The organism is Actinomyces haliotis (assembly GCF_015355765.1).
Taxonomy (GTDB): Bacteria; Actinomycetota; Actinomycetes; order Actinomycetales; family Actinomycetaceae; genus Actinomyces; species Actinomyces haliotis.
In genome coordinates this window covers 1-57,523 of sequence record NZ_JACWNA010000018.1, presented here as the reverse complement: position 1 = coordinate 57,523, position 57,523 = coordinate 1, and the positions used below count along the sequence as shown (strand labels likewise).

Below are 57,523 nucleotides of genomic sequence, written 5' to 3'. Positions count from 1 at the left end.
CAGGCCTCACGGCCCTTCTCGGCGACGTACTCGGAGCGGCGCCGCTGGAGGAAGGCGGACTCGAGCCGGTCGAGGGCGGCGTCGACGGCGTCGGGCTGGTAGCCGCCGCGGACGACGTCGAAGGCGACGGCGCGCACGCCCTCGGAGTCCATCTCGTCGATCTCACCGTCGTCGTAGATGCCCCGGGCGGTCGTGAAGTAGACGTCGACCTGCTCGGGGCGGTAGCCGCGCCGCAGGTGGCCGACCTTGGGGAACATCTCCTCGGAGCCGCGCTTCGTACTGCTCACGCCTTGGCCCTGCCTCTCTCCTGGTTGAGCACCTCGGTGGCCAGCTGGCCGCAGGCGCCGTCGATGTCGCTTCCGCGGGTGTCGCGCACGGTGGTCGTGATGCCGGCCCGGCGCAGGGTCTCGACGAACTCGTCCTGCGCCTCCTGCGTGGAGCAGGTCCAGATGGAGCCCGGCGTCGGGTTGAGCGGGATGGGGTTGACGTGGGCCCAGCCGTGGCCGCGGGCGTTGAGCTCGTCGGCGAGGCGCTGGGCGCGCCAGGCGTGGTCGTTCATGTCCTTGATGAGGGCGTACTCGATGGACACGCGCCGGCCGGTGGTCTCGTAGTAGTCGTGGGCGGCGTCGAGGAGCTCGCCGACCTTCCACTTGGAGTTGATCGGGATGAGCTCGTCGCGCAGCTCGTCGTCGGGGGCGTGGAGGGAGACAGCCAGGGTGACCGGCAGTCCCTCCCCCGCGAGCCTCCGGATGAGGGGCACGAGGCCGACGGTGGAGACGGTGATGCCGCGGGCGGAGAGGCCAAAGCCCTCCGGGGCGGGGTCGATCATGCGGTGAAGCGCTCCGACGACGTTCTTGTAGTTGATCATCGGCTCACCCATGCCCATGAAGACGACGTTGGACAGGCGCGCGGGCCCACCGGTGAGGTCCCCGCGCTCGGAGGCCTGGGCGGCGTAGCGGACCTGCTCGACGATCTCCGCGGTCGACAGGTTGCGGGTCAGCCCCATCTGGCCGGTGGCGCAGAAGGGGCACGCCATGCCGCAGCCGGCCTGGGAGGAGACGCACAGGGTGGTGCGGTCCTTGTAGCGCATGAGGACGGACTCGACGCGGACGCCGTCGTGGAGCTCCCACAGGTGCTTGATGGTGCGTCCGCCGTCTGCCCGCAGGGCGCGGACCTCGTGGATGAGCTCGGGGAGGAGCTCGGTGGCGAGCTGCTCGCGCTGGCCGGCGGGGAGGTCGGTCATGTCCTCGGCGTCGCGGGTGAAGCGCGTGAAGTAGTGGCGGGAGAGCTGGTCGGCGCGGAAGGGCTGGAGCCCGGCGTCCTTGAGGGCCTTCTTGCGGCCGGCGAGTTCGTAGTCGGCGAGGTGCTTGGGGGCCTTGCCACGGGCCGGCGGGACGGCGAAGGAGAGGCGGGGGCGCGCGTCGGGGCTGGTGGCGCCCTCGGGCGGCTGGTCGGTGGGGAGCACCTGGACCTCGCCGGGGACGGGGCCGACGGGCCCGCGCCGGAGGGCGACGGGCTCGGGGCGGCGCGGTGCGCGGCGAGTGCGGTCGTTGGGGGTGCTCACGGAGCCTGCGGTCCTCTCGGGTGGGCGGTTCTGGCGCTGCTGCGCACTCTAGTGCGAGCGGCGGCGGCGACCCAGGCGGCGCGCTCCGCCGTGTGCGGACAGGGCCGGGGCCGTTCCTCCGTCCGCGGCCTCCGCTCACGCGGTCAGCACTGCTGGCCGGCAGGCGCCGGGTCGGGCCGACGTCGTTCGGTCCGGCGGCTCACCAGACGATGAGCGTGAAAAGGTAGACGAGGGGCGCGGCCACGAGGATGGAGTCGAGTCGGTCCATGAGCCCACCGTGGCCCGGCAGGAGCGTGCCCATGTCCTTGAGGCCGAGGTCGCGCTTGAGGAGGGACTCCCCCAGGTCGCCCAGCGTGGAGACGACGACCGTGCAGGCGCCGAGCAGGGCCCCGGCCCACACGGGTCCGCCGAGCCCCCACAGGCACAGGACCCCGGCGAGGACGGCGGCCACCACGGAGCCGGCGAAGCCCTCCCAGGACTTCTTCGGTGAGACGGAGGGCGCCATGGGGTGCTTGCCGAAGGTGATGCCGGCGAGCCAGCCGCCCGTGTCGTTGGCGACAGGCAGGGCGATGAGCATGAGCGTCTTGCCGACGCCCTGGTCCTGGGCGGTGATGAGGACGGCGAAGCCCGCGAGGAAGGGCAGGTACGTGGCGGCGAGGACGGCCGCGGAGGCGGCCACGGAGCGCGAGCGGCGGACCGCGTCGTGCGTGCTCGTGCGCGGGACGCCGTCGTGGTCGGCGCGCTCGAGGGCGGTCCCGGCCTCGGTCTCGGCCTGCTCGAGGAAGGCCCACAGGACGCAGGCGCCGGCGGTGGCGAGGTAGGCGCCGAGCGCCGCCTCGGCCCCGACGCGCCAGGCGCACACGGCGATGCCGAGGGTGCCGAGCCACAGGGGCGGCAGCGGGAGGCGGATGTCCTTGCGGGCGAAGGCGCCGGCGAGCTCCCACAGGGCGCCGCAGACGGCGAGGACGACGACGCCGACGAAGACGATCTTGTTGAAGACGAGGGAGGCGAGGACGGTCCCGATGAGGACGACGGCGACCCCGACGGCGGCGGGCAGGTTGCGGCCCGCTCGCCCGGTGGAGGGCAGGGGGACGTGGTTGCGCGTCGGCGGCGGGGTCAGGAGCGTGCTCAGGAGGCTCACGGGAGGCTGGTGCCTGCTTCCTCGGGGGCGGCGCCCGCTGGGGCGCCCGGTCTGGTGGGGCCTGGTCGGCGCCGGCTCGGACGCCGTCCGGGCCGGCGGTGTCACGGTCGCGGCGGGCCGCCCCGTGCTGGGGCAGCCCGCCTCGTCGTGGGCTCAGACCTCGAGGAGCTCCTTCTCCTTGGCCTCGAGGGCGGCGTCGACCTGCTCGACGAAGCGCTTGGTGAGGGCCTCGAGGTCGCCCTCGGCGCGCTTGACGTCGTCCTCGCCGGCCTCGCCGTCCTTCTTGATGGCCTCGAGCTCCTTCTTGGCCTTGCCGCGGACGCCGCGGACCTGGACGCGCGACTCCTCGGCGCGGGACTTGGCGAGCTTGACGTAGTCCTTGCGGCGCTCCTCGGTGAGGGCGGGCAGGGTGACGCGGATGATGTTGCCGTCGTCGGTGGGGTTGACGCCGAGGTCGGACTCGCGGATGGCGCTCGTGATCTGCTTCATCGCGCCGCGGTCGAAGGGGCTCACGATGACGGTGCGGGCCTCGGGGATGGTGAGCGAGGCGAGCTGCTGGAGCGGGGTGGGGGCGCCGTAATAGTCGACCATGATGCCGTTGAACATGGCGGGGTTGGCGCGGCCGGTGCGGATGGAGGCGAGCTCACGCTTGGCCGCCTCGAGGGCGGACTCCATCTTCTCCTCGGCCTCGAGCATGACGTCGTCGATCATCGGGGTGGAACCTTTCCGTTGGTGTGGCTGGTGGGGCGGTGAGCCGGGGCCGGTCTCAGTCGCGGGTGACGAGGGTGCCGATCTTCTCGCCCAGGAGGGCGCGGGTGATGTTGCCGGGCTCACCCATGCCGAAGACGCGCATGGACAGGCCGTTGTCGCGGCTCATGGCGAAGGCGGAGGCGTCGAGGACCTGGAGGCCGTCGACGAGGGCGCGCTCGTACGTGAGGGTCTCGAGGAGCTCGGCGCTGGGGTCCTTGCGCGGGTCGGCGGTGTAGACGCCGTCCACGCCGTTCTTGCCGACGAGGAGCTCATCGCAGCGGGTCTCGAGGGCGCGCTGGGCGGAGACGGTGTCCGTGGAGAAGTAGGGCAGGCCGGCGCCGGCGCCGAACACGACGACGCGGCCCTTCTGCATGTGGCGGATGGCGCGCAGCGGGATGTAGGGCTCGGCGACCTGGGTCATCGCGATCGCGGACTGGACGCGGGCGGGGACGCCGGCCTTCTCGATGAAGTCCTGGAGGGCGAGGGCGTTCATGACGGTGCCCAGCATGCCCATGTAGTCGGCGCGGGCGCGGTCCATGCCGCGGGTGGACAGGTCGGCGCCGCGGAAGAAGTTGCCACCGCCGACGACGACGGCGACCTGGACGCCCTGCTGGACCGCGTCGGCGATCTGGCGGGCGGCGTCAGCGACGACGTCCGCGTCCACGCCGACCTTGCCCCCGCCGAAGACCTCACCGGAGAGCTTGAGCAGGACGCGGCGCGGCCTGGTGGTGGTGGCAGTCTCGGACTCGGCGGTCATCGGTGCTCTCTCCTGGGTCTCACGCCCCGGTGCGGGGCCCTCGGGCGCGCGGACGCGCACCTCCGGGCGAGCCTACCCGGTTCTCGAGAGGGCTGCGGGCGCGGGGCCCGCGCAGCGCCGCGCGAGCGGCAGGTCACGGCCGTGCGGCGCCCGCTCGCACCGGCCCCGGCACGCGCGGGACCCCCGCGAGCCGTGGCTCGCGGGGGTCCTGCCTGTCTGCGGATCCGCCTCGTGGACCGGGGCGGCCGTCAGCGCGTTGGCGCGATCAGGCGCCGACGCGGAAGCGGAGGAAGCCGGTGACCGTGCCGCCGGTGGCCTCGATGACCTTGCCGACCGTGGTCTTGGGGTCCTTGGCGAAGGCCTGGTCGACGAGGCAGTTCTCCTTGAAGTAGCCGTTCAGGCGGCCCTCGACGATCTTCGGGATGGCCTTCTCGGGCTTGCCCTCGGCGCGCGTGGTCTCCTCGGCGATCTCGCGCTCCTTGGCGACGACGTCCTCGGGCACGTCCTCGCGGGTGAGGTAGAGCGGGGAGTAGGCGGCCACGTGCATCGCGATGTCGTGCGCGGCCTCGGCGCCCTTGGCGTCGGTGCCCACGAGGACGGCGACCTGGGCGGGCAGGTCGGGGTTGGTGCGGTGCAGGTAGAGCTCGACGGCGGGGGCAGAGAGGCGACCGACGCGACGGACGACGATCTTCTCGCCGATGACGGCCTGCATGCCGTCGGTGAGCTCCTTGACGGTCTGGCCGTCGACGGACACCTCGTTGAGGGCCTCGACGTCCTCGGCGCCGGACTCGACGGCGGCCGCGAGGACCTTGTCCGAGAACTCGATGAACTTCTCGTTCTTGGCGACGAAGTCGGTCTCGGCGTTGATCTCGACGATGACGCCGGTCTGGCCCTCGGCGGAGTCGACGACCTTGGCGGCGATGAGGCCGGCGGAGGCCGAGCGGCCCTCGCGCTTGGCGATGCCCTTGAGGCCCTTGACGCGGATGATCTCGATGGCCTTCTCGGCGTCGCCGTTGGCCTCGTCGAGGGCCTTCTTGACGTCGAGCATGCCGGCGCCGGTCTTCTCGCGCAGCGCCTTGATGTCAGCGGTGGTGTAGTTCGCCATGGATTGTCTCCTTGGAAGCTGGTGTCGGGTGCTGGAGGGAGCTCAGGCCTGCTCGGTCTGCTCGGCGTCGGTGGCCGGGGCGGCCTCCTCGGCGGGAGCGGACTCTGCGGTCTCGGAGGACTCGGCGCCGGCGAGGAGCTGGGCCTCCCACTCGGGCAGGGGCTCGGCGTCGGCGGTGCCGGCGTCGGCCTCCTCACCGGTGCGGGCCTTGCCGCCGGAACGGGCGAGAAGGCCCTCCGCGGCGGCGTCGGCGACGACGCGGGTCAGGAGGGAGACGGCGCGGATGGCGTCGTCGTTGCCCGGGATGCCGTAGGTGACCTCGTCGGGGTCGCAGTTGGTGTCGAGGATGGCGACGACCGGGATGTTGAGCTTCTGGGCCTCGGCGATCGCGAGGTGCTCCTTCTTGGTGTCGACGACCCAGATGGCGGCCGGGAGCTTGGACATGTCGCGGATGCCGCCGAGGGTCTTCTGCAGCTTGTCCTTCTCGCGGCGCATCATGAGCAGCTCCTTCTTCGTGTGACCGGAGGAGGCCACGTCGTCGAAGTCGATCTGCTCGAGCTCCTTCATGCGGTCCAGGCGGGCGCGCACGGTGGAGAAGTTGGTGAGCATGCCGCCGAGCCAGCGCTGGTTGACGTAGGGCATGCCGACGCGCTGGGCCTGCTCGGCCACGGCGGCCTGGGCCTGCTTCTTGGTGCCGACGAAGAGGATGTTGCCGCCGCGGGCGACGGTCTCCTTGACGAAGTCGTAGGCGGTGTTGATGCCGTCGACCGACTGCTGGAGGTCGATGACGTAGATGCCGTTGCGCTCGGTGAGGATGAAGCGCTTCATCTTCGGGTTCCAACGGCGGGTCTGGTGGCCGAAGTGGACGCCGGACTCGAGGAGCTGACGCATGGTGACGATCGCCATGACGGTCCTTTCGCGCGCGACCGGGAGGTTGCCCGGCGCGCAGTTCATCAGGGGACGGTGCCCGTCGCTGGCGCGACGGCGTCCCGGGTTGTGGTGGTTGATCCCCTTTGACCGGAGGACCCGCTCGGGGCGGGCCGCGGCTCGTCGGCCGGTCCGGGAGGACCGCCCGCGATGGGGCCTGGTGCCCGCGACTCACGGCCGCCCGCCGTCCTCGGGTGAGGGGAGGCGGGACCTCGGCCGCGGGTCCGAAAGGGCTCCCGGTCCTTGGGCGGAGCGATCCGCTCGGGCGCCGGGTACGGGCACGCGAAGTCAGCCGCTGCGGTCCGATCCGGACGAGTCCGGGGGACGAACCTCAGACGACTGCGTGGGCGAGGCTACCACAGCGGAGAAGGGCGACCTCCGCGGATCCGCGTCATTCCAGGGCTCCCGTGGTGTCGTACCCGTCACGTGCCAGGTGGTGCGAGCGGGGCCGCGTGCACCAGCGCGGGAGCCACAGGGCGGTGGCGGGCTCCACAGGACCGTGCCCTGGGCGCCGTTTCCACAGCCCCGAGGAGCACCGCGGCGCACCCGGCGGCGAGCCCGGGATGCTCGCGTCATGAGCAGCGCAGCCCCAGGCAGTCCCCGCAACGTCCACGGCGCTCCGAGCACCGTCCGTCCCACCCGCGGCGCCGACGCCCCGGACCGAGGGCGCCCAAAGCGACGTCGCCTCGCCGCGGTCCTCGTGGGGCTCGTCTCCGTGTCGGGGCTCCTCCTCAGCCCTGCCGCGCCGGCGGTCTCGGAGGAGCCGACGGCGCCCCGGGCGGTGGCCACGGTCGCCGCTCCGTCGCCGCGCGGGGACTACGGATGGCCGACGGGCGCGCTCGGCGTCGTCCTCGAGGACTTCGCCCCGCCCGCCGCCCGGTGGGGCTCGGGGCACCGCGGCGTCGACCTGTCCCTCGCCGCTGGTTCACCCGTCCTCGCAGCCGCCGACGGCACCGTCGCCTTCGCGGGCACGGTCGCCGGGAAGCCGGTCGTCTCCATCGACCACGCCGACGGGATCCGCACCACCTACGAGCCCGTGGAGGCGAGCGTCGAGGCCGGCGAGGTCGTCGCCCGGGGCCAGGTCATCGGCACGCTCCTGCCGGGGCACCGCTCCGACGGCGCCAGCGCGCTCCACTGGGGCGCGCGGACCGGCCCGAAGGAGTACGTCAACCCGCTGCGGCTCATCTCCCCGCCGGTCATCCGGCTCAAGCCGGTCGGAGGCGAGGACTGAGCGGGCCGGGCGTGCCAGGTCGCTGGGCGCGAGGCCCTGCGCGGCCGGTGTGCGTCGTCGAGCGGCGGCGTTGGTCGTCAGGCCCGGGGGAACGCCTGCTCGTAGACGCTGCGCAGGCGCTCGGCGGAGACGTGCGTGTAGCGCTGGGTCGTGGCGAGGGAGGAGTGCCCGAGGAGCTCCTGGACACTGCGCAGGTCCGCACCCCCGGACAGGACGTGGGTCGCGGCCGAGTGCCGCAGACCGTGCGGTCCGAGATCGGGCACGTCGGCGGCTGCCGCGGCGCGGTGGACGACGTCGCGCACGGCGCGCGGGTCGATGCGGCGTCCGCGCGCGCCGAGCAGGAGCGCGTCCCCGGCGTCGGCGGCGGCGAGTGCGGGGCGCTCGGCGAGCCACGCGTCGACGGCCCGGGCCGCGGGGGTCCCGTAGGGGACGGTGCGCTCCTTGTTGCCCTTGCCGAGGACGCGGAGCGTGCGGGTCGAGCGGTCGAGGTCGCTGACGTCGAGGCCGCACAGCTCGGACACGCGCACGCCGGTGGCGTAGAGCAGCTCGAGGAGGGCGCGGTCACGCGTGGCGAGGGCGTGCTCGCGGGCGGCCGCCGACTCGTCCTGGTCGTCCAGGTTCGCCGGGGCGCCGGCGGGTGAGCCCGCGCCCGAGGTCCCCGAGCCCCCGGCCCGCTCGGTGGCGACGGCGAGGAGACGCTCAGCCTGCTCGCGGGTGAGGACGGAGGGCAAGCGGTTGTCGGCCCGCGGTGAGCGCAGGCGCGCACCGACGTCGCTGCGAAGGAGACCGGTTCGGTGCGCCCAGGTCGAGAAGGTACGGCAGGCGGCGGCGCGTCGGGCGATCGTGGCGCGGGAGTGCCCGGAGGCGGCGAGCTCGGCGAGCCACGCGCGCAGGTCGGCGAGGTCGAGGCTGGCGAGGGCGCCGTCAACCGGCTCGGTCTCCCCCGGGCCGACGCCGAGGAAGGTGAGGAGGTCCTCGAGGTCGCCGCAGTAGGCGCGCACGGTGTGCTCGGAGAGGCCCCGTTGGAGCGAGAGGTGGCGGAACCAGGCGTCGATGAGCTCGCCGCGCGTGTCCGGCAGCGCGCGCGCGGCCCCCCTGTCGTTGTGCTCCGGCATGCCCCCAGGCTACGCGCGCCGCCAGCGGCCGCCGTCAGAGCGCACCCGGCCGGCGAGCTCGAGGAGGCCGAGCGCCGCGGTCGCCTCGCGCACGGAGAGCCCGGCGGCCCGGGCGAGGGACTCGGGCGTGGCGGAGCCCCGTGCGGGCATGGCGTCGAGGACCGCGGCGGCGTCACCGTCGAGCCCGTCGAGGAGGCCAAAACCGGCCAGGGCCGGGTCGGCGGCCTTGGCGGCGTCCGGGTCGGTGGCGCCGAGAGGGAGCACGAGCTCGAGCGCCTCCGCGGCGTCGGTGACGCAGACGGCGCCCTCGCGCAGGAGCCGGTGACACCCCACTGACCCCATCGAGGTGACCGGGCCGGGCACGGCGCCGAGGGGGCGCCCGAGGTCGCGGGCGTGACGCGCGGTGGACAGGGCCCCGGAGCGCCAGGCCGCCTCGACGACGACGGTGGCACCCGCGAGCGCGGCGATGAGCCGGTTGCGGGTGAGGAAGCGGTGCCGGGCGGGCTGGCTCCCCGGCGGGACCTCGGCGACGAGCGCGCCGGCCTCGATGACGGCTCGCAGGAGGTCCGCGTTGCCCGCCGGATAGAGGCGGTCCACTCCCCCGGCGGAGACGGCGACCGTCGTCCCCGCCGCCCGGCCGGCGCCGGTCGGGGCTGACAGGGCTCCGCGGTGCGCGGCGGCGTCGATGCCGTACGCGCCTCCGGAGACGACGACGGCTCCCCGCTCGACGAGCTCGCGGGCCGTCATCGAGGCGACTCGCTCGCCGTAGGGGCTCGAGTCGCGGGCGCCGACGAGGGCGAGGAGCTGCCCGGCTCCCAAGCCTCCGGCGGCCGGGGCCGCTCCCGACCGGTCGCGTCCGGTGAGTGCCCACGGGTCTCCTCGCAGCCAGAGGCAGTGTGGTGGCTGCTCGAGCTCGTCGAGGCCCACGGGCCATGTCTCGTCGCCGGGGACGAGGAGGGTGCCGCCGAGGTGCTCGAGGACGTCGATCTCGCGGCGGACGTCGAGCCCGTCGAGGCGGGGCGCCCAGCGGCCAGCGGCTCGCGCCCACCAGGCGGAGGCGGCCGCGGCGTCGCCCCGCGGTGGCAGGGGCGGGCGGGGTGCCGATCTGGGCGCGCCGTCGGCGTCGAGGGCCTCCTCGAGCAGCCAGCGGGTGGCGTGCACCGGGCCGAGAGCGGTCATCAGGGCGGTGGGGGCGAGGTCGGCGGGCTCGGTGAGCCGGGACCACGAGGCACGCAGGAGGTCGGCGTCCCCGGCCTCGAGGAGACGACGCAGTCGGTCGGCCCCGGCTCGAGGTCCGCTGGTGGCGGCGGTCCGTCTCGGGGGCGCGGCTGGCCGGCCCCTGGCAGCGGGGCGCGCCTCCCCGGGGGCACGGGACGGACCGTTGGTCACAGCGGGCTGCGGGCTCACGGTGCTCGTCACCGAGGTTGTGGGTGCCGCGTCCTCAGTGTCCGTGGTGCTGACGCTGCTCGTCGTCACGGGCGTGCTCCTCTCGTGCGCAGGGCCAGGGCGGCCCCGAGGTCGGTGGGGGCAGGCGCGTCGCGTCCTGCGAGGAAGGCGAGCGTCCAGGCGAGGCGGAGCACGCGGTCGACGCCCCGCAGGGAGAGGTCGCCGCGGTCCAGGGCTCCCATGAGCCGACCGACGAGCGCCGGGTCGGTGCCCGAGGCGGTCGAGCGGACCCACGAGCCGGGGACCTCGCTCATGAGCCGCCACGGCGTGCCGTCCAGGTGCCGGGCGGCGCGCTCGCGAGCCTCAGCGACGCGAGCGGCGACGACGTCGCTCGGCTCTCCGCGTGCCCCGTCGGCGAGGTCAGCCGCGGAGACGGGGCCGACCTCGACCTGGATGTCGACGCGGTCCAGGAGCGGCCCCGAGAGCCGGGAGAAGTAGCGCCGGCGCTGCAGCGACGTGCACGTGCACTCCAGGCCGCGGCCTCCGGCCTTCCCGCAGGGGCAGGGGTTGGCGGCGAGGACGAGCTGGAACGCCGCCGGGTACGTGGCCCGGCCTCCGGCGCGGTCGATGGTGACCTCACCGGACTCCAGGGGCTGGCGCAGGCAGTCGAGGACGCCGGCGGGGAACTCCGGGGCCTCGTCGAGCAGGAGCACGCCGCGGTGGGCGAGGGAGACGTCCCCCGGGCGGGGCGTGCCCGATCCCCCGCCGATGACGGCCGCGCGGGTCGCGGTGTGGTGAGGGCTGCGCAGCGGCGGCACGGTGAGGAGCCCTGTGTCAGCACGGAAGAGCCCGGCCACGGAGTGCAGGGAGGTGACGGTGACGGCGTCCTCGGGCTCCAGTGGCGGCAGGATCGAGGGCAGTCGCTCCGCGAGCATCGTCTTGCCGGCTCCGGGCGGTCCGACGAGGAGCAGGTGGTGACCGCCCGCGGCGGCGACCTCGAGGGCGTGACGGGCCTCGTCCTGGCCGACGACGTCGGCGAGGTCCGGGGTCCGGCGGCGCTCGGGCGCGGCGTCGGGGCGGGACGCGGTCTCGGCCACGCGGTCGCGGGCCCGGCGGGCCAGCTCGGTGGCGGGGCTGGGGACCTCGCCGCCGAGGGCCTCGATGACCTCGGCGAGGTGGGCGGCGCCGGTCACGTGCGCCCCGGGGACGAGGGACGCCTCCGGCACGGCGGCAGCAGCGACGACGACCTGCGTGACGCCGGCCTCGACCGCCGCGCGCACGGCGGGCAGGATCCCGCGCACGGGGTGGAGGGTGCCGTCGAGCCCCAGCTCGCCGATGAGCACGGTGCCGGCGAGGGCCTCGACGCCCCGGCGCGGGAGGTCGCCCCGGGCACCGAGGACCGCGAGCGCGAGGGCCGCGTCGAAGCCGGTGCCGGTCTTGGGCAGGTCGGCCGGCGAGAGGTTGACGGTCACGCGGCGCTCGCCCCAGGCCACGCCGCACGTGGACAGCGCGGCTCGGACCCGTTCGCGTGACTCGCGCACGGCGGCGTCGGGCAGGCCGACGAGGGTGAAGCCCGGCAGCCCCGAGGAGGAGTGGGCCTCGACCTCGACGAGGTGGCCGGTGAGCCCGGTGAGGGTGACGGCGAGGGCGCGGGCGAGCCCCATCAGATCCCGACCCCGCGGTGGTGCCGCACGAGAGGCGTTCTCCCGGGCGGCGCCAGGACGGACACGACGTCGACGCGCACGGGCGTGCGCAGGACCTCGTGGTCGACCGCCCAGGCGACGGCGAGGGCGCGGAGCCGAGCGAGCTTGGCGGGGCCGACGGCCTCGGCGGGCTCGCCCATGGCGGTGCTGGTACGGGTCTTGACCTCGACGGCGACGAGCGTCATGCCGCCGCCGTGGGCGGGCGGCTCGAGGGCCACGACGTCGAGCTCGCCGCGCAGCCCGCCGCCGGGACGCCAGTTGCGGTCGAGGACGGTCCACCCGGCGTCGGCGAGGTAGCGGGCGGCCAGCTCCTCACCCGCGCGTCCGGTCTCGCGCCGGCGGCGGGCGGCCTCGCGACGACGTGCCGCGGTGTCAGCCCGCGGATCGCTCTGCGGGCCCTTGGGCTCGCGCCGCCTCATGCATGACCCCGCTGGTTGGGGCTCCTCGATGTCGGCCGCGTCGGGGCCGTGGTGCGTCTCGGTCCTGGTCTGGGTGCGTGGGCTCACGCGGATCACCTCCGCGACGAGCCTGCGCGTCGGAGGCGTCCGGACGCCTCCCGGCCCTGCGCCGCTGGGGAGGCGCCCGTCAGGGTGCGAGGCTGTGGTGCCCCGCGACGCGACGGCCGGTGCCGCCGCGCGACGCGGCCGGCCCCCGGATCAGGACGGGATGTCCATCTCCGGCTTGGTGAGCTCCTCGACGTTGACGTCCTTGAAGGTGACGACGTGGACGGACTTGACGAAGCGGCTGGCCCGGTAGATGTCCCAGACCCAGGCGTCCTCGAGGGTGAGCTCGAAGAAGACCTCTCCGCCGTTGGTGCGGACCTGCACGTCGACGCCGTTGGCCAGGTAGAAGCGCCGCTCGGTCTCCACGACGTAGGAGAAGAGCGAGACCACGTCGCGGTACTCGCGGTAGAGGTCGAGCTCGAGGTCGTTCTCGTAGGACTCCAGGTCTTCAGCGCTCACCGGGCCATCATGCCCGCGGCCCGCCCGGGCGCGAAACCCGTCCGACGGCCTGTCGGCGCCTCTCAGCCCGCGGTGAACCGGTCCACGCCCGGCAGCCGCCACGAGCGCCGGTGCTGCTCGGAGGCGCCGAGCCGTGCGAGCCCGTCGACGTGGGCGGCCGAGGCGTAGCCCTTGTTGGCGGCCCACGCGTAGCCCGGGTCGGGCAGAGCCGTCATGAGGGCGTCGCGCTCGACCTTCGCGAGCACGGAGGCCGCGGCGACGACGGCGCAGCGGGCGTCCCCCTTGACCTCCGTGCGCACGGGCGGGGTGATCAGAGCGGTCGGGAGACCGTCGTCCCCGGGTCCCGGCCGTGCAGGGGCTGCCGGGGCGGCCAGTCCGGAGAGCAGGTCGGGCTCGGGCTCCGTGAGCCAGTCGGCGGAGCCGTCCAGGATGACGACGTCGGGCGCGTGCCCGCGGGAGGCGACCTGGGCGAGGGCTCGTCGTCCGGCGAGGCGGAGCGCCCCGACGATCCCGAGGGCGTCGATCTCCCCGGGGCTCGCGTGGGCGACGGCGGAGTCGAGGACCCACTGGCGGCAGGGCTCGACGAGCGCCTCGCGGCGCCGCGGCGTGAGCTGCTTGGAGTCGGCCAGGCCCTCGGGGAAGGCGTCGGGGGTCCGGCGGGAGACGACGGCGAGTCCGACGCTCACGGGCCCGGCGAGGGAGCCGCGGCCTACCTCGTCCATGCCGCCGACGAGCTCGTGAGTCTGGAGGAGCCCGGACTCCGCGAGGCGGTCGGGCCGGATCCGGGCGGGGCTCACGCTCCGTCCTCCGCCGCCGGCGTGGGGAGCGTGGGCGCCTTGCCGGTGGGGGCGGGAACGTCGTCGAAGACCTTGGTGCCGTCATGGACGTCGGACCACTGGGTGACGGGCCAGATGACGTCGCGCGCGACGCCGACGACGTCCTCGACGGGGACGAAGCCGTGGTGCGCATCGTTCTGGTGGTAGCGGGAGTCAAAGGAGTGGGCGCGGTTGTCGCCCATGACCCACAGGTAGCCCTCGGGGACGGTGACGTCGAAGGCCACCGCGGAGGGCAACTCGCCCTTCTCGACGTAGGTCTCGTCGACGGCGACGCCGTTGACGGTGATCCTGCCCTTGCCGTCGGAGACGACGTGGTCCCCGGCGGTGCCGATGACACGCTTGATGAGGTGGTGACCGGAGTCCTCGGGGAGCAGGTGGATGAGGATGAGGGCGTCCTGGACGAAGGCCCGGACACCGGTGGGATCCTTGACGTCGAGCCAGTTGTCGGGGTCCTTGAAGACGACGACGTCACCCTTCTGGACGTCGTCGGCGTCCCAGACGCTCACCGCGACGCGGTCCCCCGTCATGAGGGTCGTCTCCATCGAGGAGGACGGGATCGTGAAGGTCTGGACGACGAAGGTCTTGAGGAGCGCCGAGATGAGGACGACGACGAGGACCACGCCGATCGTCCCGCCCCAGCGACGCGGCTCGCGCCCCTCGGTTCGTGCCTCGCCGACGCGTGCGGGCACGGGCAGCGGCTCGGGCCGGTGGACCGGCGGGTAGGAGGGGGGCAGCCGGACGGGTGCGACGGGGACGGCCACGTCGGGCGTCTCGGCGACGCGGAGGGGCTCCTCACCGGAGTCAGCGTCGCCGCGCGCGGCCGTGTCGATGTCGGTCGGGGCGGCGAGGGCGGCCGGCTCCGGGCCGGGCTCCGTACCCGGACGGGACGCGTGCGGGTACCCGGCCGGGACGGCCGGGGCCTCACCCGTGACGGCCGGATCGCTCGCCGCGCCCGGGCGTGGGCGGGTGCCGCTGGTCGCTGGGTCCGAGGGCGCCGACGGCTCGGCTGTCTGAGGGGAGAGCACCACGGCAGGTGCGACCGTCGGCTCAGCGAGGTCGAGCGGCACGCCGGCGCGCGAGCTCGCAGGCGCCGGACCGGGAGTTCGCCTGGGCGCTCCAGCGCCCGGGTCTCCTGCCGAAGCGCCGGGAAGGGCACCGTCCAGCCCGTCGTCGTCGACGAGGAGCTCCGGCAGCGGCGCGTCCGCGGCACCGGACACCGTCGACTCGGCCGCGAGCGAGTCACCGGAGGGCGCCTCCGGGTCCTCGTGGTAGGGGCTGATGAGGGCGAGGTCGGGGTCCTCGATCGGTGCGCGTCGCAGCGCGACGATCTCGTCGACGGGCTCCGCCTCGGGCCCTTCGACCGCCTGCCCGGCTCCGTGCTCGGGAGCGCTGGTGGGAGCGGCGCCGGCGCCGTCGTCGCCCGTGCGCGGGCTCTCGGCAGTGCTCATCGCTCCCCCTCTCCGTCGCTGGAGACAGTACCCGTCGTGGGCGCGCCCGGCCCGACGTGTCCGCGCGGTGCGCCTCACCGGGTCGGGCTCTTGACAGCGGAGGGCGGACATCGTGCCCTCCCCCGCTCCCTCAGGGTGCGCGACGGCGCTCGGGACCACCGGGGTCCCGAGCGCCGTGGAGTGACGTCGAGGCGTCGAGGCGGCCGTCCCAGCGGGGACGACCTGAGACCGTGAGGTGCTCAGACCTCGCGACGCTCCTTGATCTTGGCGGCCTTGCCGCGCAGGTCACGCAGGTAGTACAGCTTGGCGCGACGCACGTCACCGCGGGTGACGACCTCGATCTTCTCGATCGTGGGCGTGTGGACCGGGAAGGTGCGCTCGACACCGACGCCGAAGGAGATCTTGCGGACCGTGAAGGTCTCGGACAGGCCGGCGCCCTGGCGGGCGATGACGACGCCCTGGAAGACCTGGACGCGCTCGCGGTTGCCCTCGACCACGCGGACGTGGACCTTGAGGGTGTCGCCGGGGCGGAAGGCCGGGACGTCGTCGCGCAGGGACGCGGCGTTGATCTCGTCGATCAGGTTGCTCATTGTTCTCTCCACGCAGCTGCCACTGGTCAGGAGCGCTTGGGTCAGCGGCGCCGCGCCCGTCCGCGCCGGGGCGTGGGGGCGGAGGCTGCGCCGGGTCATGCCGCCCGCGGATCCGTCGGATGGACCGCCTCCCCAGTGGCAGTGGCGGTCCGAGGCCCGTGGGCCGCACCAGTTTGCCACAGCACGACGGCGGCGCTCACGGCGGCGGCGCAGGAGTGTGCGACCTCACGCCTCACGCCTCACCCCGGTCTCCGCGAGCGGTCCCGGCCCGCGCCCGGAGCGTCGATCGGCCGCTCAGGCTGCCGGCGAGAGGCGGCGCAGTCCCTCGGGGAGGGCGACGGCGGCGTCGACCGTGCGCGGTCGGAGCCCGGTGGCGGGGGCGCCCGCGAGGGTCGCGGCGGTCGTGGCCGCCGTGGCCGTCGGCGCCGTGCCGGAGGCGCCCGACGCCGTCGCCGAGGCGCTCGGGACGTCGGCGAAGGCGGACTCCCCGGACTCGAGGCCGGAGATCCTGCTGACGGGCCAGACGATCTCCTTGGCGACGCCGACGACGTCGCTCAGGGGCACGGCGCCGCCGTGGCTGTCGCTCTGGTGGTAGCGGGAGTCGGCCGAGTTGGAGCGGTTGTCGCCCATGACCCACACGCAGCCGTCGGGGACGGTGACGTCGAAGGGGATGTCCGAGGCGGAGCGGCCGGCCTTGACGTAGGTCTCCTTGAGCGCGACGCCGTTGACCGTGAGTGAGCCGCGGCCGTCGGAGACGACGTGGTCCCCGGGCACGCCGATGACGCGCTTGATGAGGTGGTGCCCGGCGTCCTCCGGGAGGATCCGGATGGCGATGAGCACGTCCTGGAGGGCACCGCGCCAGCCGGTGGGGTCGGTGACGGAGAGCCAGCTGTCGGGATCGCGGAACACGATGACGTCGCCTCGGGTGATGTCGGTCGAGTCGTACATGGTGACGGCGGCGCGGTCACCCTTGAGGAGGGTGTCCTCCATGGAGCCCGAGGGGATGACGTAGGTCTGGACGACGAAGGTCCTCACCAGGGCCATGAGGACGAGGACGGTGACGACGACCCCGAGCAGGCGCAGGCCGTGGCGACCGCCGGACTCCTCCGCGCCGCCGCGGGCGCCGGCGGTGCGTTCCTGACTGGCGCTCATCGCTGCTCCCTCGGGTCGATGACCATGACGACGTCGCGGCAGCGCCTGCCGCCGACGTCGTAGGTCCGGGTCCCGGTCTTGCGGAAGCCCGCGCGGCGGTAGGCCTTCTGGGCGCGCTTGTTGCCCTCGTGGGTGCCGAGCCACAGGGCGGTCACCCCGAGGCTGTCGGCGTCGCAGGCGGCCTCGGCGAGGAGGGCGGCGGTGAGGCCCGATCCGCGCAGCCGGGCGTCGACGTAGACCTTGGACAGCTCGGCGGCGAGGCCGCCGGCGCCGTCGGGCCCGGCCGGGACGTCGACGGCGTCGGGGCGCTCGTCGAGGCCGACGGGCAGGGCGCCCTCGGCGTCGGGGAGCTGCGCGATGACCGCGCTGTAGCCGACGAGCTCACCGGCGGCGACGGCGTCGCCCTCCTGCGCGGTGGGCAGGCCGGCCGGCAGCTCGGCGACGGTGACGACGACGCGGGGGTCGGCGATCCACGCGGCGAAGCGCTCGGGGGTGAGGTTGGCGGCGACGTGGGCGGCGATCTGCTCGGGTGCGAGGAAGGGAGGGCAGGCGTCGGGGAAGGTGCGTGCGGCCAGAGCCGCCAGCGCGGCAGCGTCGTCCGGGAGCGCCGGGCGCAGGACGAGCTCGACGGGCCGGTCGGCGCCGGCGGGCAGGGCCCAGCCGTTGCGCGCGAGGGCGGCGCGGTCCGCGGCGTCGAGGCCGGCGGGGGCGAGGGCCTCGATCATGTCCGAGCGGCGCGCGGCGGTGCGGGCGATGGCCTCGTCGCGACGGGCGCGGGCGACGGCGCCGTGGTCCCCGCCCGTGAGCCCGGGGGCGAGCTCGGTGACGTCGAGGCCGCGCCAGGCGATGGGCCGGGTGTAGGCGGGGTGCTCGAGGAGGCCCGCAGCCGAGTGCGACTCCTCGACGACGGACGCGGGGTTGCCGAGGACGCCGGGGCGCAGGCGGGCGATGGCCTCGATCATGACGAGGGAGGCGACCTCGCCGCCGTTGAGGACGTAGTCGCCGATGGACAGCTCGAGCACCTCGACGCCGGCGTCGCGGTAGTGGCGGGCGACGCGGTCGTCGATGCCCTCGTAGCGGCCGCAGGCGAAGGCGATCTGGGAGGCGCCGGCGAGGCGCTCGGCGACGCGCTGGGTGAAGACCTGCCCGGAGGGGGTGGGGACGATGAGGACGGGGCGGCTTCCCCGCGCGGCGAGGTCGGCGCGGGCCTCCGCGGCGTCGGCGGGCAGACCGAGGACCTCGTCGAGGGCCTCGCCCCAGACATCGGGCTTCATGACCATGCCCGCTCCCCCGCCGAGCGGGGTGTCGTCGACGGTGCGGTGGCGGTCGTGGGTCCAGTCGCGCAGGTCGTGGACGCGCAGGTCGATGAGGCCGGCGTTGCTGGCCTTCCCGATGAGGGAGAGGTCGAGGACGCGCAGGTAGTCCGGGAAGATGGTGACGACGTCGAGGCGGAGCGCCTCGGTTCGGGCGTCGGAGCGGTTCTCGGGGGCGGTCACTCAGTGCACCTCCTCGGCCTCGCCGAGACCGGGGAAGAGCCCGCCGGGCGGGTCGATGAGGACGGTGCCGGCCTCGGGGTCGATTTGGGGGACGATCTCCTCGACGAAGGGCGCGGCGACCTCCTCGCCGTCGGGGGTGCGGATCACGAGGCGGTCCTGGGCGACGCCCTCCTCGAGGTCGACGACCTCACCGAGGACGGTGCGGGAAGCGGCGTCGTCACTGTCACCAGCGCCCGCACCGTCGGAGCCAGCGAGGACGGCGGTGAGCCCGACGAGCTCGTGGAGGTACCAGGACTCGTCGTCCTCGTCGTCGGCGTCCTCGGAGTCGGTGTCGACGAGGAGGGCGGTACCGCGCAGGGCCTCGGCGGCGGTCCGGTCGGGAGCCTCCTCGAAGGCCGCGAACCAGCGTTGACCGTCGAATCGGAGGCGGGAGACGGTGAGGGGACCGCGCTCGGCGGGCTCAGTCGGCAGGACGACGCCGGGAGCGAGGCGCCCGTCAGGGTCGTCGGTGCGGATCTCGAGGCGGACCTCGCCCTTGAGGGCGTGAGCGGGGCCGATGACGGCGACGGTGAGGAGCACGGTGTCAACCTACCGTCGGGACCTGGGAGCGCCCGGGGCGCGACAGTGAGCCGTTCCTCGCACCGCGCGCCGCGGGGGTGCGAGCCTTGGTGCCGGCTGACTTCACGACGTAGGACGCTGGACGGCGCCGTCCGGTCTCGGGAACGCGCGTCGCCCGGCTCCCCGTGGCGGGAAGCCGGGCGACGGCTCAGTCGGATGACTGCTGCGATCTGGCGATCAGCTGGTGCTCACCGGCGGTCGGTGTCGACGACGTCGACGCGGACCGGGGAGTCGGCGAGGGCTCCGACGACCGTGCGCAGGGCGCGGGCGGTGCGGCCGGAGCGACCGATGACGCGACCGAGGTCCTCGGGGTTGACCCGAACCTCGAGCAGGTCGCCGCGGCGCAGCGACCGGGAGGTGACGGTGACGTCGTCGGGGTTGTCGACGATGCCCCGCACGAGGTGCTCGAGAGCGTCGGCCAGCATGATCAGGCCTCCTCGGCCGGAGCCTCGGCAGCCTCGTCAGAAGCAACCTCCTCAGCGGCCTTGGCCTCGGCGGCGGCCTCAGCGGCCTCCTTCTCAGCCTTGGCCTTCTCCTCGGCGGCGTCCGCCTTGCGCTTCTCAGCGTCGTCGGCGAGGGCCTTGATGCGGTCGGCCTTGGCGGCGGCCTCGGCCTCGGGGTCGCGGAACTTCTGAGTGCCCTCGGCGCCCTTGATGCCCTTGAAGGACTGGTAGTCGCCGGTGATCTTGAGCAGGTTGAAGACCGTGTCGGAGGGCTGGGCGCCGACTCCGAGCCAGTACTTCACGCGCTCCGAGTCGATGCGGATGAGCGAGGGCTCCTGCATCGGGTCGTAGACGCCGATCTCCTCGATGACACGGCCGTCGCGCTTCTTGCGGCCGTCGAGGACGACGACGCGGTAGAAGGGAGCGAACTTCTTGCCGATGCGCTTGAGGCGAATCTTGACTGCCACTTGGTTGAACTCCTGGTTCTGGATGGTTTGGCGCGCGCCGGCCCCCGGTGGGGTCAAGCAACGGTGTCCGGCGGGTGCCGAGACTGGGACGGGGTCGGGGAGAGGGACCCTCGCTCGTCCGAGTACAGCAGCCGATTCTGCCAGACGGCCCACGGGGCTGACCACCGGATGACGGGTCAGTGACGGCGCGGAGGTCGCGAGATGCCTCACAGGAAGGGCTTGACGGCCTGGAGGTCCAGTGGTTCATTAGTTGAGTAACTAACCGCGCCGGCAGACGGCACACGACGCACGAGGAGGTGGCGGTCATGGCGCGCAGCTTCGACGACGCGACCCCGATCTACCTCCAGATCGCCGACGAGGTCCGCACCCAGATCGTCACCGGCGCCCTCACGGACGGCGACCGCCTCACCTCGACCACCGAGTACGCGACCCGCTACCGGATCAACCCCGCCACCGCCAACAAGGCCATCACGCAGCTCGTCGACGAGGGCCTCGTCGTCAAGCGGCGCGGCATCGGGATGTTCGTCGCCGACGGCGCCCGCAAGCGCCTCGTCGCCGCGCGCCGCGCCACCTACGCCGACGACGTCCTCGGCCCCGCGCTCGACGCCGGCCGCGCGCTCGGGCTCGACGACGACGCCCTCCTGGCCGCGGTCGCCGCGCACCTGAGCCACCGACGGCGCACTGGCCCGTCCGGTTCCCCGGACTCCGGCTCCCCCGCCATCCCTGCGACGCCTCACCCCCTGAAGGAGCAGCCATGAGCACGACCCTCTTCGACCCGTCCCGGCTCCACGACGGCGTCAGCACGGGCCCGACGCTGACGACGCGCGGCCTCGGCTACCGCCACCGCCGACGCCTACCCGGGAGCGCGCACGCCTGGGAGCTCCACGACGTCGACCTCACCCTGAGGTCTGGGACCGTCACCGGCCTGCTCGGCCGAAACGGCGCCGGCAAGTCCACCCTCCTCGACCTGCTCGCGGGTCTGCGCCGTCCGAGGACCGGCGAGATCCTGCTCGACGGCGAGCCGGTCTGGGACGCGCCCGGGCCACGAGCGGCCGTGACGCTGCTCGGAACGCGGCGCGCGCTGCTCGAGAACAACCGCCTCACCGATTCAGTCGAGCTGTGGCGCACGACCAGGCCCTTGTGGTCCTCCACGGACCTGGCCCGTTACCTCGACAGCTTCGAGGTCGACGTTGACTGCGTCCCGCGCCGGCTCTCCCAGGGGCAGCGCTCCGCCGTCGACGCGGCCTTCGCGCTCGCCTCGCACTCCCCCGTGCTGCTCCTGGACGAGGTGCACCTGGGGATGGACGCCGTCGTCCGACGCCGCTTCTGGGACGCGCTGCTCGAGCAGTACGTCGCCGAGCGGGCGACGATCGTCATCGCGGCGCACGAGGTCGCGGAGATCGAGGACCTTCTCGAGGACGTCGTCGTGCTCGCGACCGGCACCGTCACCGCCGCCGGCTCCGCGGACGACCTCCGGGCCGCCTGCACGCCACCGGGGGCGCCACTGGCAGACCTCACCGACGTCCTCGAGCACTACTCAGCGAAGGGAGCCTGAGATGCGTGTCCTCCCGCGTCGCCAGCCCGCCCGCGCTCGCGCGGGCTCACGTCCCGGTACCGGCCGGCTGGCCGCAGCGGGCTCACTCGTGCGCCTCATCGCGCCGACGAGCGCCTGGATGGTGCTCGGTGTGCAGGTCCTGGGCGTCCTGCTCGTCGCGGGATACCTGCTCGTCCGGGTCATGTCGGGCCGGACGGTCGCTCTCAGCCCCATCTCCCCGATGCTCTCGTACGTCGGCATCCTTGCCGCGGTGACGGTGCTCCTCGGCCTCGTGCGGTCCGTGGGGTGCTGGGGGATCCTGCGCGGCGCCATCGACGCCGGAGCCTCGCGGCGGGTGGTCCGGCTCGCAGCCCTCGGAGTCCTCGGGCTGCTCGTGGTCCTGCAGCTGCCCGCCGGGATCATCCTCGCGATGGCCTTCGCCCGGACGCCGGGCGTCGTCGTCTCCGCACCCGGTGGTGCCGTCGGCCTGCTTCTCGACTACGCCGTCACCTGCCTCGCGGTGGACGTCCTGGGCATGCTCGGCCGGGCCGTCTGGCGCGGACGTCTCACGTGGGGCACCGCGGCGCTCCTCGTCGCGCTCATCGTGGGCACGCCCAGCGTCCTCGGTGACCAGGGCGTTCTCGGGATCCTCCAGTGGTTCCTCCCGAGCGCCGAGCTGCTCACGATCCCGACCGGCACCGGGCTCGCGCACCTCGGGTGGGCGCTGCTCGTCGGGCCGGGCGCGCTCACCTGGCTCCTCGCACGCTGGGAGCCGCGGGGATGAGCGCGCCCATCGAACGCTCCGGGCGCCGCGTGACCGCCCGCCCCGGCGCGGCTTCGGCCGGGACGGCCGCCCGTCTGGCTCGAGCGATGCTTCTGCCGGCCGCGTTCGGCGTCCTCGTCCCTGTCGCGATGCTCGCGCTCATCATCGTCGTCAGCGGGCTCGTCACCCAGGACCTGCGGCACGCTCTCGTCCTCGCCCCCGTGGGCGTCGTTGTCTGCCTCGCCGCGAGCCTGTTCCTCGGGCTCTGGGTCTGGCGTCAGCTGCGGGCCGCGGTCCTCGCCGGCGCGGACCGCACCACCACGCTTCTCACTGGTGCGCTCGTCACCGGCTTCCTCCTCGCTCTCGATACCATCGTCGGGGCCACCGGGATCGCGTTGTTCCACGTGGTCCCCGGGCACGAGGTGTACACGGTCGAGAGTCTGCTCGGTCTCCTCGCCTGGGTCGTGAGCGCGGGGACCGGGCTGCTGTGGACGGGGATCCTCCTGGCCGTCGCCGCGGAGCTCTGGGGGTGGCCGCGCGCATGGTTCGTCGCGCTCGTCGCCTGGGCCCTCCTCGACGCGCTCGTCCCCGACGCCGGGCCCTGGCTGGTGCTCCGCCCGTGGCTCGAGGACGCCACGAGGCCGGCGCAGGGCCTGGCGCTCACCGTGTCCGTCGTCCTCCTCGCCGTGCTGGCGGTCCGCCGATGGGAGCCGGAGCGCTGACGGCGATCATGGGCAGCCGGCCGCCCACCTGCGCAGCCGGTCCACCAACATTCAGCGGTCCTGGCCCTATTCAGCCCGAGAAGTGCGCTGGTTGAGGCCAGACCCGCTGAGTTCTCGGCGCAGCCGAAGCGCACCGGATGACACCTGTCATGCCGAGGCGGTGACACTGCCCAGTACCCGGCCGAGGCACCCCGGGCGACGCTCGTGTCATGAACGCGCAGCCCGCCTCCCCCGCCGTCGAGATCCAGGACCTCACCAAGACCTTCGGGGCCGTCCGCGCCGTCGACGGCCTCAGCCTGACCGTCCGCCGCGGCGAGGTCGTCGCCTTCCTCGGGCCGAACGGCGCCGGGAAGTCCACCACCCTCGACACCGTCCTCGGCTTCACCCGCCCCACCTCCGGCACCGTCCGCGTGCTCGGCGAGGCGCCCGCCGAGGCCGTCGCCGCCTCACGGGTCTCCGCCGTCCTCCAGGACGGTGGCCTCCTGCCCGGATACACCGTCGGGGATACGCTCAACGTCGTCGCCTCCCTCCAGGCCGTCGAGCCCGACGTCGACGACGTCGTCGAGCGGACGCGTCTGCGTCCTCTGCTCCGGCGCCGCGTCTCGCGCCTGTCGGGCGGCGAGCGGCAGCGCCTGCGCCTCGCCCTCGCGCTCCTGCCGGACCCCGAGCTGCTCGTGCTCGACGAGCCGACCACCGGCATGGACGTCACGGCCCGTGCCGGCTTCTGGGCAACCATGCGCGAGCTCGCCCACGACCGCGAGCGCGCCCTCGTCTTCGCGACCCACTACCTGCAGGAGGCCGCCGACTTCGCCGACCGGATCGTCATCATCGACCACGGCCGGCTCGTCGCCGACGGCACGATCGACGAGCTGCGCGCGATGGAGACCACGAGCACGGTGACGGCCACCTGGGACGGCCTCGCGGGCGAGGACGCCGTGCGCGCGGCGCTCGCGCCGCTGTCATCCTGCGTCAACGGACTGGCCGTCCACGGCGCGCACGTCGAGCTGCGCACGACGGCGCCCGACGACGTCGCCCGTCTCCTCCTCACGACCACGCCCGCGCGCCACCTGGGCATCAGCGCCCCGAGCCTCGACGACATCTTCTCGGGCCTCGTCGCCTCCGGCGAGAAGTGAGCACTCAGCCCTCAGCCGGAGCCCGTCCCACGACCTCTCGCACTCCCCCGCCCACGTACAGCCCCTCAGGAGCACCCGCCATGACCACGACCCCAGCCACCAACGTCCCCGTCCTCACCACCGCAGCAGCCGGCGCGAGCCGAGCCTCGCGCCGTCGGCCCGGACTCCCCTGGACCTACTGGCGCGTCGAGACCCTGGCGACCCTGCGCCGCGCGGACACGCTCTTCTTCACGATCCTCATGCCGCTGGGCATGTACCTCCTCTTCGGCAAGATGAGCGACTTCCAGACGACCTCCGTCGGCCACGGGAACGTCACCGCGGCGATCATGGTCAACATGTCCGTCTTCTCCGCCGCGATCGCCGCCACCTCGATCGCCGCGAGCGCGGCGGTCGAGCAGGCCGGCGGCTGGGGCCGCCAGGTCGCGCTCACCGCGGGCGGTCTGCGCTCGTACGTCCTGGCCAAGCTGCTCACCGCGGTCACGATCTCGATCATCCCCGCCGTCCTCATCTTCGCGGCGGGTGCCCTGACGGGGGCCACGATCGACTCGCCCGAACGGTGGGCAGTGTCCTTCGTCCTCAGCCTCGTGCCGGCCGTGCCCTTCGCCTGCTTCGGCCTCGCCGCCGGGCTCTGGGTGCCCTCGAACACCGCGGTCGGGGTCGCCAGCGCCTCGGTCAGCATCATGGCCTTCCTCGGCAACGTCTTCATGCCGCTGAGCGGCGTCCTGTTCACCCTCGCGCACTGGACTCCCCTGTACGGCCCGGCGGTCCTGGCCCAGCGGCCCCTGACCGACGGCGTCGTCGGCTCGATGACGGACGCCGTCTCCGAGCCGCTGTGGTACGGCCTGGCTAACCTGGTGGGGTGGACGACGCTCTTCCTGCTGCTGTGCGCCGCGGCGCGCCGACGCTCGACGGTGCGGTCGTGAGCGGCGCCAGGTCGTGTCCCTCCGGGCGTGACGCCCAGTCCCGCGACACGGCAGACTCCGGAGCGGGCCGCCGGTGGCACGGCATCGACTGGCAGTCATCCTTCTGGGCGCTCTTCCTCGGGATCCCCCTGGTCAACGTCGCCCAGGCGGACGGCCCGCTCGCCGTCAGGGTCGGCGTGTGCGCCGCGATCCTCGCCTTCGCCGTCCTGTACGTGAGGACCGTGTCAGTCCAGCCCGTCTGGGCGGACCTCCCGGTGGGCGCGAGCCTGTGGCGGCAGCTCCGCCCGGTGGCGGGGGCGTTGGCCGGTCTGACCGTCCTGGCCGCCGTCTGCCTCCCTGTCGTCACGTGGTGGGGGCCCTACTACCTGCCCTATCTCGCGGGCGTCGTCCTCTTCGCGACGACCCTGACCACCGGGATCGCGCTCGTCGCGGCCGCGTGCGTCGTCACCGTCCTCCTGCCGGTCCTCGCGGGCGCCCCGGTGGAGGCCGTCTGGATGGCAGCGGGCTGCTCGATGTCGTGCCTCTCGATCGCCATTGGCAGGATCGGCGCTGAGGTGAGCGAGAGGCGGCGCACGGCGGACCGCGAGCTCGTCGCGGCCCGCGAGCGTGAGGAGATCAGCCGCGACGTCCACGACATCCTCGGGCACTCCCTCACCGTCCTCACGCTCAAGACCGAGGTCGCCCAGCGGCTCGTCGGCGTCGACCCGCGGCGCGCCGAGGCCGAGCTGGGCGAGATCGTCGAGCTCTCGCGTGCGGCCCTCGCCGACGTCCGCTCGACCGTGACCCGACTTCGCACGCCGGACCTCGCCGGGCAGGTCGAGGCGACCGGCACCGCGTGCGACGCCGCGCAGATCGACCTGTCCGTGCGGGGACGTGCCCGGGACGTGCCGCTGCCCCAGCGCGAGCTCCTGTCCTGGGCGCTGCGGGAGGCGACGACGAACCTGCTGCGCCACGCCGGGGCGCGCAGCGTCGTCGTCGAGCTGGGACCGGGCCTGCTGCGCGTCACCGACGACGGAGCCGGTCTCGGCCTGGCCGCTCCCGGCAACGGCCTGACCGGTCTGCGCGAGCGCGTCGAGGCCGCGGGCGGCACGCTCACAGTCGTCAGCCCCGCTCCCGACGGCGTCGTCGTCCGTCCCGCGGGTCCTGGAACCCAGCTGGAGGTCGTGCTGTGAGCGTGCCGATCCGTCTTCTCATCGCCGACGACCAGGCGCTCGTGCGCGGCGCCCTGGCGACCTTGCTCGACCTTGAGCCGGACCTCGACGTCGTCGCCCAGGTCGGGACGGGCCGCGAGGCCGTCGAGCGCGTGCGCGGCCAGGCGCAGCCCGGCGTCGACGTCGCCCTCCTCGACATCGAGATGCCCGACGGCGACGGGCTGTGGGCCGCTGGAGAGCTGGCCTCGCTGCCCGGAGGCTGCCGCAGCATCATCGTCACGACCTTCGGACGGCCCGGCTACCTCTCGCGCGCCCTCGAGGCGGGGGCGAGCGGGTTCCTCGTCAAGGACACGCCGCCCGCCGAGCTCGCCGGGGCGATCAGGAAGGTGCACGCGGGGCTGCGGGTCGTCGACCCGACGCTCGCCCAGGAGTCAGTGATCCTCGGCCCCAACCCGCTCACCGAGCGCGAGCGCGAGGTGCTGCGGCTCGCCCGACGGGGCCTGGACGCCCCGCGGATCGCCGCGGAGCTGCACCTGGGCGAGGGGACGGTGCGCAACTATCTCTCGAGCGCGATCGCCAAGACGCAGTCGCGCAACCGCGTCGAGGCCGCGGTCGCCGCCGAGGCGAACGGCTGGCTCTGAGGGCCGGCAGCTCGCGTCCACCAGCGCGCATGGATTCAGCGGGTCTGGCCTCGTTCGGTGCGCAAAGTGCGCTGAATGAGGCCAGACCCGCTGAGCACGGTCGATGAACCGCGCCCCGAGCGACGACCTCCTCCGCACGGACGACGACGCTCACCCGTCGGCTGGATAGCGTGAGGCCATGACGTCCGCCTCTACGCCTCAACCCGTATCAGGCACGCCGCAGTCCGCCGTGACCGGTGGCGCTGCCGTTCACGCCGCGCTCCTCGTCCTGGCCGAGACGCTTCTCGTCTTCGGTGCCGTACTCGTCCTCGGCCTCACCGTGCCGGCGGTCCGTGACCACCTGCTCACATCGCTCGCCGTCGCGCTTCCCCTCCAGGGTCTCCTCGCGCTGGCGGCGGAGCGCCATGCCATCACACGCCACGGTCTGTCGTGGCAGGCGGTCGGCTTCCGGCGTCCCACGCGCTCCCTGTGGCACCTGCTGTGGGAGCTCCCCGTCGCGATCCTCGCGCTGGTTGCCGTGCAGGGCACCGCCCTCGCCGTTCTCGGTGAGTCTCCCGGCTCCGGTACGGGGCTGGCAGAGGACGCAGGTGCGATCGGCCCCGTGAGTGCGGTCCTCATCGTCCTCGCGACGGCGGTCCTGACCCCGCTGTGGGAGGAGGCGCTCTTCCGTGGGCTCGTCCTCGGCGCGGCACGCGGTCGGTGGGGCACCGCGTGGGCCGTGGTCGTCAGTGCGCTCGTCTTCGCCGCCGCGCACGGTTTCCCTTTGCTCCTGCCCTACCTCGTGACGATGGGGCTGCTCCTGGCCTGGCTACGAGTGCGCCACGAGAGCCTCTGGGCCTCCCTCGCCCTGCACTCGTCGGTCAACCTCATGGCCTCGTCCGCGGTCCTCGCCGCGGTCGTCTGAGCCCTCCTGTCCGCCCGCCCGCTCGCAGAGAATCAACGGGTCTGGCCTCGTTCGGCGCGCAGATCGCGCTGACTGAGGCCAAACCCGCTGAATCTTCCGAGGATGCGGCGGTCCCGAGGGGCCGCTCGCGTCAGAGACCCAGGCGGCGGCGCAGGTCCTCGGGCAGGGCGTTCATCGCGTCCGCGACGTCGTCGCCCGACTCCTGGGCCTGCGCGGTGGCCGGCGCGGCCTGTCCGCCGCCCTGCCCCGGCATGATGCCGTAGCCGCCGGTCGACGCCGGGGCGGGAGCCTGGGAGCCTCCGCCGAGTCCGAAGGAGGAGCCGGCCACCGGAGCGGCCGGCGCCGCGGGCAGGGCCGCACCCTCCTGCTCACGACGAGCAGCGGCCTCCTTGGCCTGGCGGGCGGCCTTGGCCGGGTTGCCGGACTTGCCCTTCTTGCCGCCCTTGCCCTTCTTGGCCTTGGGGGCCTGCCGTGCCTTGGCGCGCTTGCCCATACCGGGGAGGGACCCCATGCCGGGCACGCCCGCGGCTGCGCCGTCGGCGCCGAAGCCGGAGGCGCTCATGGCCTCCATCATCTTCTTGGCCTGCTCGAAGCGGTCGACGAGCTCGTTGACCGCCTGGACGGTGTTGCCGGAGCCCTTCGCGATGCGCTGGCGGCGTGAGCCGTTGAGGATCGAGATGTCCTTGCGCTCGGCCGGGGTCATCGAGCAGACGATCGCCTCGACGCGGTCGACCTCGCGCTCGTCGAAGGTCTCCAGGGCCTCACGCATCTGCCCCATGCCCGGCATCATGCCGAGGAGCTTCTTCATCGAGCCCATCTTGCGGATCTGCCGCAGCTGGGTGAGGAAGTCGTCAAGCGTGAACTCGCCCTTGGCGAGCTTGGCCGCGGCGTCCTCGGCCTCGGCCTGGTCGAAGGTGCGCTCTGCCTGCTCGATGAGGGTGAGGAGGTCACCCATGTCGAGGATGCGCGACGCCATGCGGTCGGCGTGGAAACGCTCGAAGTCGTCCAGGCCCTCACCGGTGGAGGAGAAGAGGACCGGAGCGCCGGTCACGCCGCGCACGGACAGCGCGGCACCGCCTCGGGCGTCGCCGTCGAGCTTGGACAGGACGACGCCGGTGAAGCCGACGCCGTCGCGGAAGGCGACGGAGGTGTTGACGGCGTCCTGACCGACCATGGCGTCCAGGACGAAGAGGATCTCGTTCGGCTGGACGGCGTCGCGGATGCGGATCGCCTGGTCCATCATCTCGGCGTCGACGCCGAGGCGGCCAGCGGTGTCGACGACGACGACGTCGTAGCCGTGGGTGCGGGCCTGCTCGACGCCGGTCCAGGCGACGTGGACCGGGTCGCCGACGCCGTTGCCGGGCTCAGGCGCCCAGACGTCCACGCCGGCGCGCTCGGCGACGACGCTCAGCTGGGTGACGGCGTTGGGGCGCTGGAGGTCGGAGGCGACGAGGAGGACGCGCTTGCCGTCCTCCTTGAGCCAGTGGCCGAGCTTGCCGGCGAGGGTGGTCTTGCCGGCGCCCTGGAGGCCGGCGAGCATGATGATGGTGGGGCCGCGGTCAGCCCAGGCGAGCTCGCGGGTTTCGCCGCCGAGGATCTCGATGAGCTCCTCGTTGACGATCTTGACGATCTGCTGGGCCGGGTTGAGGGCCTGGGAGCGGGCCGCGTCCTTGGCCTTCTCGCGCACGGCGGCGGTGAAGGAGCGGACCACCGGGAGGGCGACGTCGGCCTCGAGGAGGGCGCGGCGGATCTCGGAGACGGTCTCGTCGATGTCGGCGTCCGTGAGGCGGCCCTTGCCGCGCAGGGACTTGAACGAGGCGGTGAGCCGGTCGGAGAGGTTGCCGAACACGCGGTGTCCTTCCTGGGGCGCCGTGGCGCCGGTGGGCTGTGGTTGCGAGGGGTGGTGCGGGCGTCCGGCGGACGCCCCGGCCCGGGGACGGCGAGTGCCGTTCGAGCGCAGCTCGTCCCAGGATAGCGGTGAGGGCCCGCACCTCCCCGTCTCGGGGACGTGCGGGCCCTCACGTGGGCGCCTCGCGATGAGGCCAGTCACCCACCGCAAACCGTGGGCTCCTCGGCAGAGTGCGGGGACGTCGTCCCCTCGCTCTGCCAACGGCCCCTCGGTTTGCGTGGGGCGGCGCCGGTCGCCGCGCTCCGGGGTCTGTGCCCCAGGACGCGGCGCCCTGGCGTCGTGTCACCACAGGACGGCGATCGCCTGCCAGATGACCGTGATCGCCCGGCTGAACCAGGAGGTCCAGCCGCTGGTCCACCAGCCGCCGTCGCCGTGGCCATGACCGGGGCCGTGGCCGTGTCCCTTGCCGTGCCCCTTTCCGTGGCCCTCGTCGTGGCCGTGGCCGTGCCCCTTGCCGGGGTGGCTCGCGCTCGGCGAGGCGGTCGCGGTCGGGCTCGAGGAGGCGGAGGCCGACGGCGTGACTGAGTCCGCGGGGCTCGGCGTCGTCGACGGGGCGGCGGACGGCGTCGGGCTGGGCGCAGTGCTGGGCTCCCGGCTCGGCTCAGCCGAGGCGGTCGCCGTCGGGGTCGCCGTCGCGCCGTCGGTCGGCTCGGCCGTGGGCTCCATCGAGGTCAGAGTGAAGCCGTTGTCGACCGTCGTGCGGGTCGTGTCAAGTCCGAGCGCGTTGGCGACCGTGTAGTGCATGTCCGTCTGGTCGGTCTGGCCGACGACGTTCTCGGCGCCGGGGCCCTCCGCCGCGATGCGGAGCTGGGCACCGGTGTGGTTCTGGCCGCCGAGGGCCTCGTCGCCGTTGGAGGAGGCGGTGGCGTAGTTGAGGACCATGTCGGAGCCGTCGGCGGTGCGCAGCTTGGTCGTCAGGCCGGCGGTCAGGACGTCGTCCTCGGTGATCTGCGAGGTGTGAGCGTGGTCGGCGGTGGCGATGATGAGCGTCGGCTCACCCGACTCGGCGACCCAGGAGCGGGCGGCCTGGATGGCCTGGTCGAGGTCGTCGAGCTCGCCGATCTGGCCGCAGGCATCGGCGTCGTGGTCGGCCTTGTCGATCGAGGCGCCCTCGACCTGGAGGAAGAATCCGGTGTCGTCGCCCGCGCCGGAGCGGTCGAGGAGGTCGATGGCCTTCGTCGTCATGGCGGCGAGGTCGGGCGTCGCGCTGGTGCGCTCGGGGTTGAGCTCGCAGGACTGGGCGTCCTGGAGGGCGCCGTCGGTGGTCGGCGTCGTGCGCAGGAACTTGCGCGGCATGTTGCCGGAGGCGAAGAGGCCGAGGACCGGGGCGTCCTGGTCGGCCGAGGTGACGGCGTCGAGCTCGGAGGCGTTCGTGACGACCTGGTAGCCCTGGGCCTTGGCGTTGTCGAGGACCGAGCTGCCGGAGGTCCACACGTGGTCGCCGTCGCTGCCGGCGTAGGTGCCAGAGGCCTGGACCGTCTGGTCGAAGGCCTTGGAGCCGCCACCGAGGGTGACGTCGGCGCGGGTGTCGACGAGCTGCTCGGCGATGGAGCCGAGGCCGCCGTTGACGCGCTGGTCGGAGACGCAGTCGGACTTGTAGCCCGACGGCGAGTAGCACGAGCGGGTGCTCACGTGAGCGCCCTCGACGGCCGGGGTCGCGTCCTCGATCTCGGCGGTCGTCACGTTGCCGGTCCGCAGGCCGGACTCCTTGGCGAGCTCGAGGAGGTTCGGCAGGGCGTTGCCGGCGAGGTCGACGCCGATGGCGCCGTTGTAGGTCTTGGTCCCGGTGGCCCAGGCGGTGCCGGAGGCCGCGGAGTCGGTGACGTAGTTCGGCTTGATCGTGCCGTGGTCGTTCTGCAGCGAGAAGTGCGTGTACGAGCCGGTGTACTTGAGGGCGTCGAGGCCCGGGAGGACGCCGCCGGCGCCGTAGAGGTAGTTGCGGGCCGAGGTGATCTCGGAGTCGCCCATGCCGTCACCGATGAAGAGGATGACGTTCTTCGCCTTCTCGCTGGAGCGCTGCTCGCCGCTCTTGCCGTACTGGGCGCAGGCGCCCGGTGCGGAGGCGACGGTGCCGTCGGCCTGGACGAGGTAGCAGGTGTCGTTGACGCCGTCGGTGTCGACCGGGTCGGCGAGGCCGTCGTCCGTGCCGTTCGGGTTGGCGTTGACACCGAGCCCGAGGGCGTTGCGGATGGTGAAGTGGAGGTCCGTCTGGTCGGTCTGACCGATGACGTTCTCGGAGCCCGGGCCGTAGGCGGCGACGCGGAGCTGGGCGCCCGTGTGCTGCTGGGAGCCGGTGACGTGGCCGGTGGAGTCGACGGTGCTCGTGCCGTAGGCGAGGGACATGGTCGCGCCGTCCTTGGTGAGCAGGCGCGTGGAGGGGGCGACGAGGTCGGTGTCGTCGTAGACGATCTGGCTCGTGTGGGAGTGGTCGGCGGTGACGACGACCATCGTGTTGCCGTCGGCCTTGGCGAAGTCGACGGCCGCCTGGACGACCTGGTCGAGGCGCTCGGTCTCGCCGATCTGGCCGCAGGCGTCGGCGTCGTGGTCGGCCTTGTCGATGGAGGCGGACTCGACCTGGAGGAAGAAGCCCTTGTCGGAGGCGGGCTGGTCGAGCAGGGAGATCGCCTTGTTCGTCATGGCGACGGCCTCGGGCTCATCACCGACGTCGTTCTTCTGGCAGGTGATGGGGGCGCCGGTCGAGCCACCGAGGACGGCCTCGCTCTTCGCGTAGGCGCGCGTCATGTTGCCGGAGGCGAAGAGGCCGAGGACGGGGTGCTCCTGGTCGGCGGAGGTGACGGCGTCGAGCTCGGAGGCGTTGGTGACGACCTGGTAGCCGTTGGCCTTGGCGTTGTCGAGGACGCTCGTTCCGGCCTTCCACTGGGTGTCGTAGAGGGCGCTGCCGGTGAGGAAGGGGTTGGTGTTGCCGGAGTCGGCCTGGACCGCGGCGTCGAAGTACTGGGCGCCGCCGCCGAGGGTGACGTCGGCGCGGGTGTCGACGATCTGCTCCTCGATGGAGCCGAGGCCGCCGTTGACGCGCTGGTCGGCGTCGCAGCCGGTGGACTTGCTGCCCGAGGGCGCGTAGCAGGAGCGCGTCGAGGCGTGGGCGCCGAGGACGGCCGGGGTGGCGTCCTGGATCTCGGCGGTGGAGACGTTTCCGGTGCGCAGGCCGGCGTTCTTGGCGACCTCGATGAGGTTCTCCTCAGGGTTGCCGGCGACGTCGACGCCAATGGCGCCGTTGTAGGTCTTCGTCCCGGTGGCCCAGGCGGTGCCGGAGGCGGCGGAGTCGGTGACGTCGTTGACTGAGCCGTCCTTGTTGATCGAGTAGTGCGTGTAGAGCCCGGTCGAGGTGAGGTTGTCGAGCCCGGCGAAGCGGCCGCCGGCGCCCTCGACGTAGTTGCGGGCAGCGGTGATCTCCTGCTGGCCCATGCCGTCGCCGATGATGAGGATGACGTTCTTGGCGTGCTCGTTGGAGCGGCCCTGACCGGCGGTGCCGTACTGGGCGCAGGAACCGGGGTCGGTGTTGAGGGTGCCGTCCGCGCTCGTCGTGACGCAGTGGGCAGGGCCGTTGGTGTCGTGGGTCGTGGAGGTGGCGGCTGACGCGGCGGGCAGCGCGAGGGCCGGGATCGCCATGGCGCCTGCGGCGGCGATGGCGGTGCCGACCCGCGCCGGGAGGCGCAGGGCGTGCGGGAGCTTCATGGGAGTTCTTTCACGCGGGGCTGGGTGATGAGGGCCGGGGTGGCCCCGCCCCATGAAAGAGGGCGGCGGTGTCCAGAGGCCGAGCAGCCGGTGTGCGAGCGGTGTCGCCGGGGTGAACGATCGTGACCATCCCGTGATGTGCGGATCCGCACGCCGATTGCGGCCCTCCATGCGGGTACTGAGGCTGACGTTTCCCGACGCAACCCCACTCCCCCACCGCAAACCGTGGGCTTCCCGGCACAGTGCGGGGCCGTCGTCCCCTCAGCCCGCCAACGGGCCCACGGTTTGCGCCGGGAGGGCGCCCGGGTGCCGACGGTCGGCTCAGAGCTCAGCGGCGAGGGCAGCCGTCGCCTGGTCGACGACGCCGGCGCGCACGCTGGTCCACGCGCGCGGTCCAGCGGCGCGGGAGTCGGCCTCCGTGAGGAGCCGGAGGAGGCTGAGGCGGCGCCGCGCCCGGGTGCCGTCGCCGAGCGCCTCATTGGCGGCGTCGACGACGGCGGAGTCCCCCGGCGCCTTGGTGGCGGCGAGGCCGAGGAGCAGGTGCTCGCGCACGAGCAGGACTATCTCCTCGGCGTCGGCGCCGGCGATCCCGAGGACGTCGAGGACGGCCGGCACGCGCTGGGCGCCCGCGGCCGCGTGGGCCTCACCGACGACGCCCGGGACCTTGCCGAGGTCGTGGAGCAGCGCGGTGACGAGGAGGGCCTTCCGGTCTCGGGACCCGGCTCCCGCGTCGAGTCCCGGTAGCCCGAGGTGGTCGAGGACGCGCGCGCCGCCGTCGTCGCCGAGGAGGCGCCCTGCGACGGCGGCGGTGCGCACCATGTGGCGGTCGACGGTGTAGAGGTGGAGCGGGTTGTGCTGGGGCCGGTTGAGGACAGCGGACCAGCCCGGGAACCAGCGCACGGGCAGGCTCGCACGGTCGAGGTCCTCCCAGACGCGGACGAGCTCGTCGCCCGAGCCGAGGAGGTCGACGAGCCTGCCCAGCATCGACGAGCTCCCACCGGCCGGAGCCGTGCCCGCACCGGTGCGCTCGCGGTCCTCGCGGACGGCGGGCTCGTCACTCCACGTGCCCCGGGGGCTCGGGCAGCGGCGCAGGCTGGCGCGGGTCACGGTGGCGATCGGCTGGCCGGAGCGGACGGAGGCGAGGGCGACGCGCAGCGGGAGGGCAGGGTCGGCGTCGGGGACCGCCCTGTCCGCGAGCGCGACCTCCCCGCCGTGCGCGACGACGTCCTCGTCGAGGCGCTCGAGGACGGGGGCGGACCGGCGGCCGAAGCGCACCAGGGTGAGGGGGCGGCGGGCAGGGCGGGCGGCGCGCAGCGCGGAGCGCATCGTCGTGTCGAGCGCGGCGGCGATCTCGCGAGAGGCTGAGTACGCGCCGGTGAGCATCCGGTCACGGGCGTCGAGGTGCTGCGTGTCGCCCTCAGGTCCGGGGCAGGGCAGGTCCTCGGCGTCCGTCAGCCCGCTGGCATGCTCAGGCGCGACGACGACTAACGGCGCGCTGCCCTCGTCGGCGGCGCGAGCGGCCCCCTCGGCGGAGCGGAGCCCACCGGCGTCACCCGGGCCGGCGGCGGCGTCGCGGGCGCCCGGTTCCTCGGGGTCGTCGAGACCGAGGACGTCGGCGACGTCGTCCTGGACGGCCTGGACGAGGCGGTTCGTGGAGCGGCCTGTCGCCAGGGCAAGGGCGTCGCGGACGTTGAGGAGGTCGTCGACGGCGCGGTCGAACTCGCCGTGCGGCCGGTCGGCGAGCGAGGAGGCCGCGAGGGCTCGGACGAGGACGGCGTCGCGCAGACCGCCGCGCGCCTCCTTGAGGTCGGGCTCGAGGAGCCCGGCGAGCTCACCGAAGGCCTCGGCGCGGTCGCGGGCCTCCTCGGCGAGCTCGGGGAGGCGCTTGCGCGTGGCGCTGCGCCAGTCGGTGAGGAGGGCGGAGGCTGCCTGCTCCGTGAGAAAGGCGTCGCCGGCGACGTGGCGCAGGTCAAGGAGGCCGAGGGCCGCAGCGAGGTCGTGGCTGGCGACCGTGCGGCACTCGGCGACGGTGCGCACGGAGTGGTCGAGCTGGACGCCGGAGTCCCACACGGGGTACCAGAGCCGTTCGGCGAGGCCGGCGAGGAGGGTGGAGTCGGCGTGGCCGTCGGTGAGGAGGACGAGGTCGAGGTCGGAGGCGGGGCCCGCTTCCCTCCGGGCGAGGGAGCCGACGCAGGCCAGGGCAAGGCCGGGGGTGGGGACGTCTGCACCGGGGCTGCCTGCTCTCCCACCGTCCGGGCTCGGGGTCCGGCGGCCGGGGCCCTGGGGACCGGCGTCGGGGTCGTCCTGGAGGCCCATGGCGGTCGTGGCCGAGCTCCAGAGGCCGCGCAGGCCCGCCTCGACCTCCGCGGCGAGCGCCACCCGCCACTCCCGCCCGCTCCTGGAGGTCCACGTGCTCGGGTGGGGATGGCGGACGGCGGCCTGCTCGGGTGCGAGGACCGGGCTGGGCTCGTCCTTCGTCTCCGTGGCCTTCAGGGGGCGGGTGGGGATGCTCATCGGACGGGCCTGTCTTCACTCGTGGTGGTGGGGCTCAGAGGCCCCGGGGCGGCTCAGAGAGCCTGCTCGCCGGTCTCGCCGGTGCGGACGCGGACGACGTCGTCGACGGGGGTGACCCAGATCTTCCCGTCGCCGATGTGCCCGGTGCGGGCGGCGTCGGCGATCGCGGTGACGGCGGCGGAGGCGTCAGGGTCGGCGACGACGACCTCGACGCGGGCCTTGGGCACGTAGTCGACGCGGTACTCGGCGCCGCGGTAGACCTCGGTGTGGCCCTTCTGCCGGCCGGCGCCCTGCGCCTCGGAGACCGTGATGCCGCGGATCCCAGCGGCCTCGAGGGCGTTGGAGGCGGCCTCGAGCTGGTAGGGCTGGATGATGGCGGTGACGAGCTTCATGGCTCAGACCTCCTTGGTGGACGGGGTGGCCGCGGGGGCGGTCGCGACAGGCCGGGGCGCGCCGGCGAAGCGGCCCGCGGTGAGGGTCTCATAGGCGCTCTCGGAGTGCTCCGACTGGTCGGCGCCGAGGAGCTCGGCCTCCGGGCTGAGGCGCCAGCCGACGGTCTTCTCGACGACGAACCAGCAGACTGCGGTCATGACGAGGGAGAAGACGACGGCGCAGAGGGCGACGAGCACCTGGACGAGGAGCTGGGCACCGCCGTGGCCGTAGAGGAGGCCGGTGTTCTTGGAGAGGAAGCCGATGAGGACGGTGCCGGTGAGGCCGCCGACGAGGTGGACGCCGACGACGTCGAGGGAGTCGTCGTAGCCGAGCTTGAACTTGAGTCCGACGGCCATGGCGCACAGGGCGCCGACGATGACGCCGAGGACGATGGCCCCCACCGGGGTGACGGAGCCGGCGGCCGGGGTGATGCCGACGAGGCCGGCGACGACGCCGGAGGCGGCACCGAGGCTGGTGGCGTGGCCGTCGCGGACGCGCTCGACGAGGAGCCAGCCGAGCATGGCGGCGCAGGTCGCGGCGGAGGTGTTGACCCAGGCGAGTCCGGCGTTGCCGTCCGCGGTGAAGGCGCTTCCGGCGTTGAAGCCGAACCAGCCGAACCAGAGCAGACCGGCGCCGATCATCGTGAGGGGGAGGTTGTGGGGGCGGATGGGCTCGCGGCCGAAGCCGCGGCGCTTGCCGATGGCGACGGCGAGGAAGAAGCCGGCGACGCCCGCGTTGATGTGGACGACGGTGCCGCCCGCGAAGTCGATGGGAGCGGCGATGCCGCCGAACCAGCCGTCGGCGGACAGGGCGCCGCCGCCCCAGACCATGTGGGCCATGGGGAAGTACGAGAGGGTGACCCACAGCGGCACGAAGGCCATCCAGGCGCCGAAGCGGGTGCGGTCGGCGATGGCGCCGGAGATGAGGGCGACGGTGATGATGGCGAAGGTCATCTGGAAGGCGACGCCGACGATGACCGGGACGCCGTAGTCGTCGATGGGCCAGTTGCCGGAGGCCCCGGCCATCGTGCCGTGGAGCCCGAACTGGGTGAAGGGGTTGGCGAAGATGCCGCCGATGTCGGTGCCGCCGTAGGACATCGACCAGCCCCACAGGACGTAGACGACTCCGACGATGCCGGTGGCCCCGAAGGACATCATCATCATGTTGAGGACTGACTTGCCGCGGCTCATGCCGCCGTAGAACAGCGCCAGCGCCGGGACGGTCATGAGCAGCACCAACGAGGCGCTGATGAGCATCCAGGCGGTGGCTCCGGTGTCGAGGGCCATGGGGAATCTCCGTGTGTGTGTCCGGGTGGTGCGCTGGGCCGCGCACACGGAGAGTGAAGGCCCCCAGTGTCAGGTCCCGGCGACACGGGCGTGACGGCCTCGTGTCGCCCGCGGTGTCCCCGTGTCGAGCCTGTTACGCAGGTGTCGACGAGGTTTCGACGACGTTCGAGGCGTGTTCGCGCGCTCGGATCGTGGGACGCGGAACGACGAAGGCGCCCGCCTCCGGTGTCGGGAGGCGGGCGCCGTCGTGAGCCGTCGGGCGCTGTCCGGGGTTCGAGGCGGAGGTGGTCAGCCGAGCAGGGCGTCGACGAAGCCCTCGGGGTCGAAGGGGGCGAGGTCGTCCGCGCCCTCGCCGAGGCCGACGAGCTTGACGGGGACGCCGAGCTCGCGCTGCACGGTGACGACGATGCCGCCCTTGGCCGTGCCGTCCATCTTGGTGAGGACGATGCCGGTGACGCCGACGGCCTCGGAGAAGACCTGGGCCTGACGCATGCCGTTCTGCCCGGTCGTGGCGTCCAGGACGAGGAGGATCTCCCCCACCGGGGCGACCTTCTCCATGACGCGCTTGATCTTGCCGAGCTCGTCCATGAGGCCGGCCTTGTTCTGGAGGCGGCCGGCGGTGTCGACGAGGACGACGTCGACGCCGGTGCGCGCGGCCTCACGGGCGGCGTCGTAGGCGACGGAGGCGGGGTCGGCCCCCTCGCGGACGGAGCGGACGACGTCGACCCCGACGCGCTCGCCCCAGGTCCCGAGCTGCTCGGCGGCGGCGGCGCGGAAGGTGTCGGCGGCGCCCATGACGACCGTCTTGTCCTCCGCGACGAGGACGCGGGCGAGCTTGCCGCAGGTCGTGGTCTTTCCCGTCCCGTTGACGCCGACCATGAGGACGGCCGCGGCCGGGGTCCCGTCCGCGGCGTTCCAGGACCCGGCCGGGACGGGACGCTCGAGGTTGAGGGACCGGTCCATCGTCGGGTCGACGAGGCTGAGGAGCTGCTCGCGCAGGACGCCGCGGATGGCGCCGGGGTCGGTCGTGTCGAGGACCTTCGCCTGCGTGCGCAGGTTGTCCATGAGCTCGGTGGTGACGTCGAGACCGAGGTCGGAGGCGAGGAGGGTGTCCTCGATCTCCTCCCAGTCCGCCTCGGTGAGGTCGCCGCGGGACATGACGGACAGGACGGCCCGTCCGAAGCCGCCGGAGCCGGCGAGGCGGGCGCGCAGACGCTGCATGCGCCCGGGGATGGACTCGGGCCGCTCGAGGGTCGCGGTGCCCGCGGCTGCCTCGCCCTCGCGCTCGCCGGGCGAGGTGAGGAGGACGTCGTCGGCGCTGGTCGGGCGGTGCGGTCCGACCTCCGGGGGGACCTCGCCCTTGCGGTGGCCGGCGTAGAACCATAGGCCTCCCACGAGCGCGAGCACGACGACGACGGCGAGGACGATGAGCGCGGTCTGCATGGCCCCATCATGCCCGATCGTCGGGGCGCGGCGGCGAGTCGTTCGGCCCCGGGCGGCCGCTGGCACGCCCCCTGGCGCTGAGTGACCGTCACTGTGCCGAGGAGACCGTGACGCTGCGGCCGGAGCGCGGTCGGGCACGACCGGGTCCGGTGGGGACGCACGAAGCCCGCCCCACGTCGTCGTGGGGCGGGCTGAGGGCCAGGAGGCCGGGTGCTCGTGGGCGGCGCCGAGGGCGCCGGGCGTCAGTGGGCGGCGACCTTCTCGGCGGCGCGGGACTCGGCCTTGCCGCTCGCGCCGCGGCCACGGCGCATCGAGGCGGCGCGGGACTCGGCGGAGTCCATGGTGCGCTCGACGGCGCCGACAAGCCCCTCGAAGCGGTCGGTCCCGGTGTAGGCGGAGGAGTCGTCCTCGACCCAGAGCTGGTCGAGGTGGACGTCCTCGGAGACGAACTTGACGCGCTCCTGCTTGCCGGGGCGGGCAGCCGCGCGGAACTCGGCGAGGCGCTCGCGCCAGGTGGAGACGGGGTAGCGCTCAGCGATGACGGCACCGATCACGGCGACGCCGGCGAGCAGGACGACGATGAGAGGAAGAAGCATGGCACCCATGGCAGGCATTGTGCCCTGCTGGCTCCCCGGTTGCGCACAGGGACGCGCCGTGTTCCCGAAGCGTGACCTGGACGTTCGCCACGTGTTCAACCACGCGAGTGGTATCGCAGCCGCCGCTCCCCGGCGTGCACGGCACCGTCGTGCCGGTTCAGGCCCCCTCAGTCCTGTCAGCGGCCCCGTCCGGATCCACGCCTTCGGCTCCGGGTCGCTCCTCGCGCCCGGCGAGGCGCTGCGAGACGGCCTTGGTGACACCGTCGCGCATGGTGATGCCGTAGAGGGCGTCAGCGACCTCCATCGTGCGCTTCTGGTGTGTGATGACGATGAGCTGGCTGGACTCGCGCAGCTCGGTGAAGATGTCGAGGAGGCGCCCGAGGTTCGTGTCGTCCAGGGCCGCCTCGACCTCGTCCATGACGTAGAAGGGCGAGGGGCGCGCCTTGAAGATCGCGACGAGGAGGGCGACGGCGGCGAGCGAGCGCTCACCGCCGGAGAGCAGGGAGAGGCGCTTGACCTTCTTGCCTGCAGGGCGGGCCTCGATCTCGATGCCGGTGGTGAGCATGTCCTCGGGGTCAGTGAGGACGAGCCGTCCCTCGCCGCCGGGGAAGAGCCGGTCGAAGACGAGCGCGAACTCACGGGCGGTGTCCTCGTAGGCCCGGGTGAAGACCTCCTGGACGCGGGCGTCGATCTCCTCGACGATCGCGAGCAGGTCGGCGCGGGACTGCTTGAGGTCGGCGAGCTGCTCGGCGAGGAACTGGTGGCGCTGCTCGAGCGCGGCGTGCTCCTCGAGGGCGAGTGGGTTGACCTTGCCGAGGCGGGCGAGGTCCTTCGTGGCCTTGGCGAGGCGCTTCTCCTGCTCGGCGCGGACGTAGGGCCGTCCGGTGATGCGGCGGCGCGGCCCGACGGCGGCCTCGTCCTCGGGCCCAGCGTCGGCGTCCGCGCTCGCACCGTCGGCGTCGCCGTTGGCGCCCGTCTCCTCGGCCGCCTGGGCCTCGAGAAGCTCCTCGGTGACCTCGGGGACGAGCATGTGGGGCCCGTACTCCTCAACGAGCGGCTCGAGCTCGAGGCCGAGCTCGCTCATGGCACGGTCGGCGAGCGCCTGCAGACGCATGCGCTGCTCGGCGCGGGCGATCTCGTCGCGGTGAGCGGCGTCCGTGAGCCGGGAGAGCTCGCTCGTGAGGCCGTCGAGCTCCTCGCGGACCGCGCTCGTGGCGGCGAGGGCCTCACTGCGCTCCGACTCGATGCGGGCGCGCTCACGCTGGGCCTCCTCGACGCTGCCCCGGGCGGCCGCGGCGGCGTCACGGGCCTGGTCGCGCACGTGCGAGGCGATGGTGAGGCGGGCGGTGCGGCGGGCCTCGGCGCGATCGGCGGCGGCGCGCTGCTCGCGCTCGCGCCGGGCAGCGGCACGCAGGGAGTCGGACCGGCCGCGCCCGGAGCGCTCGCGCTCCTCGGCGGTGCGCAGGGCCAGACGGGCCTCGGTCTCCGCGGCGCGGGCGTCGCGAGCGGCGGCGACGGCGGCCTCGCGCTCCTCGCCAGCGACGGCGATGGCGGCCTCGAGGTCGGAGGGAGCACCCTCGCGCCCCTCCCCCGCAGCACTGGCCGAGCCGTCCTCGATCTCGGCGAGGGCCGCCGTGGCGGAGGCGAGCTCGGTGGTGCGCTGCGAGGCCTCGTTCTCGGCGCGCTCGAGGACGCGACGGGCGCGCCCGGCCTCGTCCTCCGCGGCGCGCACTGCGCTCGTGAGCCCGGCGAGGACCTCGGCGGCGCGGGCAGCCTCGGCGTCGGCGGCGCGCAGGACAGTGAGGGCCTCGCTCACCGCGCGCCTCGCGGCGTCCTCGTCGCGCCGGGCCGTCTCGAGGGCGGTGTCGGCCTCGGCCTCGGCGCGAGCGGCGGCGTCGGCGCGCTCGGCGGCGTCCTCGTGGGCGGCGGCGAGCTCGAGGACCGACGACGAGCCGCGTCCGGCGCCGGTGGCGCGGGCGGGGGCGAGGACCTCGCCGTCACGGGTGGCGACGACCGCATCGGGCGCGGCGGCGCGGGCGGCTCTGGCGGCGGGGAGGTCGGGGACGACGAGGGAGGCGGCGAGCAGCCGGTCGAGGGCGTCATCGAGGCCGGCGCGGGAGGCGGTGACGAGGCCGCGGGCGACGCGGGCGCCGTCGACGCCGGAGGCCGTGGCCGCTGCCAGGGCGGCATCGGCGGGCCCGGTCGGGTCCCCGGAAGCGGGGGCGTCGGCGAGGACGAGCCGCAGGGACCCGGCGTCCTGCGAGCGCGCGTGCTCGAGGGCGGCGACGGCCGCGTCGGCGTCCTCGACGAGGGCAGCACCGGCGAGCTCGCCGAGGAGGGCGGCGACGGCGTTCTCCCAGCCGCGCTCGACGCTGAGTGCCTCGGCGACCGGGCCGAGGACGCCGGGCAGCCCAGCCTCCGAGAGCGCGGCGGTGCCGTCCTGGGCGTGGAGGGACAGGGCGAGGGTGTCGCGCCGGGCGGCCCAGGAGGCGCGCTCGGAGGCTGCCTCACGTCGGGCGTCGGTGGCGGCGGAGACGGCGTCGCGCGCGGCGGCCAGGGCCTCGGTGGCGGCCTCGTGGGCGGCGGCGGCGCGGGTCTGCTCAGAGCTCGAGCCGGAGTCGGCGGAGTCAGACGCAGCGTCGGCCGCTGGTGCCCCCTCCCCCGCGGGCGCCCTCTCCCCTGCTGACGCGGCGCCGCCGTCGGCTCCGGTCTGCTCGGCGAGGGCCGCACGAGCCTCCTCGGCGCGGCGCTCCGCGGAGGTGAGGGCGGTGCGGGCCTGCTCGAGGCCGGCGAGCGCCGCCTCGTGGCGGGAGCGGGCGGATGCGACGCGACCACCGGCGCGCGCGAGCTTCTCGCGGTGCTCGGCCTGGCGGCGCTGGAGGCCGGAGAGGGCCGCCTCGGCGGAGGACTCGGCGGACTCAGCGTCGGCTCGCTCGCGCGAGGCGTCGGACAGGGCCGTGCGGGCGACCTCGATGGCGTCGGCGAGGTCGGCCTCCTCGACGGCCGCGACCTCGGCGCGGCGCTCGAGCTCGGCGGGATCGGTGCCGAAGGTGGGGCGCGGGGCGCTGGCGAGGCCGCGGGCACGCTCGGCGGCGACCTCGGAGAGGGAGGTGAGGGCCTGCTCGGCCCGCGTGAGCTCCTCCCAGACGCTCGTGGCGCGGGCGAGGCGCTGGCCGCTCGTGGCCTCGACGGCGCTGAGCTCGGCGAGACGGGCGCGGGCGACGCGCTCCGCCTCCTCGACGCCGGCGCGGCGCCGGGCGAGCATCGTCTGGTCCTCGTCGCCGGCCTCGAGGAGGGACTGGGTCTGGACGACGTCGTCGGCCAGAAGGCGGGCGGTGGCGTCGCGGACCTCGACCTGGATGGTGCGCGCGCGGCGGGCGACGGCGGCCTGGCGGGCGAGCGGGCCGAGCTGGCGGCGCAGCTCGGCGGTGAGGTCGGTGACGCGGGCGAGGTCGGCGGCCATGGAGTCGAGCTTGCGCAGGGCCCGCTCCTTGCGCCGTCGGTGCTTGAGGACGCCGGCGGCCTCCTCGATGAAGCCGCGGCGCTCCTCGGGCGTGGCGGAGAGGACCTCGTCGAGGCGGCCCTGGCCGACGATGACGTGCATCTGGCGGCCGAGGCCGGTGTCGGAGAGCAGCTCCTGGACGTCGAGGAGGCGGCAGGGGGTGCCGTTGATCTGGTACTCGGACCCGCCGCCCCGGAAGAGGGTGCGGGTGATGGTGACCTCGGTGTAGTCGATGGGGAGGGCGCCGTCGGTGTTGTCGATGGTGAGGGAGACCTCGGCGCGACCGAGGGGTGCGCGCTTGCCGGCGCCGGCGAAGATGACGTCCGCCATGGAGCCGCCGCGGAGGTTCTTGGCGCCCTGCTCGCCCATGACCCAGGTGAGGGCGTCCACGACGTTGGACTTGCCGGAGCCGTTGGGGCCGACGACGGCGGTGATACCCGGCTCGAGGCGCAGGGTCGTCGACGAGGCGAAGGACTTGAAGCCCTTGATCGTCAACGTCTTGAGGTGCACGGGGACACGATAGCGGGCGCCCGGAGGCTTCTGCCCACGCGCGCGGCGTGCGCGAGCCGCCCGGTGGATCTCCTCCTGGAGGACCAGGCGGGCTCGCTGCGCCCACCCCTACCCTCGTGGCGACCCGCGATACACCGCGAGGTAAGGGCGCTTGACACGCAGATCCATGTCAAGCAAACTGGACAAGTCAAGGAACCTTGACTTGTCGGGGTCCCACCCGACGACGCCCCCGACCCCGCCAGCCACCCGAGCAGGAGAAGCCCCGTGCTGAGGATCGACCACCTGTCCAAGAGATTCGGGAGCCTGACGGCGCTCGACGACCTCTCCCTCCACCTCGACGACGGCGAGATCGTTGGCTTCGTCGGCGCCAACGGCGCCGGCAAGTCCACGACCATGCGCATCGTCATGGGGGTCCTGGCCCCCGACGCCGGGGAGGTCACCTGGAACGGCTCCCCCGTGAACGCGGCCACCCGCCGCGCCATCGGCTACATGCCCGAGGAGCGCGGCCTCTACCCCAAGATGAAGGTCGCCGAGCAGCTCACCTACCTCGCCCGGCTCCACGGCGTCGCGAAGAGCGACGCCGAGCGCGCGGTCGAGGAGTGGACCGAGCGGCTCGGCGTGGCCGAGCGGCGCGGCGACGACGTCCAGAAGCTCTCGCTCGGCAACCAGCAGCGCGTCCAGCTCGCCGCCGCCCTCGTCGGCGCTCCCGAGATGCTCATCCTCGACGAGCCCTTCTCCGGCCTCGACCCCGTCGCCGTCGACGTCATGAGCGACGTCCTGCGCGAGCGAGCCGCCGCCGGCGTGCCCGCGCTGTTCTCATCCCACCAGCTCGACGTCGTCGAGAGGCTCTGCGACCGGATCGTCATCATCCGCTCCGGGCGCCTCGTCGCCGACGGCACCATCGAGGAGCTCCGCGCCACCGAGGAGCCGCGCTGGCGCGCCGTCGTCACCACGACGGCGCCCCAGGAGCCCCACCGCCCCGTGCTCGCGGACGCCGACGCCGTCGCCGCCCTCCCGGGCCTCGAGGTCACCGCCGACCGCCGAGGGAACCTCGTCCTCACCTGCGGCGGCGCCGACGAGCAGGCGCTCCTCGCCGCAGCGTCCCGGCAAGGCGCCGTCCGCGAGCTCGGCCCCGTGCGCCACGACCTCACGGAGATCTTCCGGGAGGCCCTCCACGACCCCGCATCAGACGAGGCCTCGCACACGACCGCCCCGACCGGCACGACCCAGCAGGAGGCCCGAGCATGAGCACCATGAGCCGCACCCAGGAGATCCGCCTCGTCGCCGGACGCGAGCTGCGCACCCAGCTGCTCAAGAAGTCGACGATCATCTCGACCCTCGTCATGACCGTCCTCATCGTCGGCGGGATCATCCTCGCCTCCGTCCTGGGCGGGGGCTCCCCAGCCCCCTACCGCCTCGGCGTCACCGGAGCGGACGCCGCCACCGTCAAGGCCCTCACCCCCATCCTCGAGCAGGTGCCTGACTCCGACGGCGCCAAGGTCAGCGTCGTCGACCTGTCCGGGAGCTCGGCCTCCGCGGTCGACGCCGACCTCACCGGCGACGACTCGCCCGACGCCGTCGACATGGCCCTCGTCCTCGGCAAGCAGCCGACCCTGCGCGTCGAGAAGTCCTCCGACGACGCCGTCGTCTCCGGAGTGACCGCCGCGCTCCAGCAGCAGGCGCTCGCCGAGCAGATCACCTCGCTCGGCGGCGACCCCGCCGAGGTCTCGGCCACCGTGGCCGGGGCGGCCCCTCAGGTCGTCACCCTGGACGCTGACAAGGAGGGCCAGGGAGCGACCGGCCCGCAGTACCTCATCCTCATGGCGATCGACGTCATCCTCTTCATCGTCATCATGGGCGGCGGCCAGATGATCGCGATGGGCGTGGTCGAGGAGAAGGCCAGCCGGATCGTCGAGATCCTCCTCGCCTGCGTCCGCCCGACCTCCCTCCTGGCCGGCAAGGTCCTCGGCACGGGCACCGCGGTCATCGCCAGCTACGCGCTCATGGGCGTCGTCTCCGTCATCACGGCCCGGGCCACGGGCGTCATGCCGAGCCTCGGGGTCGACCTCAACGGCGCCGTCGGCGCCATGATCGTGTGGATGGTCGTCGGCTTCGCGACCGTCGCGGTCCTTTACGGTGCCGCGGGCTCCCTCGTGAGCCGGCAGGAGGACGTCTCCAGCGTGACGATGCCGCTCATGATGCTGTGCATGGTCCCCTACATGCTCACGATCTTCATGTCGCAGGGCGACCCGACCGGGACGGTCTGGCGGGTGCTCTCCTACGTCCCCTTCTTCTCGCCCTTCCTCATGCCAGCCCGCCTGGTCCTTGGCGTGTCGAGCTGGGCTGAGCAGGGCGTCGCGCTCGCCATCGCGCTCATCGCGCTGCCCCTGCTCGTCCGTGGGGCCGCGACGGTCTACACGCGGGCCGTGACCCGCACGGGCGGCCGTGTCCCCCTCAAGGAGGTCCTCGGCCGCCGCGCCGCCTGAGCCCATCGGCCCTGCAGCCACCGGTGCGACGACGTCGGCCCGCCCTCCGCGTGGAGGGCGGGCCGACGTCGTCACGTGACGTGCCGCCGCGATGCGGGCACGTCGTCAGGCGCGGGGCGTCACTTGGCGAGCTCGGGGAACCAGATGGCGATCTCGCGGGCGGCGGACTCGTTCGAGTCGGAGCCGTGAATGAGGTTCTCGATCGCGCTGGTGCCCCAGTCACGGCCGAGGTCGCCGCGGATGGTGCCGGGGGCGGCCTTGGTCGGGTCGGTGGCGCCCATGAGGGTGCGCACGGACTCGACGACGGAGTGCCCCTCCACGACGGCGGCGACGATCGGGCCGGCGGTCATGTACTCGACGATGCCCGGGTAGAAGGGCTTGTCGACGTGCTCGGCGTAGTGCTCCGCGAGCTGCTCCTCGGTGGCCGTGAGGCGCTTGATGGCGACGATGTCATAGCCCTTGGCCTCGATGCGGGCAAGGATCTCGCCCGTGAGGCGACGGCTGACAGCGTCGGGCTTGAGGAGGATGAGGATGTGGTCAGGAGCGGAGACCTCGGTCATGGATGTCCTTTCGGAGGGTGCGGTCGCGGGGTCGCGAACGGCAGGTGAACCGAGAGAAGAGTGACGGACGAAGCCTCACGTGCGCAAGCAGGCGAGCGGCACGGTACCGCAGGACCGTGACGCTCCCGGGCACGCCCTGGTGCCCGGGCGAGCTCTGTCGAGCCCCCAGCGCCCTGCCCTGGGGGCGTGGACCTCGTCAGGCATGCGTCAGGATCCCGACGACGTCGGCCAGGACCGCCTCCGGCGCCGGACCGGTGACGGAGAGGTCGAGCTCGTCGCCACCTCGCGCCCCGAGCGCGAGGAGCTCCATGAGGGTGGTAGCGCCTCGGCCGTCGACGAGCATCTCCGCGTGGCCGGCGCGCAGGGTCGCGACGATGGCGGCCGCGGGACGGGCGTGGATGCCGTCGGGGTCGGCGAGGCGGATCCTGGAGGTCGTGGCGGTCCGGGTGACCGTGCCAGGCTCGGCTGCACGCCGTGCCTCAGGGACGACGACGGGCTCGAGGTCATCGATCCATCCACGGACGGCCTCCTTCGCGCAGCGGGCGCAGGCCCCGGCGCTGCCTCCGCCCTGCGCCTCGACAGCGGCGGCCAGGGTCCCGCGGGCGATCGGGGCGTCGACGGCGACGACGGTGCGCCCGTCGGCAGGACGGTGCTCGAGCTCGACGACGATCTCGGCGCTCATGAAGGCGCTGCCAAGGTCGGCGGTGAGGAGGACCTCGTGGCCGGCGTCGAGGAGCCCGGTGACGACGCCGCGGACGGCCGGGAGGTCCGTGCCGAGACCGCCGTCGGGGCCGCCGCCGACGGGGCGCACGGCGACGTCGGGCGCCATCTGGCCGATGAGCTCGGCGACGCCGTGGGCGAGGTCACGCGAGTGCGAGACGATGACGATGGCCGTGGTGGCGGACTCGGTCACGGGAGGCTCCTGGGGAGGGGAGGTTGTGCGGCGCGTGGGACGCGGGGCGCTCGTGCGCCCCGGTGGGCCGCGCGTGCGCCGTCGGCCTCAGTCGCCGGCGCTCTCGTGGGACTCAGCGGCCTCGACGGCCGCGCGCAGGATGAGGGCGGCGGACTCGGCGCCCGGGTCGCGGTGCCCGACCGAGCGGGCACCGAGGTAGGAGGCGCGACCCTTGCGAGCGACGAGGGACTCGGTGCCTCGGGCACCCTCGGTGGCGGCGTCGGCGGCCTGCCGGAGCACGTCGAGCGGGGCGTCGCCCGCCTCGGCGGCCGCCTCGGCGGCGGCGGCGGCCGGGTGCCACGCGTCGATCATGGTCTTGTCACCGCTCTCGGCGCGGCCGCGGGCCTCGACGCCGTCGCTGGCCCCGCGGACGAGCCGGGCGACGTCCTCGGAGGAGAGCTCGGCGGCGTCGCCGACGCGGGAGGCCCGGAGGAACGCGGTGCCGACGAGAGGGCCGGCCGCGCCGCCGATCGTGGCGATGAGGGTCGTGGCGACGGCCTTGAGGACCCCGGCCGGGGTAGTGGGAAGGGTGCCGTCAGCGGCCCCGGAGTCGAGCTTGTCGACCGCCGCGCGGAAGCCGCGCTCGAGGTTGACGCCGTGGTCGCCGTCGCCGATGGCACGGTCGAGCTCGGTGAGCTCGTCACGGTGCTCGGTGACGGAGGCTGCGGTGCGACGGGTCCACTCGATGGCCCAGCTCGCGTCCAGAGGCATTGCTCGTCCCTTCTGCGTGCCCGTCTGCGCGGCGTGCCGCGCTCGGACGTGGGAGTGGGCGGACCGGGCGCGACGCGCGCACCGCTCCGTCACCACCATGGTCGGTCGCATTGTCCCACGCTCCGAGCGTCCTGACGACGGGGCCGCGCGGAGGGGACGACCGGACCCCTGTGAGGTCCTACGCGCCCCGGGACCGGCGAGCGCCCGGTCGTCGGGCGTGACGTCGTCAGACCCGGCCGAAGAGCGCCCGCGCCTCAGCGGCGAGGACGACGGAGCCGACGATGAGCACCCCGGAGGCCGGCAGCGGCGCGTCCGTGCCCTCGGCGATCGTCACCGCCTGCTCGACGCCGGAGCCGAGGTCCGGGGCGACGATGACGCGGTCGTCCCCGAGCACCTCGCGGGCGACGACCGCGAGGTCCTCCGGCTCGGCTGCGCGCGGGGAGTCGATGGGGACGATGACGACGGCGTCGACGGCGGGCTCGAGCGCCGCGAGGACGCCCTCGGCGTCCTTGTCCGCCATGGCGCCGTAGACGGCGACGAGGTGCTGGAAGGGGAAGGCCTCGTCGATGGCGCTCATGAGGGCGGTGACGCCGTGCGGGTTGTGCCCGGCGTCGACGAGGACGGTCGGCGAGGAGCGGACCACCTCGAGGCGACCGGGGCTCGTCACGGAGGCGAAGCCGTCCTCGACGATCTTGGGGGGCAGGGCGCGCCCGCCGAAGACGGCCTCGGCGGCCGCGAGCGCGAGGAGGGCGTTGCTCGCCTGGTAGTCGCCGTGCAGCGGGACGAAGACGTCCTCATAGACGGCTGCGGCGGTGCGCATCGTGACGAGCTGCCCGCCCACGGCGATCGAGCGGTCCAGGACGCGCAGGGCGCCGGCGTCGGGGGCGTCGGGGTCCTCCTCGGGGTCGAGCTCGCGGCGCCAGACGACACCGTGCTCGGCGGCCGCGGCGGCGATGACGGCCTGCGCCTCGGGGACCTGGACGGAGGTGATGAGGGTGGCGCCGTCCTTGATGATGCCGGCCTTGTTCCCGGCGATCTCCTCGATCGTGTCCCCGAGCCAGGCGGTGTGGTCGAGGCCGATCGGGGTGATGACCTCCACCTCGGACTGGACGACGTTCGTGGAGTCCCACGTGCCGCCCATGCCCACCTCGACGACGGCGACGTCGACGGGGTGGTCGGCGAAGGCCGCGAAGGCCATGACGGTGAGGACCTCGAAGAAGGACAGGCGCGGTCCGCCCTTGGCGAGGGACTGCTCGTCGACCATCTCGACGTAGGGGGCGACGTCCTCCCAGGCCGCGACGAAGCCCTCCTGGCTGACGGGCTCGCCGTCGAGACTGATGCGCTCGCGGATGGTGGCGAGGTGGGGGCTCGTGAAGCGGCCGGTCCGCATGCCGGTGGCGGCGAGGAGGCGCTCGACCATGCGCGCGGTGGAGGTCTTCCCGTTGGTGCCGGTGACGTGGACGACCCGGTAGCTGCGCTCGGGGTTGCCGAGGAGGTCGAGGACGGCCTCGACGCGCTCGAGGGAGGGCTGGACCTGGTGCTCGGGGGCGCGCCTGAGGATCTCGGCCTCGACCTCGCGCATGCGGGCCGAGACCTCGACGGCGTGGGCGGCCGCGCGCAGGTCGGCCTGGTGGGCCTCGATCTCGTCCGCGAGGCCGGAGTCCTCCTGCCCGTCCCAGTCCGTGTCGTCGCCGGAGCGGCCCGAAGGCGCGTCGGGGAGCTGCGGCTCCCAGTCCTCCCAGTCGTCGGAGTCGTCCTCGTCGACCTCGGCGAGCAGGGCGTCGAGCTGGTCGAGGTCACCCGAGGGGATCATGTTGTGGGCGACGAGGTGGCGCAGCGCGTCGAGGTCGGCGGCCTCCCGGACGTCCTCGGCGGCCTCGGCCGCGGCCTGCTCGGACTGCAGCTCGGAGACGGAGACGGTGGAGCCGTCAGGCCGGGTGGCGGTGGGACCACCGGCTGCCTCGATGTAGGGCAGCAGCTCGGGGTCGATGCCCTTGATCCCGGCAGGGTCGCCCTCGATCTCACGACGCAGCGCCTCGAGCCCACCGCTGGTGGCGACGGCCTCGCCGAAGACGGCGTCGACGACCTCCTCGCCGGTGGCGCCCTCGGGGATGCCGAAGGCTGCGCCCGGGTGGCTGGGGCGCGGGGCGTCCGCGTCCTGGCGGGGCCGGGAGGCGTCGTCGTGGCTCGGCTGCTGGCTGCTCATCGTGCTCCCTGGGGTGGCGGGTCGGACCGGCTCGCTGCGTTCTCGCGCCGCGGGCACGGACAAGCCTAACGACGACGCCCCGCGTCCTGTTCCCAGCAGGTCCGGCTGGGCCTCGCGGGGCGAGTGGCAGCGTCGCCTGCGCACCGAGATCGACGCCTTCCGGTCGAGCACGACGGCGCAGGCGTCGCGCTCAGCGGGAACGCGTCGTGGTCGAGGTGGTGGTGCGTGGCCGGTAGCGGACAGCGTGCGCCTCAGGGCCTCGGCTCGGCGGGGCTCGCGTGGAGGAGCTGGGCGAGGGACCAGGTCTCGCTCGCCGCGGAGACCGCCCCGACGGCGCGGGCGACGGCGCGTCCGGCCCAGGCCAGCGGCCCCCAGCCGCGCACCTGACGCGTCAGGCGCACGGCCGTGCCCGGCCCGTCGGGGCGCAGGTCCAGGACGAGGAGGAAGGTGCGCGGCTCCCGGGCAGGCTGGTCCACCCAGCTCGCGAGCCAGGCGACGCGCCAGCCCTCCCCACGCGGCTCGTCGAGGACGCGATCGAGGCGCTGGCGGGCGGTTCCCTTGCGTGAGGAGTGCTCGATGAGCGTCCAGGCTCCCGCCGGCTCCTCGCGCGGAGTGCCGAAGACGCCGTCGGTGGCCTCAGCGAGGCCTGCGCGGCCGGCACCGGCGCCGTCGCCGTCGCCGCCGTAGGCGAGGCGCTCCCCGGGCATGAGCCACTCGTGGAGGCGCGCGGGATCGCGGACGAGCTCGCGCACGTCCTCGTACCCGGCGGCGATGAAGCGGCTGACCTGCGTCGTCGCCGTCGGCCCGTCGAGGAGCTCGGGCACGCCGCGCGGACGGGACGTGGAGGGCACGGGAGCCCAGTCCTCGTCGGCGAGAACCTCCGCGACGCTCACGCCCGAGCGCTCCAGCGCGGCGGCGGGCCCGCCGCTGGCGTGGGTGAGGAGGGCGGTGAGGAGCGCCCGCTCCCCCTGGGCGGAGGAGAGCAGGTCCTCGATCCCGGGGGCGAGCGCCATCTCCCGGGACTCGCGCCAGGCCTCGGGGAAGGGCAGGCGCTTCGGGGCGGGCAGGGCCGAGGGGTCCAGGCCGAGGGAGGCGAGGTCGTCGGCGTCGCGCCCGGCGACGGCCTTACGGAGCCCCTCGACGCTCGCGCCGTGGCGGGTGAGCACGCGCGTGGCGGGGCCTCCGGTGAGGAGGAGGCCGACGAGGAGGTCGTCGAGGGTGATGGTGGCGCGCCCGGCGAGGCGTGCCTCGACGCCGGCGGCGGCCATGGTGGTGAGCGAGGCGAGGATGTCGGTGGTCCAGCGTGAGGCTCTCACGGTCGGTCTCCTGTCCGGTGGCGGGCGAGGGCGGGGTCCACCCGTCGGGCGAACCGCTTGTGGACGGCCTGGCGGGTGACGCCGAGCGCCGCGGCGACCTGCGCCCAGCTCATGCCGGAGCGCAGGGCCGCCTCGACCTGGCGGAGCTCGAGCTCCTCGGTGAGGCGGCGGAGCGTGGCGACGGCGCGCAGCCCCTGCACGGGGTCGGTCGTGTCCGCGGCGGCGCGCGCGGCGTCCATCTCGTCCATGGAGCAACCATGGTTGACGCCGATCCGTCTGTCAACCCTCGTTGCTCAGGTCCGTCGGCGCCCGCCGCCGTCACTAGGCTGGTGGCGGCGCCGCACGGCGCCCGTCCCAGGCGTCTGGGGCGCCGCCCCGACCACCTGGGGCGCGGACGAGGCAGGAGTGAGGACCATGGAGATCATGTCGGGACCGAACGAGGAGGACGCCCCGATCACCGCGTGGCTCACGGACATGGACGGCGTCCTCGTGCGCGAGAACAACGCCCTGCCCGGCGCCCAGGGGCTCATCGACACCCTCACCGAGCGCGAGGTCCCCTTCCTCGTCCTGACGAACAACTCGATCTACACCAACCGGGACCTGTCCGCCCGGCTCGAGCGCTCGGGGCTGCACGTGCCCGAGGACCGGATCTGGACCTCCGCCAACGCGACGGCCGCCTTCCTCACCCAGCAGTCCCCGGAGTCCTCCGCCTTCGTCATCGGGGAGGCCGGGCTCACCACCGCGCTCCACTCCGCCGGCTACGTGATGACGGAGCAGGACCCGGAGTACGTCGTCCTCGGGGAGACGCGGAACTACTCCTTCAACGCTCTCACGCACGCCATCCGCCTCATCGAGGGCGGCGCGAAGTTCATCGCGACGAACCCGGACACGACCGGCCCCTCCGACGAGGGCACGCTGCCGGCCACGGGCTCGGTGGCGGCGATGATCCGCACGGCGACGGGCCGCTCCCCGTACTTCGTCGGCAAGCCCAACCCCGTCATGATCCGGGCCGGGCTCAACGCGATCGGCGCGCACTCGGAGTCGACGGCGCTCATCGGGGACCGCATGGACACCGACGTGCGCGCGGGCGTCGAGGCGGGGCTGCGCACCCACCTGGTCCTCACCGGCTCGACCTCGCGCGGTGACGTCGAGACCTACCCCTTCCGCCCGTACGCCATCCACGAGGGCGTCGGGGAGATCGTCGAGCTCGTCACCGCTCGGGACTGAGCCCCGGGGCTCACGAGGGTCCCGAGCCTCAGCGGCGCCGGGGCCGGGCTGTCAGGCCTCCCCCACCCAGGCCGGGGAGATCGCGGCGCGCAGGACCGCCACCGAGAGCTCCTCGTCGTCGATGCCGCCGCTGCGCACGAGGGACTCCGTGGCGCCGAGCACGGCGAAGGCGAGGTAGGAGACGAAGGCGTCGTGCGCGAGGCCGTGCGCGTCCGCGGGCACGCGCGGGACGAGGTGGGGCGAGCGGCGCACGTGAGCCTCGATGACCTCCCGGGTGCGTCGCAGGAGCGCGTCCTGCACGACGGCGGGTAGGTGCGGCTCGACGTTGCGCCGGTAGATCACCACGTTGCGCGCGACGTGCTGCACGAGCAGGCGCATGGCCACGACGAGACTGTCTCCTCCGGCGGGGGCGCCGGCGTCAACGACCTCGGTGACGTCGTGGTCCTCGTAGAGGTAGTCGGCGAGGACGTCGGTGGGGCTGGAGGCGAGACGGTAGAAGGAGTCGCGCGAGACGTGCGCCTCCCAGCACACCTCAGACACCGACAGCTCCCCGACGGGGCGGGTCGCGGCGAGCCGGACGACGGCGTCGCGCAGCGCGCGGTACGCCCTCGTCGTCGACGGCGGTCGCTCCTCCTCGAGACTGCTTGCGCGTGGCACGCGGCACGCGGCACGCGGCACGCGGCACGCGGCAGAGCCTAGTCGCTCCCCGCGCCCCTCCCTGGGACCTCCACGACGCTGCCGTGCTAGCACCCGGCACGACGGGACCCCGCCGAGACGGTCACCTGAGGTGACGGTCTCGGCGGGGTCCCGCCAGCGCACCGCCTCAGGCGCGCACGACCTCCGCGCTGGGCTGCGTGCCCTCGGGCGTCTCGACGAGGTCGACGGCCACGCAGCTCGTCTCGGCCTTGATGAGGTCGAGGTGGGCTCCCGTCCACGCGCCCTTGTCCGCCGGGACGGTCAGGCGCATTCGCATCGGCTCGCCGACCTGGAGGTCGGCGGCCTTGCGCTCGTCCATGACGAGGCGGACCAGGTCGCGAGCCCAGCCCTCGGCCTCCAGCTCCTCGTCCAGGGCGGTGTCGAGGACGACGAAGGCGCCGGACGGCAGCATCGTGGCGGACAGGGAGTCGTCGTCGACGTCGATGCGGCTCGTCAGCTCGAAGGCGGAGTCCTCCGCCTCGAGGACGACGGGGCTCCCATCGACGAGCACGTCGTCGAAGCGGACGTCGCCGTCCTCGGTGAGGGTCCACTCCCCCGCCTTCTGCGCCTTGAACAGGCGCGAGGTGAGCTTGCGGACGTCCGGGGAGAAGGCACGCGGGTTGAGCGTGAGCTCCTCGTGCACCTCGTAGCCGGCGTCGGCGGCGTCGAGGACGCGGACCTCCTTGACGTTGACCTCCTCGGCGATGAGCGAGCGGAAGGGCGCGAGCCCGGCCGGGTCGGTCGTCGCGACGGTGAGGGTGCGCAGCGGCTGGCGCACGCGCAGCTTCTCGGCCTTGCGCAGCGACAGCGTCGCGGAGACGGCGGCGCGGGCCTCGTCCATGGCGGCGACGAGCGCGGGGCTGGCGACGAGCGCGGGCAGCTCCGGGTAGTCCGTGAGGTGGACGGAGCGACCGCCGGTGAGCCCGCGCCAGATCTCCTCGGAGACGAGCGGGGCGAGCGGGGCCTGGACCTCCATGAGGACGCGCAGCACGGTGTGCAGCGTGTCGAAGGCCGGGTGCGAGACGCCGGCGTCCTGGCTGGTGAAGCGCGAGCGGGAGGTGCGCAGGTACCAGTTGGTGAGGACGTCGAGGAAGTCGCGGATCGTCTGCGTGGCGCCGGTGACGTCGTAGGCGCTCATCTGGGCGCGCACGGTCTGCGCAAGGTCCTTCGTGCGCGCCAGGACGTAGCGGTCCATGACGTTGAGCGAGCCGTTGGGGCCGAAGAGGGACGTGTCGGCGAGGTCGACGCCCTGGGTGACGTACCCCTTCCCGCCGTCGGCCTGGCCGGCGTAGAGCGCGAAGAAGTACCAGGTGTTCCACAGCGGCAGGAGGACCTGCCGCACGGTGTCGCGGATCGCCTGGTCCGTCACGGACAGGTTCCCACCGCGCACGACCGGGCTCGACAGCAGGAACCAGCGCATGGCGTCGGCGCCGTCGCGGTCGAAGACCATGTTGACGTCCGGGTAGTTGCGCAGCGACTTGCTCATCTTCTGGCCGTCGTCGCCCAGGAGGATGCCGTGGGAGACGACGCTCGTGAAGGCGGGCCGGTCGAAGAGCGCGGTGGCCAGGACGTGCAGCGTGTAGAACCAGCCGCGGGTCTGGCCGATGTACTCCACGATGAAGTCGCCCGGGTTGTGCGACTCGAACCACTCGACGTTCTCGAAGGGGTAGTGGACCTGCGCGTAGGGCATCGAGCCGGACTCGAACCAGCAGTCCAGGACGTCCGGGATGCGACGCATCATCGACTTGCCCGTCGGGTCGTCCGGGTTGGGGCGCACGAGCTCGTCGATGTAGGGCCGGTGGAGGTTGTCGACCTTGACGCCGAAGTCCCGCTCGAGCTCCTCGAAGGAGCCGTAGACGTCCTCGCGGGGGTAGCGCGGGTCGTCCGAGCGCCACACCGGGATGGGGGCGCCCCAGAAGCGGTTGCGGGAGATGGACCAGTCGCGAGCGCCGGCAAGCCAGTTCCCGAAGATGCCGTCCTTGATGTGGGCGGGCGTCCACTCGATCTGCTGGTTGAGCTCGACCATGCGGTCACGGATCGCGGTGACCTTGACGAACCAGGAGGAGACGGCCTTGTAGATGAGCGGCTTGCGGCAGCGCCAGCAGTGCGGGTAGCTGTGTACGAAGCTCTTCTGCTGGACCAGGACGGCGCGCACGGCGGGGTCGCGGCGGGCCATGGGGCCGGTGCCGTCGCGCAGGTCGGTGATGACGGGCTTGTTGGCGTCGAAGACCTGGAGCCCCTCGTAGTCAGGGACCTCGGAGGTGAAGCAGCCGCCCTCGTCGACGGGCAGGACGGGCTGGATGCCGGCCTCCATGCAGACGAACATGTCGTCCTCACCGAAGGCGGGGGCGATGTGGACGAGGCCGGTGCCGTCCTCGGTGGTGACGTAGTCACCGGAGATGATCGTCCAGCCGTTGGGGCCGGGGGCGGCGCCCTCGGCGCGGTGGGCATCGTCGTCGAAGTAGCCGAAGATCGGGTGGTAGCGGCGGCCGACGAGGTCGGTGCCCTTGAGGTGCGCGACGACCTCGGGCTCCTCACCGAGCTCCTTGGCGTAGGCGGCCAGGCGGGCCTCGCCGACGACGACGGTCTCCCCAGCGACGGGCGAGTCGAGGTCGGCCGCGACGCGCACGGCGACGTAGTCGATGTCCGGGCCGACGGCGACCGCCTCGTTGGAGGGGAGGGTCCACGGCGTCGTCGTCCAGATGAGGACGAGCTCGGGCTTCTCGGCGGCGTCGAGGAGCGGCTCTGTCAGGCGCATGCCGACCGTGACGGTGTTGTCCTGGCGGTCCTGGTAGACGTCGTCGTCCATCTTGAGCTCGTGGTTGCTCAGGGGCGTGCGGTCGTGCCAGCAGTACGGGAGGACCCGGTAGCCCTGGTAGGCGAGACCGTTGTCGTAGAGGGTCTTGAAGGCCCAGATGACCGACTCCATGTAGTCGGGGTTGAGGGTCTTGTAGTCGTTCTCGAAGTCGACCCAGCGCGCCTGGCGGGTGACGTAGTCCTCCCACTCCTGGGTGTAGCGGAGGACGGAGGAGCGGCACTCCTCGTTGAACTTCTCGATCCCGATGCCGCCGGGGCGGGTGATCTCGGTGACGTCGTCGATGCCGAGGAGACGCTGGGCCTCGAGCTCGGCGGGCAGGCCGTGGGTGTCCCAGCCGAAGCGGCGCTCGACGCGCTTGCCGTTCTGCGTCTGGAAGCGGCCGACGGCGTCCTTGACGTAGCCGGTGAGGAGGTGCCCGTAGTGGGGCAGGCCGTTGGCGAAGGGCGGGCCGTCGTAGAAGACGAACTCGTTGGAGTGGCCGTCGTCGTCCTGAGCGGGCCGGTTGTCAATGGACGCCTGGAAGGTGCCGTCCTGCTTCCAGTAGGCGAGCACGTCCTCCTCGATGGCGGGGAAGGACGGGGAGGGGTTGACGCCCTCACCCGCGCGGTGGAGCGGGTACTGGGCGGGGTGGAAGGACTCCCCCGTCGGCGTGGTCTGGGTGGCGTCTGCCATGGCTGGTGCCTCGCGTGTCTACTCGTGAACCTCTTCATCACGAGGACGACGCCGGGCCCTCCTCCACAGGCCGTGACCTGGGAGCCGGGCGGCACCGCGGTACCACCTCGCTTGCCGTGCTCTCCGTCCGACGCCCGTCTGGACGTCCGACGGCGGTGCTCGGCCGCTCGCAGGGGGCTGTGCGGGCCCCGCCCGCCCGGGTCTAGTGAGGCACCGGCTCATCGCGTGGACGGCACGGGCCCGTTCTTCCGGGAGGCTCGCCGGTGATGCCCGGGCCCGCGGGGTGAGCCGCGGGCGCCGGCCGGGTCAGCGCCTGGTGGTGGGGAGTGTATCGGCGCGGCGGCGCAGGTTTCCAGGTCCACCGCCCTGACGAGGGCGTCGTCATCGACACAGTCGCGCGCCGCCCGTTACCTTGTTGGTGGTTGCCGGCGAGGGATGCCGGTGGCCGGGCCAGCGGTGGTCGGCATGATGTCTTGCCCCTGTCTTCACAATGATCCGGGGGGTGTTGTCACCGGCCACCGCAAGGGCT

The 57,523-nt window shown here is 73.7% G+C and carries 49 protein-coding genes (1 of these 49 cut by a window edge); 13 read left to right on the top strand and 36 right to left on the bottom strand.

The window, feature by feature from the left end; all coding sequences use genetic code 11:
* The 7 genes from IXW69_RS08625 to rpsB all read right to left on the bottom strand — a co-directional run.
* Positions 1-257, bottom strand: the beginning of a protein-coding gene (locus IXW69_RS08625) for a DivIVA domain-containing protein (RefSeq protein WP_194785957.1). 280 nt of this gene lie to the left of the window's left edge; the window shows 257 of its 537 coding nt (coding positions 1-257); it begins with the start codon at positions 255-257; its stop codon lies beyond the left edge, outside the window.
* Between the two features lie 26 nt (positions 258-283).
* Positions 284-1,564, bottom strand: a complete 1,281-nt coding sequence (rlmN, locus tag IXW69_RS08620) for a 23S rRNA (adenine(2503)-C(2))-methyltransferase RlmN (RefSeq protein ID WP_194785933.1) — start codon at positions 1,562-1,564, stop codon at positions 284-286.
* A 199-nt stretch (positions 1,565-1,763) separates the two neighbouring features.
* Complete coding sequence (locus IXW69_RS08615; RefSeq protein ID WP_194785956.1) at positions 1,764-2,696, bottom strand: phosphatidate cytidylyltransferase; 933 nt, start codon at positions 2,694-2,696, stop codon at positions 1,764-1,766.
* Positions 2,697-2,858: 162 nt separating this feature from the next.
* The gene (gene frr / locus IXW69_RS08610) at positions 2,859-3,416 is read right to left on the bottom strand and encodes a ribosome recycling factor (protein WP_194785932.1); all 558 of its coding nucleotides are present in this window, start codon (positions 3,414-3,416) and stop codon (positions 2,859-2,861) included.
* Between the two features lie 55 nt (positions 3,417-3,471).
* Entirely contained in the window at positions 3,472-4,212 is a 741-nt protein-coding gene (gene pyrH / locus IXW69_RS08605; protein WP_194785931.1) for a UMP kinase, read from the bottom strand.
* Positions 4,213-4,477: 265 nt separating this feature from the next.
* Positions 4,478-5,317, bottom strand: coding sequence for a translation elongation factor Ts (gene tsf, locus IXW69_RS08600; protein WP_194785930.1), 840 nt, complete (start codon positions 5,315-5,317; stop codon positions 4,478-4,480).
* Positions 5,318-5,359: 42 nt separating this feature from the next.
* On the bottom strand, positions 5,360-6,223 hold the full coding sequence (gene rpsB / locus IXW69_RS08595) for a 30S ribosomal protein S2 (RefSeq protein ID WP_194785929.1): 864 nt from the start codon (positions 6,221-6,223) through the stop codon (positions 5,360-5,362).
* A gap of 595 nt (positions 6,224-6,818) precedes the next feature.
* Between rpsB and IXW69_RS08590 the strand changes: the two genes are divergently transcribed.
* Positions 6,819-7,475, top strand: a complete 657-nt coding sequence (locus IXW69_RS08590) for a murein hydrolase activator EnvC family protein (RefSeq protein WP_194785928.1) — start codon at positions 6,819-6,821, stop codon at positions 7,473-7,475.
* Between the two features lie 77 nt (positions 7,476-7,552).
* Here IXW69_RS08590 and IXW69_RS08585 read toward each other — a convergent pair whose 3' ends face one another.
* From IXW69_RS08585 to rpsP, 13 genes are all read right to left on the bottom strand, one after another.
* A complete protein-coding gene (locus IXW69_RS08585; RefSeq protein ID WP_194785927.1) occupies positions 7,553-8,590 on the bottom strand; it encodes a tyrosine recombinase XerC in 1,038 nt (345 codons plus the stop codon).
* A gap of 9 nt (positions 8,591-8,599) precedes the next feature.
* Positions 8,600-9,862 carry a DNA-processing protein DprA gene (locus tag IXW69_RS08580; RefSeq protein WP_228525158.1) on the bottom strand — a complete coding sequence of 421 codons (1,263 nt, stop codon included), beginning with the start codon at positions 9,860-9,862 and terminating at the stop codon, positions 8,600-8,602.
* A 200-nt stretch (positions 9,863-10,062) separates the two neighbouring features.
* On the bottom strand, positions 10,063-11,640 hold the full coding sequence (locus IXW69_RS08575) for a YifB family Mg chelatase-like AAA ATPase (RefSeq protein WP_194785926.1): 1,578 nt from the start codon (positions 11,638-11,640) through the stop codon (positions 10,063-10,065).
* Positions 11,640-12,185, bottom strand: a complete 546-nt coding sequence (locus tag IXW69_RS08570; protein WP_323745249.1) for a YraN family protein — start codon at positions 12,183-12,185, stop codon at positions 11,640-11,642. The genes IXW69_RS08575 and IXW69_RS08570 overlap by 1 nt, the downstream gene beginning before the upstream one ends.
* 150 nt (positions 12,186-12,335) lie before the next feature.
* On the bottom strand, positions 12,336-12,641 hold the full coding sequence (locus IXW69_RS08565; protein ID WP_194785925.1) for a DUF2469 domain-containing protein: 306 nt from the start codon (positions 12,639-12,641) through the stop codon (positions 12,336-12,338).
* A 62-nt stretch (positions 12,642-12,703) separates the two neighbouring features.
* Positions 12,704-13,438: a ribonuclease HII gene (locus IXW69_RS08560; protein ID WP_323745248.1), complete on the bottom strand. Its 735-nt coding sequence runs from the start codon at positions 13,436-13,438 to the stop codon at positions 12,704-12,706.
* Positions 13,435-14,925 carry a signal peptidase I gene (lepB, locus tag IXW69_RS11710; RefSeq protein ID WP_228525141.1) on the bottom strand — a complete coding sequence of 497 codons (1,491 nt, stop codon included), beginning with the start codon at positions 14,923-14,925 and terminating at the stop codon, positions 13,435-13,437. The genes IXW69_RS08560 and lepB (IXW69_RS11710) overlap by 4 nt, the downstream gene beginning before the upstream one ends.
* A 239-nt stretch (positions 14,926-15,164) precedes the next feature.
* Positions 15,165-15,515: a 50S ribosomal protein L19 gene (gene rplS, locus IXW69_RS08550; protein ID WP_194785924.1), complete on the bottom strand. Its 351-nt coding sequence runs from the start codon at positions 15,513-15,515 to the stop codon at positions 15,165-15,167.
* A 294-nt stretch (positions 15,516-15,809) separates the two neighbouring features.
* Entirely contained in the window at positions 15,810-16,667 is an 858-nt protein-coding gene (gene lepB, locus IXW69_RS08545) for a signal peptidase I (protein ID WP_194785923.1), read from the bottom strand.
* Positions 16,664-18,163, bottom strand: a complete 1,500-nt coding sequence (gene trmD / locus IXW69_RS08540; protein WP_194785922.1) for a tRNA (guanosine(37)-N1)-methyltransferase TrmD — start codon at positions 18,161-18,163, stop codon at positions 16,664-16,666. Before trmD ends, lepB (IXW69_RS08545) begins: the two co-directional genes overlap by 4 nt.
* The gene (rimM, locus tag IXW69_RS08535; protein WP_194785921.1) at positions 18,164-18,742 is read right to left on the bottom strand and encodes a ribosome maturation factor RimM; all 579 of its coding nucleotides are present in this window, start codon (positions 18,740-18,742) and stop codon (positions 18,164-18,166) included. It abuts the gene before it with no gap.
* 227 nt (positions 18,743-18,969) lie between these two features.
* On the bottom strand, positions 18,970-19,206 hold the full coding sequence (locus IXW69_RS08530; protein ID WP_003786440.1) for an RNA-binding protein: 237 nt from the start codon (positions 19,204-19,206) through the stop codon (positions 18,970-18,972).
* Positions 19,207-19,208: 2 nt separating this feature from the next.
* Positions 19,209-19,691, bottom strand: a complete 483-nt coding sequence (gene rpsP, locus IXW69_RS08525; protein ID WP_194785920.1) for a 30S ribosomal protein S16 — start codon at positions 19,689-19,691, stop codon at positions 19,209-19,211.
* Positions 19,692-19,996: 305 nt separating this feature from the next.
* Here rpsP and IXW69_RS08520 point away from each other — a divergent pair, with 305 nt between their 5' ends.
* The 9 genes from IXW69_RS08520 to IXW69_RS08480 all read left to right on the top strand — a co-directional run bounded on the left by IXW69_RS08520 (position 19,997) and on the right by IXW69_RS08480 (position 27,462).
* A complete protein-coding gene (locus IXW69_RS08520; protein WP_194785919.1) occupies positions 19,997-20,449 on the top strand; it encodes a GntR family transcriptional regulator in 453 nt (150 codons plus the stop codon).
* Positions 20,446-21,246 (top strand): ATP-binding cassette domain-containing protein, encoded by an 801-nt coding sequence (locus IXW69_RS08515; protein WP_194785918.1) that lies wholly within the window; start codon positions 20,446-20,448, stop codon positions 21,244-21,246. Before IXW69_RS08520 ends, IXW69_RS08515 begins: the two co-directional genes overlap by 4 nt.
* 1 nt (position 21,247) lies before the next feature.
* Complete coding sequence (locus IXW69_RS08510; RefSeq protein ID WP_194785917.1) at positions 21,248-22,009, top strand: hypothetical protein; 762 nt, start codon at positions 21,248-21,250, stop codon at positions 22,007-22,009.
* Positions 22,006-22,710, top strand: a complete 705-nt coding sequence (locus tag IXW69_RS08505) for a hypothetical protein (RefSeq protein WP_194785916.1) — start codon at positions 22,006-22,008, stop codon at positions 22,708-22,710. Before IXW69_RS08510 ends, IXW69_RS08505 begins: the two co-directional genes overlap by 4 nt.
* A gap of 209 nt (positions 22,711-22,919) precedes the next feature.
* Positions 22,920-23,843, top strand: a complete 924-nt coding sequence (locus IXW69_RS08500; RefSeq protein ID WP_194785915.1) for an ABC transporter ATP-binding protein — start codon at positions 22,920-22,922, stop codon at positions 23,841-23,843.
* An 80-nt stretch (positions 23,844-23,923) separates the two neighbouring features.
* Positions 23,924-24,766 carry an ABC transporter permease gene (locus IXW69_RS08495; RefSeq protein ID WP_194785914.1) on the top strand — a complete coding sequence of 281 codons (843 nt, stop codon included), beginning with the start codon at positions 23,924-23,926 and terminating at the stop codon, positions 24,764-24,766.
* Entirely contained in the window at positions 24,763-25,938 is a 1,176-nt protein-coding gene (locus IXW69_RS11705) for a sensor histidine kinase (protein WP_323745246.1), read from the top strand. The genes IXW69_RS08495 and IXW69_RS11705 overlap by 4 nt, the downstream gene beginning before the upstream one ends.
* On the top strand, positions 25,935-26,558 hold the full coding sequence (locus IXW69_RS08485; RefSeq protein WP_194785913.1) for a response regulator transcription factor: 624 nt from the start codon (positions 25,935-25,937) through the stop codon (positions 26,556-26,558). Before IXW69_RS11705 ends, IXW69_RS08485 begins: the two co-directional genes overlap by 4 nt.
* 178 nt (positions 26,559-26,736) lie before the next feature.
* Positions 26,737-27,462 carry a CPBP family intramembrane glutamic endopeptidase gene (locus tag IXW69_RS08480; RefSeq protein WP_194785912.1) on the top strand — a complete coding sequence of 242 codons (726 nt, stop codon included), beginning with the start codon at positions 26,737-26,739 and terminating at the stop codon, positions 27,460-27,462.
* A 130-nt stretch (positions 27,463-27,592) separates the two neighbouring features.
* Here IXW69_RS08480 and ffh read toward each other — a convergent pair whose 3' ends face one another.
* From ffh to smc, 8 genes are all read right to left on the bottom strand, one after another.
* Complete coding sequence (gene ffh / locus IXW69_RS08475) at positions 27,593-29,311, bottom strand: signal recognition particle protein (protein WP_194785911.1); 1,719 nt, start codon at positions 29,309-29,311, stop codon at positions 27,593-27,595.
* Positions 29,312-29,653: 342 nt separating this feature from the next.
* Positions 29,654-33,067 (bottom strand): alkaline phosphatase, encoded by a 3,414-nt coding sequence (phoA, locus tag IXW69_RS08470; protein WP_228525138.1) that lies wholly within the window; start codon positions 33,065-33,067, stop codon positions 29,654-29,656.
* 321 nt (positions 33,068-33,388) lie between these two features.
* Positions 33,389-35,581, bottom strand: coding sequence for a [protein-PII] uridylyltransferase family protein (locus tag IXW69_RS08465; protein WP_194785910.1), 2,193 nt, complete (start codon positions 35,579-35,581; stop codon positions 33,389-33,391).
* A 53-nt stretch (positions 35,582-35,634) separates the two neighbouring features.
* Positions 35,635-35,973, bottom strand: coding sequence for a P-II family nitrogen regulator (locus IXW69_RS08460; protein ID WP_194785909.1), 339 nt, complete (start codon positions 35,971-35,973; stop codon positions 35,635-35,637).
* Between the two features lie 3 nt (positions 35,974-35,976).
* Complete coding sequence (locus tag IXW69_RS08455; RefSeq protein ID WP_194785908.1) at positions 35,977-37,299, bottom strand: ammonium transporter; 1,323 nt, start codon at positions 37,297-37,299, stop codon at positions 35,977-35,979.
* Between the two features lie 288 nt (positions 37,300-37,587).
* Positions 37,588-38,742 (bottom strand): signal recognition particle-docking protein FtsY, encoded by a 1,155-nt coding sequence (gene ftsY, locus IXW69_RS08450; protein ID WP_194785907.1) that lies wholly within the window; start codon positions 38,740-38,742, stop codon positions 37,588-37,590.
* 242 nt (positions 38,743-38,984) lie between these two features.
* Entirely contained in the window at positions 38,985-39,347 is a 363-nt protein-coding gene (locus tag IXW69_RS08445; protein WP_194785906.1) for a hypothetical protein, read from the bottom strand.
* Between the two features lie 148 nt (positions 39,348-39,495).
* Positions 39,496-43,350, bottom strand: coding sequence for a chromosome segregation protein SMC (gene smc, locus IXW69_RS08440; protein ID WP_194785905.1), 3,855 nt, complete (start codon positions 43,348-43,350; stop codon positions 39,496-39,498).
* Positions 43,351-43,614: 264 nt separating this feature from the next.
* Here smc and IXW69_RS08435 point away from each other — a divergent pair, with 264 nt between their 5' ends.
* Complete coding sequence (locus IXW69_RS08435; protein ID WP_194785904.1) at positions 43,615-44,598, top strand: ABC transporter ATP-binding protein; 984 nt, start codon at positions 43,615-43,617, stop codon at positions 44,596-44,598.
* Positions 44,595-45,836, top strand: coding sequence for an ABC transporter permease (locus IXW69_RS08430; protein WP_194785903.1), 1,242 nt, complete (start codon positions 44,595-44,597; stop codon positions 45,834-45,836). Before IXW69_RS08435 ends, IXW69_RS08430 begins: the two co-directional genes overlap by 4 nt.
* Positions 45,837-45,955: 119 nt before the next feature.
* On the opposite strand, the gene ndk is transcribed toward IXW69_RS08430, so the two are convergent.
* From ndk to IXW69_RS08400, 6 genes are all read right to left on the bottom strand, one after another.
* The gene (ndk, locus tag IXW69_RS08425) at positions 45,956-46,396 is read right to left on the bottom strand and encodes a nucleoside-diphosphate kinase (RefSeq protein ID WP_194785902.1); all 441 of its coding nucleotides are present in this window, start codon (positions 46,394-46,396) and stop codon (positions 45,956-45,958) included.
* A 196-nt stretch (positions 46,397-46,592) separates the two neighbouring features.
* Entirely contained in the window at positions 46,593-47,309 is a 717-nt protein-coding gene (dhaM, locus tag IXW69_RS11930; RefSeq protein WP_194785901.1) for a dihydroxyacetone kinase phosphoryl donor subunit DhaM, read from the bottom strand.
* Positions 47,310-47,396: 87 nt separating this feature from the next.
* A complete protein-coding gene (gene dhaL, locus IXW69_RS08415) occupies positions 47,397-48,059 on the bottom strand; it encodes a dihydroxyacetone kinase subunit DhaL (RefSeq protein ID WP_194785900.1) in 663 nt (220 codons plus the stop codon).
* 226 nt (positions 48,060-48,285) lie between these two features.
* Positions 48,286-50,265, bottom strand: coding sequence for a bifunctional folylpolyglutamate synthase/dihydrofolate synthase (locus IXW69_RS08410; protein WP_194785899.1), 1,980 nt, complete (start codon positions 50,263-50,265; stop codon positions 48,286-48,288).
* A 251-nt stretch (positions 50,266-50,516) separates the two neighbouring features.
* A complete protein-coding gene (locus tag IXW69_RS08405) occupies positions 50,517-51,581 on the bottom strand; it encodes a Clp protease N-terminal domain-containing protein (protein ID WP_194785898.1) in 1,065 nt (354 codons plus the stop codon).
* Entirely contained in the window at positions 51,578-51,829 is a 252-nt protein-coding gene (locus IXW69_RS08400) for a hypothetical protein (RefSeq protein ID WP_194785897.1), read from the bottom strand. Before IXW69_RS08400 ends, IXW69_RS08405 begins: the two co-directional genes overlap by 4 nt.
* A 175-nt stretch (positions 51,830-52,004) precedes the next feature.
* Between IXW69_RS08400 and IXW69_RS08395 the strand changes: the two genes are divergently transcribed.
* Complete coding sequence (locus tag IXW69_RS08395; RefSeq protein WP_407646555.1) at positions 52,005-52,808, top strand: HAD-IIA family hydrolase; 804 nt, start codon at positions 52,005-52,007, stop codon at positions 52,806-52,808.
* Between the two features lie 51 nt (positions 52,809-52,859).
* Here the strand turns inward: IXW69_RS08395 and IXW69_RS08390 are convergent, their stop codons facing one another.
* Entirely contained in the window at positions 52,860-53,465 is a 606-nt protein-coding gene (locus tag IXW69_RS08390) for a hypothetical protein (RefSeq protein ID WP_194785895.1), read from the bottom strand.
* Positions 53,466-53,631: 166 nt separating this feature from the next.
* Entirely contained in the window at positions 53,632-56,994 is a 3,363-nt protein-coding gene (gene ileS / locus IXW69_RS08385) for an isoleucine--tRNA ligase (protein ID WP_194785894.1), read from the bottom strand.
* Positions 56,995-57,523 lie beyond the last annotated feature (529 nt).

Excerpts from the sequence above, each read along its gene's own strand:
- IXW69_RS08515 (WP_194785918.1), top strand. The coding sequence starts at position 20,446 with ATGAGCACGACCCTCTTCGACCCGTCCCGGCTCCACGACGGCGTCAGC.
- IXW69_RS08465 (WP_194785910.1), bottom strand. The coding sequence starts at position 35,581 with ATGAGCATCCCCACCCGCCCCCTGAAGGCCACGGAGACGAAGGACGAG.
- IXW69_RS08510 (WP_194785917.1), top strand. The coding sequence starts at position 21,248 with ATGCGTGTCCTCCCGCGTCGCCAGCCCGCCCGCGCTCGCGCGGGCTCA.
- IXW69_RS08480 (WP_194785912.1), top strand. The coding sequence starts at position 26,737 with ATGACGTCCGCCTCTACGCCTCAACCCGTATCAGGCACGCCGCAGTCC.
- rplS (WP_194785924.1), bottom strand. The coding sequence starts at position 15,515 with ATGAGCAACCTGATCGACGAGATCAACGCCGCGTCCCTGCGCGACGAC.
- phoA (WP_228525138.1), bottom strand. The coding sequence starts at position 33,067 with ATGAAGCTCCCGCACGCCCTGCGCCTCCCGGCGCGGGTCGGCACCGCC.
- frr (WP_194785932.1), bottom strand. The coding sequence starts at position 3,416 with ATGATCGACGACGTCATGCTCGAGGCCGAGGAGAAGATGGAGTCCGCC.
- ftsY (WP_194785907.1), bottom strand. The coding sequence starts at position 38,742 with ATGCAGACCGCGCTCATCGTCCTCGCCGTCGTCGTCGTGCTCGCGCTC.
- rpsB (WP_194785929.1), bottom strand. The coding sequence starts at position 6,223 with ATGGCGATCGTCACCATGCGTCAGCTCCTCGAGTCCGGCGTCCACTTC.
- IXW69_RS08430 (WP_194785903.1), top strand. The coding sequence starts at position 44,595 with ATGAGCACCATGAGCCGCACCCAGGAGATCCGCCTCGTCGCCGGACGC.
- IXW69_RS08500 (WP_194785915.1), top strand. The coding sequence starts at position 22,920 with ATGAACGCGCAGCCCGCCTCCCCCGCCGTCGAGATCCAGGACCTCACC.
- IXW69_RS08410 (WP_194785899.1), bottom strand. The coding sequence starts at position 50,265 with ATGAGCAGCCAGCAGCCGAGCCACGACGACGCCTCCCGGCCCCGCCAG.
- dhaL (WP_194785900.1), bottom strand. The coding sequence starts at position 48,059 with ATGCCTCTGGACGCGAGCTGGGCCATCGAGTGGACCCGTCGCACCGCA.
- IXW69_RS08460 (WP_194785909.1), bottom strand. The coding sequence starts at position 35,973 with ATGAAGCTCGTCACCGCCATCATCCAGCCCTACCAGCTCGAGGCCGCC.
- IXW69_RS08575 (WP_194785926.1), bottom strand. The coding sequence starts at position 11,640 with ATGGGGCTCGCCCGCGCCCTCGCCGTCACCCTCACCGGGCTCACCGGC.
- pyrH (WP_194785931.1), bottom strand. The coding sequence starts at position 4,212 with ATGACCGCCGAGTCCGAGACTGCCACCACCACCAGGCCGCGCCGCGTC.
- IXW69_RS08495 (WP_194785914.1), top strand. The coding sequence starts at position 23,924 with ATGACCACGACCCCAGCCACCAACGTCCCCGTCCTCACCACCGCAGCA.
- tsf (WP_194785930.1), bottom strand. The coding sequence starts at position 5,317 with ATGGCGAACTACACCACCGCTGACATCAAGGCGCTGCGCGAGAAGACC.
- IXW69_RS08395 (WP_407646555.1), top strand. The coding sequence starts at position 52,005 with ATGTCGGGACCGAACGAGGAGGACGCCCCGATCACCGCGTGGCTCACG.
- lepB (WP_228525141.1), bottom strand. The coding sequence starts at position 14,925 with ATGAGCACTGCCGAGAGCCCGCGCACGGGCGACGACGGCGCCGGCGCC.
- IXW69_RS08530 (WP_003786440.1), bottom strand. The coding sequence starts at position 19,206 with ATGCTGGCCGACGCTCTCGAGCACCTCGTGCGGGGCATCGTCGACAAC.
- IXW69_RS08400 (WP_194785897.1), bottom strand. The coding sequence starts at position 51,829 with ATGGACGAGATGGACGCCGCGCGCGCCGCCGCGGACACGACCGACCCC.
- IXW69_RS08520 (WP_194785919.1), top strand. The coding sequence starts at position 19,997 with ATGGCGCGCAGCTTCGACGACGCGACCCCGATCTACCTCCAGATCGCC.
- ndk (WP_194785902.1), bottom strand. The coding sequence starts at position 46,396 with ATGACCGAGGTCTCCGCTCCTGACCACATCCTCATCCTCCTCAAGCCC.
- IXW69_RS08505 (WP_194785916.1), top strand. The coding sequence starts at position 22,006 with ATGAGCGCGCCCATCGAACGCTCCGGGCGCCGCGTGACCGCCCGCCCC.
- IXW69_RS08445 (WP_194785906.1), bottom strand. The coding sequence starts at position 39,347 with ATGGGTGCCATGCTTCTTCCTCTCATCGTCGTCCTGCTCGCCGGCGTC.
- ileS (WP_194785894.1), bottom strand. The coding sequence starts at position 56,994 with ATGGCAGACGCCACCCAGACCACGCCGACGGGGGAGTCCTTCCACCCC.
- IXW69_RS08455 (WP_194785908.1), bottom strand. The coding sequence starts at position 37,299 with ATGGCCCTCGACACCGGAGCCACCGCCTGGATGCTCATCAGCGCCTCG.
- lepB (WP_194785923.1), bottom strand. The coding sequence starts at position 16,667 with ATGAGCGCCAGTCAGGAACGCACCGCCGGCGCCCGCGGCGGCGCGGAG.
- IXW69_RS08590 (WP_194785928.1), top strand. The coding sequence starts at position 6,819 with ATGAGCAGCGCAGCCCCAGGCAGTCCCCGCAACGTCCACGGCGCTCCG.
- IXW69_RS08585 (WP_194785927.1), bottom strand. The coding sequence starts at position 8,590 with ATGCCGGAGCACAACGACAGGGGGGCCGCGCGCGCGCTGCCGGACACG.